The following is a 57,671-nucleotide window of genomic DNA, read 5'->3' as shown; positions in this document are numbered from 1 at the left end:
GCTGCGGCACTGCCGGGTCCGCTGGCTGACGGCGTTTCCGCACGCCAGCAGCATCGCCGCCCAGGCGCGGCAGGAGCTGCGGGCGCTGCTGCTCGGCGACTCGACGCACGTGGACGTCATCGGCCTGCTGACGGCGTGCGCGGACGGGTTGACGGTGGCCGAGCTGGAGGAGCTGACCGGGCTCGACCGGTTCCGCCTGGAGCGGCTCATCGGTGGGGTCTTCGGCCGGTCGGTCGCCGTCCGGCCGGTGCACGCGTCCGCGCCGGAGCCGGTGCTGCTGTTCACCCACGACGAGCTGCGCGAGCAGGCGGTGGGCGGGCTCGGCGCCGCGATCGGCCGGCACCGGGAGCGGATCCACGCCTGGGCGGACGGCTACCGGGCGAAGCGCTGGCCGGTGGGCACGCCGCAGTACCTGCTGCACGGCTACCCGCGCATGCTGGGGACGCTGCCCGATCCGGGGCGGCTGATCGCGCTCGCCGTGGACCACGACCGGCACGACCGGCTGCTCGCCGTCACCGGCGGCGACGGTGCGGGCATGGCCGAGGTCCGGGCCGCCCAGGACCTGATCATCGGCCGGCCCGAGCCGGACCTGCGCGCCATGGTCCGTCTCGCGCTGCGCCTGGACGAGCTCACCGCCCGCAACGCCAACATCCCGGCCGGCCTGCCGGCGCTATGGGTCGTCCTGGGGGAGCCCGCGCGGGGCGACGCGCTCGCGCAGGGCATGGCCGATCCCGTGGCGCAGAACATGGCCCTCGCCCAGCTGGCGGCCGCGGTCGCCGGGACCGTCGACGAGCGGTTCGCCCAGACGGTCGCGTGGAGCATCGTCGACGCCAAACGGCACGAACGGTCGCTCGCCGACCTGGTCGAGACGGCGGTCAGCATCGGCGACCACCGCCGCGCGGCGCGCTTCGCCCGCAGCGCCATCGACCAGGACCGGTGGACGCGGAGCATGCTAGGTCTGGTCGGCGCCGTCCTCGACGACGGCGACCTGCCGCTCGCGATGTCGCTGGCCCGGTCGATCATCGACCCGGACCACCGGGCGCTGGCGATGAGCCAGCTGCTGCGGGCCTTCGGCGCCGCGGGCGACGCCGACCAGGTCGAGCGGCTCATGACGGAGGCGGAGGCCGCCGCGCACGCCGCCCGCGACCGCAGCGGCCGGTCGGTGGCGCTGGCCCGGCTGTCCGCCGCGATCCGCGCGGCCGGCCGGAGCCTGCGAGCGGAGCGACTCTTCGCCGAGGCGCTGTCGCTGGCCCGGTCCATCACCGACCCGGCCGCCCGGTCCCGCACGCTGGCCGGCCTGCTGCAGTGGGGCGCGCCGGCGCCCGGCGGCCCCGGCGCCCTCGCCGCCGAGGCAGCGACCGCCGCCAGGACGATCGACGGACCGGTCGGGCGGGCCGAGCTCATGCTGGAGCTCGTCGACGCGGTCCTCGCCGCCGGCGACCTGCGATCCGCGGAGACCTTCAGCCGCCTGATCGACGACCCGCGTCTCCGCACGAGCGCCCTGACCCGCCTGCTGGAACACACCGCCCGGGCAAGCGCCACACCACCAGCCGCGGACGCACCGGCCGCGGACGCGCCACCGGCGGATGGCGCCGCGCCGCCGGTCGCGGACCTGCTGGCAGTGGACGCGCTGGTCGTGGATCCGCCGGTCGTGGACACGTCGGCGGCGGATGGCGCCGCGCCGCTGGTCGTGGACGTGCTGGCCGTGGACGCCTCGGTCGTGGACGCACCGGTCGTGGACACCTCGGCGGTGGGTGGTGCCGCGCCGCTGGTCGTGGACGTGTCGATCGCAGACGCGCTGGTCGTGGACGCGCCGGCTGTGAACGCGCTGGTCGTGGACGGCGCCCCACGGCCGGTCGTGGACGCGCCGGCGGCGGACGGCGCCGCTCTACCGGTCGCGGACCCGTCGGCTGTGAACGCGCTGGTCGCGGACGGTGCCGCGCCGCTGGTCGTGGACGCGTCGGTCGTGGACGCGTTGGTCGTGGATGCGCTGGCCTCGGCCGGCGGCATCGGCGGCAGGGGACCGCGGGCGCTGGCGTACGCGGAGCTCGCCGCGGCGCTGTACACCGCCGGCCGCCCCGACGAGACGCGACGGCTCGCCGCCGAGGTGGCCGCGGCCGCGCCGAGGATCGCCGACCCGGCGGAGCAGGCCGCGGTGTGGATCGCGCTGATCCGCCTCAGCCCGTTCACCGGCGCCGGTGAGATCGAGCGGCACGTTGCCGCCGCCCACGCCGCCGCGGGCCGGTTGCAGCGGGCGCAGCGGACACCCGTCCGTGCCGAGCTCATGGCCGCGATCATCGCCGCCGGCGGCCCGGACCGGGCGGAGCGGTACGCCGCCGCCCTGCCCGACGCCGACCAGCGCGCGGCGGCGCTGACCCAGGTCGGCCACGCGGTCGCGGCCGCCGGCGACCACCGGCGGGCGGCGGCGCTCGCGGTCCAGGCCGAAACGGCCGGCCGGACGGTGGACGTGCTCACCCGGGCGCACACCCTCGGCGCCCTCGCCGCGGCGGTCGCCGTCACGGGGCGCCTCGGCCTGGCCGAACGCCTCGCCCGGTCGATCCCGGACGAGCAGCTCCGGGCGCAGGCCCTCGCCCGGCTCGCCACGACGGCCGCCAGGACCGGCGCGTTCCCGCTGGCGGAGAAGCTCGCCGGCGCGGTGCCCGATCCGGCGCTGCGCTCCCGCACCACCTGCGAGCTGGCCGCGGTCGCGGCGGCCGCCGGACAGCCCGACCGGGCCGAGGCGTTCGTCGACGCCGTCGACGACCCGGACCAGCAGGCCGAGGCGCGGACGCAGCTCGCGGAGACGCTGACCCGCCAGGGGCTGCACGACCGGGCGCAGCGCGTCGCCTCGAACCTCGCCGACCCGTTCCAGCGGGTGCTCGCCCGCATCGCCCTGATGAAGCTGGCGTCCGGCCTCGGCGGTGACGAGGCCGCCCGGCTCGCGACGGACGTCGACGCGGCGATCCGGGAGCTGCCGCACGCCGACGAGCGGATCCCGGCGATGATCCAGCTCGTCGGTGCCGTCCTCGTCGCCGACCGGGTCCGTGCGTGGCGGCTGACCGCGGAGGTCCGGGACGCCATCGACGAGCTGCCCGACGAGGAACAGCGGGCGTGGCTGACCGTCCAGCTCGTCGAGGTCCTCGCCGCGAACGACGAGGCGGACCGGGCCGAGATCGTCGCCCGGGCCGTCGCCGACCCCGGGCAGCGGACCTGGGCGCTGGTACAGCTCATCGAGACGCTCGCCGCGGCGGGCGAGACCGAGCGGGCCGAGGCTGTCGCGTACGGGCTCGACGACCCGGACGAGCGGGCCAGGGCGCTGGCGCGGCTGGTCCGGGCCGGCGGTGCCGCCGCAGGCAGGCGGGCCGAGGCGATCGCGTTCATGCTGCCCGACCCGTACCGGCAGGCAGAGGCGATGACGGACGTCGCCGCGTCGCTGGCGGAGCGGGGCGACCACGACCGGGCCGAGGCCGTCGCGCTGGCCGTCAGCGACCCCGAGCAGCAGTCGTGGGCGCTGGCCCAGGTCTGCGTGGCCGCCATCGAGGCCGGCGACCTCGGCCGGGCCGAGCGGCTGACCCGCGGCATGCCGGTCGCGGAGCAGCGGGTGCAGGCGCTGGCACCGCTGATCGCCGCGGTGCGGGCGGCGGGGGACCCGCACCGGGCGGAGCAGCTCGCGGCGGAGGCCGAGGCGGTGGTGCGGACGATCACCCAGCCCGACCGGCGGGTCCAGGCCGTCAACGCCCTGGTCGCCGTGGTGCCGCCGGCGCACGCGCACCGGCTGCTCGCCGGCTCGCTCGGCCTGAGCGGCTGGAAACAGTGCCTGCTCAGGCTCGCCGAGGTCGCCGCGCCGGTGGTCCTGCGCGCCGCCGAGGACTACCTGGACGCGGACTCCTCTACCGCCGCTCGTCGATGAGCGCGTCGAGCCGGCCGAGGATCCACAGGGTGGTGACGGCCGCCGCGAGCTGGCCCGGGCCGGGGTGCGTGAACCCGAACCGCGTCGCGGCCTGCTCGGCGACCGCCCCCGCGGTGGAGCCGAGCGAGAGCGCGGTCGTGACGATGACGGCCTGACGGAGTGTCCAGGGCTTCGTTCGCATGTTCGTCCTCCGGTGTACTGGTCGCGAAGTGCTTGCGGCGCCCAGTACACGCGGCAGGAGGCGTTCGCCCGGCCGCCGGCGAACAACGAACCTGCGGGTGGGCGCACCGGCTGCGCGGACAGGGGAATGTTCGCCGCGCACCGGCGAACACCACCGGGTTCGGTTGAACCGGCCGCCGGTTGGGCGGAGGCACCCTGCGGGAGGACCGCGCCGGTGCGAATGCTCAAGCGGCACGGTTCCCGGCCGAGTAGAACGTGCGTGAACCACTTGTCACGACGGGCGCTGCTGGCCGCGGCGACGCTGCCGGCCGCGGGGCTGCTCGCAGGATGCGGGGACGACGGCTCGCCCACGGCAGCGTTCGACCCGTTCGGGATCACGCCGGAGCGCGCGCTCGAGGTGGTGATCTTCAACGGCGGCTTCGGTGACGACTACGCCAAGGCGCACGAGGAGCTGTACCGCAAGCGCTTCCCCCGGGCGCAGATCAAGCACACGTCGACGAAGAAGATCGTCGGCGACCTGAAGGGCCGCTTCGACTCCGGCGACCCGCCCGACGTGATGAACAACGACGGCGCCGACCAGTTCACGACCGGCGAGCTGGTCAACGACGGTGCCCTGCTGGACCTGACGGAGCTGCTGGACAGCCCGAGCCTCGACGACCCCGGCGTGAAGGTGCGCGACACGCTGCTGCCCGGGACGGTGGAGTCGGGGACGTTCAACGGCAAGGTGTACGGGCTCAACTACATGTACACCGTCTTCGGTCTCTTCTACGACGCCACCCGCTGGCAGGCGGCCGGCTGGTCGCCGCCGCAGACGTGGGAGCAGTTCCTGGAGCTCGCCCCGAAGATCAAGGCGGCCGGGGTGGCGCCGTTCGCCCACGCCGGGAAGTACCCGTACTACATGGGCTGGACCATCGCCGACTGGATCCACAAGGCCGGCGGGGCCGCGGCGGCGGCCGCGATCGACAACCTCGAGCCGGGCGCCTGGCAGCACCCGGCCGTGCTCGCCTCGGTGGAGCTGGCGATCGAGCTCGTCGGGCGCGGCTTCGTGCTGGCCGGCAGCGACAAGCTGTCGCACACCGAGTCGCAGCAGGCGCTCATCGACGGCCGGGCGGCGATGCTGCCCTGCGGCACCTGGCTGGAGAACGAGATGAAGGCGACGCTGCCGGCGTCGGTGAAGCTGACGATCGTGCCGGTGTGGAGCGTCGGCACGGGCGACACGATGCCCTACGGGTCGGCCCGGGCGGGCGCCTCCGGCACGTTCGCGGTGCCGACGATGGCGAAGAACAAGGCCGGCGGGCTGGAGTACCTGCGCGTCATGCTGTCCAAGGCCGGCGCGGGCCGCTTCAGCGAGCTCACGAACTCTCTGGCCAGCCGGAAGGGCTCGGCCGACGGGGTCGTCGGCTCCAGCGGCCTCGCGTCGGCCAACGAGGTCGTCAAGGGTGCCGGGAACAACCTCATGACCTGGAAGTTCAACGACTGGTACGGGGCGCTGGACAAGGCCTGGCAGGCCACCATCGCCGACGTGATGTCCGGCGCGCTGAAACGCCCCGCGGACTTCGCGTCCCGGATGCAGGCCGCCGCCGACGGGGTCGCCCGGGACAGCTCCATCACGAAGTTCCGGCGGGACGCCTGATGGCGGCCCCGAGCGGGGGTCTGACCGGGGCGCTGCGCGACATCCGGTGGACGATCGGGCGGCGGCTGCTGGCCGGGTTCGCGGTGGCGCTGGTCCTGCTCATCGCCGTGGGCGCGGTGGCGTACCGCAACACGCTGCGGCTCACCGACGACCAGCGCCAGGTCGAGGCGGCGCACGCGCTCATGTCCGATTTGGACGAGCTGTGGAACGCGCTGCAGGCCTCCTCCAGCGGCACGCAGGCGTTCCTCGTCTCCGGCGCCGACGCCGACCTGAAGGCGCACCAGCAGGCGCAGGACGCCGCGACCGCGAAGTTCGCCGACTTCGCCCGGCGCATCGGCGCCGACCCCGCCGAGCGGGACCGCATCCGCGAGTTGCGCCCGCTGCTCGACGCGCGGTTCGCGCTCATGGACCGCGTCGTGCAGGCCCGCCAGTCCGGTGGTTTCGAGGCCGCCCGGAAGGTCGCCGACGGGGACCGGGCCCAGCGGCTCACGGCCGGCGTGCAGAGCGTCACCGGCGAGCTCCTCGCCGCGCAACGCCAGCGCATCGCCGCGCTGCAGGCCAGGTCGAACTCCGTCGTCGACTCGACCGAGCGCACCGTGCTGGGCGGGACGCTCATCGCCGCGGTGCTGCTGCTGATGGTCTCGCTGTGGCTGACCCGCGGCATCGTCCGCCCGATCAACGTGCTCTCCGAACGCATCGCCGAGATCGCCGAGGGCGACGGCGACCTGACCCGCCGCGTCGACGAGTCCCGCCGCGACGAGGTCGGCGACCTGGCGAAGCGCTTCAACCGGTTCGCCGACAACATCGCCCGGCTGGTCCGGGAGATCGCCGAGACCGCCGACACGGCCTCGGCGGCGGCGCACGAGCTGTCGGTGATCAGCGCCGGCATGACCATGAACGCCGAGCGCACCCACGCCGAGGCCCAGGCCGCGGCCGGGGCGGCGGAGGAGGTCTCGCAGAGCGTCCACACGGTCTCGGCCAGCGCGAACGAGATGGGCAACTCGATCAGCGAGATCGCCCGCAGCACCGCCGCCGCGAGCACCGCCGGCGCCGACGCCGTCGCCCGCGCCGACGAGGCCACAGCCACCGTCACCCGCCTCGGCGAGTCCTCGGCCGCGATCAACGAGGTCCTGGGCATGATCAGCGCGATCGCCAAGCAGACCAACCTGCTCGCGCTGAACGCCACCATCGAGTCCGCACGGGCCGGCGTGGCCGGCAAGGGCTTCGGCGTGGTCGCCGACGAGGTGCGCGCACTGGCCCAGCAGACCGCCGAGGCCACCGAGAACATCACGTCCCGCATCGCCGCCATCCAGCGCGACGTCGCCCGCGCCGTCGAGGCCATCACCGCGACCGGCGAGGTGATCGGCACCGTGAACGCCTACCAGGGCAGCATCGCCAGCGCCGTCGAGGAACAGTCGGCGAGCACCGCGAGCATCGGCACCCACATCGGCGGCGCCGCGGACAGCGCGATCAGCATCGCGGGCAGCGTCCGCAGCATCGCCGACATCGCCCAGGTGACGGCCGACGGCATCAGCCAGGTGACAGGCGCCGCGGGCGAACTCACCCAGGTCTCGACCCGCCTCACCCAACTGGTCGGCCGCTTCCGAACCTGACCCCCGCCCGCTCCGCGGCGGGGGAAGCGGAGATCGCCCCACACGACGAGCACCGCTGGGCCATCGAGCAAGCTCGTAGTGACCAACGTCTGTGCGGAGGATGGCACGTCAGACCGGCCGGGAACCGTCGCGGCGGGCTGGCCGGCTCGTCGTGGAGATCGACCTGGACAGCGTGCGGCTCGACGCGGCGACCTTCGCGAGCACCCGCACCGGGCCCACCGCGCGCCGCTTGACCAGGACGGACAGGGCGCCCGGATGCCGCGCGCAGGCGCGTGAGGCTGCCGCGCGCAAGCGCTGGCAGTGCGAGCGCAGCGAGCATTGGGGTGCGGGTGAGCATCCCCGCCGGGACCCGCCGCGCAAGCGGTGGGGCGGAAGGACAGCGGTCGGGTGAGCATCCCCGCCGGGACCCGCCGCGACAGCGGTGGGGCGGAAGCACAGCATTGACGGGGAAATCGATTTCTGACATCTTGTTGCCATGTCGGGCAGCGGGATGGTTATCGGCATCGATGTGGGGACGTCGAGTACCAAAGGGGTGCTCGTCGCCGGGGACGGTGCGATCATCGCGACCGCGGTGCGCGGGCACGACGTACAGACGCCGCGGCCCGGGCATGTGGAGATGGACGCGGAGCTGTGGTGGGGCGAGGCCGTCTCGATCGTCCGGGAGCTGCTGGCGGCGCATCCGGGTGAAGTGACGGCCGTCGGGGTGAGCGGGATGGGGCCGTGCGTCGTCCTGACAGGCGACGCCGGCCTCCCGTTGCGGCCCGGCATCCTGTACGGCGTCGACACCCGGGCGACCGCCCAGATCGCGCGGCTGACGGCGCAGCTCGGCGGGCCGGACGTGATCCGGGAGCGGACCGGGTCGGCGCTGTCGACGCAGAGCGTCGGGCCGAAGCTGGCCTGGGTCGCCGAGCACGAGCCGGAGGTGTGGCGGGCCGCCCGGCGGCTGTTCATGCCGGCCAGCTGGCTCGGGTGGCGGCTCACCGGGGCGTACTACCTGGACCAGCACTCGGCCAGCCAGTGCACGCCGATGTACGACGCCGCGGCGCAGGCCTGGCACGAGCCGTGGGCGGCGGACCTGGCGGGCGGCGTCGCGCTGCCGCCGCTGGTCTGGCCCGGCGACGTCATCGGCGGCGTCACCCCGGCGGCCGCCGCCGAGACCGGGCTGCGACATGGCACGCCGGTCGTGGCGGGGACGATCGACGCCTGGTCGGAGGCGGTCAGCGTCGGCGCGCAGCGGCTCGGCGACCTGATGCTGATGTACGGCACGACGATGTTCCTGGTGCACACCACCGACGTGCGGAACACGTCGCCCGTGCTGTGGGGGACCACGGGGGCGTTCCCCGGCACGCGCAACCTCGCCGCCGGCATGGCGACGTCCGGCGCGATCACGAGCTGGCTGCACGACCTGCTCGGCGCGCCCGGCTATCCGCGGCTCCTGGAAGAGGCGCGCGAGTCCGGGCCGGGCGCGAGAGGGCTGCTGATGCTGCCGTACTTCGCGGGAGAGCGCACGCCGATCGCCGACCCGCACGCGCGCGGGGTGATCGCCGGGCTGACGGTCGGGCACACCCGCGGCGACCTGTACCGGGCGGTGCTGGAGGCGACCGCGTTCGGCGTACGGCACAACATCGAGGCGATCGAGGCGGCCGGCGGCACCATCGAGCGGATCGTCGCGGTCGGCGGCGGCACGCAGGGCGGGCTGTGGGCGCAGATCGTCACCGACGTGACCGGCCGCGAGCAGCTGATCCCCGAGAAGACCATCGGCGCGAGCTACGGCGCCGCATTCCTGGCGAGCAACACGACCGATGTCGGGACCTGGAACCCCGTCGTCGAGCGGATCAGCCCGGACCCGGGCGCCGCCGCGGTCTACGACGAGCGCTACCAGCTGTACCTCGACCTGTACCCGGCCACCGCCGACATCAGCCACCGCCTGGCAGCCGGCACCGAGTCAACCGGAGGAACCCCATGACCAGTCCGTACCAGCTCCCGGTCCCGTTGGAGCGTCCGGCCGCCGAGCCGGTCACCGCGTACCTGGTGACGAGCGGCGACCTGCGGCCCAGCGCCAACCTGCGGTGCTGGCCGACGCAGCAGCGGCTGGAGGCCGACGTGACCGCGGCCCTGGCGCGGCTCGGCTGGCAGGCGCGACGGGCGCACGAGTTCGACGAGGTCAAGGGGCACGGCTTCATCGACAGCCAGCGCATGGGGATCGAGGTGTTCAAGCACGTCCCGGGCGACGCGCCGCTCATCGTGGTGGAGGCCGTCTGGCAGTACAGCCACCACGTGCTCGCGGGCCTGCGCACCCATCAGGGCCCGATCCTGGTGGTGGCGAACTGGTCCGGCGCGTTCCCCGGGCTGGTCGGCCTGCTCAACCTGACCGCCAGCCTCACCAAGGCCGGCGTGGCGCACTCGGCGCTGTGGAGCGAGGACTTCACCGACGACTGGGCCGTCGACGGGCTGCGCGAGTGGCTGGAGACCGGCACCGTGGTGCACGACCTGTCGCACGTCCGGGACCTGCCGGCGCTCGACCGGGAGGCACCGGAGGTCGTCCTGGGCACCGCGCTCGCCGAGCAGCTGCGCGACGAGAAGGCGATCATCGGCGTCTTCGACGAGGGCTGCATGGGCATGTACAACGCGATCTTCGACGACGAGCTGCTCAACCCGCTCGGCATCTACAAGGAGCGGCTGTCGCAGAGCGCGCTCGTCGCGGAGATGCTGAAGGTCACCGACGCGGAGGCGGCCGCGGTCACATCGTGGCTGGACGACCGCGGGTTCACGTTCCACTTCGGCACCGACGAGGCCACCGAGCTGACCGAGGCACAGGTGCTCAGCCAGTGCAGGATGTACGTCGCGGCGCTGCGGATCAGCGACGACTTCGGCCTCGACGCGGTCGGGATCCAGTACCAGCAGGGGCTGAAGGACGTGGTGCCGGCCAGCGACCTGGCCGAGGGCCTGCTCAACAACGTGGAGCGCCCGCCGGTGCGCAGCCGCGACGGCGCCAGGGAGCTGTACGCGGGCGCGCCCCTGCCGCACTTCAACGAGGTCGACGAGGGGGTCGCCGTCGACGCGCTGCTGACGAACCGGCTGTGGAACGCGATGGGCTTCGACCCGGCGACCACCCTGCACGACATCCGCTGGGGCGAGCAGTACGAGGGCGAGTTCGTCTGGGTCTTCGAGATCTCCGGCTCGGTGCCCGCCTCGCACAACGGCGGCTACGACAAGAGCTACAGCATGCGCCAGCCGCCGATGTTCTTCCCGCTCGGCGGCGGCACGCTCAGTGGCGTGTCGAAGCCGGGCGAGATCGTGTGGTCGCGGGTGTTCATCATGGACGGCGTGCTGCACGCCGACCTGGGCCGGGCGAGCGTGCGGGAGCTGCCGCCGGAGGAGACCCAGCGCCGGCTGGACGCCACCGACCGGCAGTGGCCGATCATGCACGCGGTGCTGCACGGGGTGGGCCGGGACCAGCTCATGGCCCGGCACAAGGCCAACCACGTGCAGGTCGCCTACGCCCCGGACGCCGCCGCGGCCGACCGGGCCCTGCTGGCGAAGGCGGCCATGCTGCACGGGCTCGGCGTCGTCGTGCACCTGTGCGGGGACGTGAAGCTCTAGGTCCTAAGGTCTGAGGCTGCTCTCGCGCACCTTCAGCGTCGTCTGGAGGGTGACGGTCGAGGCGGGCCGGTCCGGTTCGGTGATCCGCTCCGCGAGGAGCATCGCCGCGGTCCGGCCCAGCTCGTACGTCGGCTGCGAGACCGTCGACAGCGACGGCCGCACCAGGTGCGCCCACGGGATGTCGTCGAAGCCGATGACGCCCATGCCGGCGGGGACGGCGATGCCGCGGTCGACAACGCACTCGACCGCCCCGACGGTCATGAGGTTGTTGGCGGCGAACACCGCGTCCGGCGGGTCGCCGGCGTCCAGCAGCGACGCCATCGCGGCGTAGCCGCCCTCCTCGCGGTAGTCGGAGTAGCGCACCAGCGCCGCCGGGGTCGCGAAGCCCTGCTCGCGCAGCGCCTGCTGGTAGCCGCGCAGCCGCTGCGCGGCCGTGGACACCTTCCGCGGGCCGGTGATGCAGGCGATGCGGCGGTAGCCACGTTCGAGCAGGTGCGCGGTGGCCATGTGGGCGCCGTGCTCGTTGTCGACCAGGACGCTGTCGACGTTGGCCCCGCTGATCTGGCGGTCGATGGCGACGACCGGCGTGCCCGCCTCGATCAGCCGGTTCACGTTCGCGGCGTGCCCGGAGCTGGAGATGATCACCCCGGCCATCTGGTCCTGCAGGGCGGCGGTGACGTACTGCGCCTCCTTCGCCGGGTCCTCGTCGCTGTTGCACAGCACGACCGAGTAGCCGGCCCGCTGGGCGACGTCCTCGACGCCGCGGACCATCGCGGTGAAGAACGGGTTGCCGACGTCGGAGATGATCACCGTCCACAGCGTGGTGCGGCTGCGGCGCAGGTTGCGGGCCACCGAGTTGGGTCGGTAGTTGAGCTCGCGCACCGCGTCCTGCACGCGCACGACCATGTCGGGGTCGACGCTGGCCCGCCCGTTGAGCACGCGGGAGACGGTGGCGGGGGAGACCTGCGCCCGTTGTGCGACGTCGTAGATGGTCGCCATGACCTACATCCTTCCAGGCGGCTCCGGAGCGCAATGATGCCACGCCTCGCCGTTGACACCCCCGGAGAAGCGCGGCTACGGTGCTGGAAATCGATTTCTCCGGTGAAACCTTCCTACATATTGACGGACCTGGATGTTAGTCGTCTACTTGCGGGTAATCGATTTCCCCGAAGGGACGCCACCCATGCGAGTCTTGCGAAGAGCCGCCGTAGCGATCCTGCTCATCCCGCTGCTCACCGTCATCGGCGCCGCCCCGCCGGCGGTCGCGGCGGTCGCCGGCGACAAGGGCCCGGTCGGCTGGGAGACCTACCGCCGCCTCGACCGGCTGCCCACCCTGTCCGCCGGCACCAGGACGAAGCAGTTCTCCAGCTTCGGCCGCGACGGCTCCAACGACGACGGATTCGGCGGCACCTACTCCTGCCTGCGCATCGACGGCGGCTGCGTGCTCGCCGAGGACCGCGGCCCGGGGGAGATCCAGTCGATCTGGTTCACCCGCGACGAGGGCAACGTCAGCGCCACCGGCTGGATCCGCATCGAGCTCGACGGCGTCACCGTCGTCGACACCGGCCTGCAGAACCTCGTCAACGGCAACCTCGGCGCGCCGTTCAGCTGGCCGCTGGTCACCGACGCCGACCAGACCTCCGGCGGCGTCACGGTCAAGGTGCCGATGCCGTACCGCAGCAGCATGCGGGTCGTCACCCAGAACAACCCGCTCTTCTACCACGTCGGCTACCGCCAGTTCGCCGACGCCGACGGGGTGACCCGCTTCAACCCCGCCGACCCGGCCACCGACGTCGTCGACAACCTCCGCCAGGCCGGCCTGCGCGACCCCAAGCCGGCCCAGCCCGGCGCGGTCACCACCGCCGTGACCGTCACCGCCCTCGCCGGCGGCCAGGCCACCCTCGCCACGCTCTCCGGGCCGCGGGCGATCACCGCGCTGCGGCTGCGGATCCCCGACGCCGCCGCGACCGAGGCCAACCTCACCGCCCTGCGGGTCCGGATCACGTTCGACGGGCGCACCACGGTGGACGCGCCGGTCGCGGAGTTCTTCGGCGCCGGGCTCGGCGAGCGGACCGTGCGCTCGCTCATGTTCGCCATGGACGCCGCGCCCGGCGGCTGGTACAGCGCCTGGTGGCCGATGCCGTTCGGATCCGGCGCCACCGTCGCGATCGCGAACACCGGCGGTGCCTCGATCGGCGGCGTCCAGGCCGAGGTGACCTCGGCACCCACGGCCTGGGGCGGCGACCTCGGCCACTTCACCGCCCAGTCGCGGCGCGGCGAGACGGTCAGCGGCAAGGACTGGGTCATCGCCGACCAGGCCGGCCGGGGGCGCTTCGTCGGCGTCGCGCAGACCATGCGCGCGCACATCACCGGCGGCAACACCCGCAACTACCTCGAGGGCGACGAGCGGGTGTACGTCGACGGGTCGGCCACCCCGCAGCTGTACGGCACCGGCACCGAGGACTTCTACGAGTCGGGCTGGTACTTCAACCGCGGCGAGTACTCCGGCGTCTTCACCGGCAACACCGGGCACCGCTTCCGCACCGCGGGCTGCGCCGACGAGTGCGACGCCGCGTACCGGCTCATGATCGGCGACGCCGTGTCGTTCACGACCGGGCTGCGCTTCGGCATCGAGCACGGGCCGACCGCCAACGAACCGGCCGACTACGCCTCCACCGCGTTCCTGTACACCCAGCCGACCGCCGCCCTGCGCCTCACCGACACCGTCGTCACCGGCGACGCGGCCAGCCGCGGCGCGCACGCCTACGGCGACGGCGCCGCCACCCAGTACGGGCTGACGTCGGTCTTCGAGGGCGACAACGACGACGTGTCCACCACCGCCCAGGTGCGCGCCGGCTCGGCGGCGATCTCGTTCCGGGTCGCGACCGACCCCGGCAACTCGGGCGTCCGGCTGCGCCGCACCGGCGACCAGCAGCGCGCCTACCAGCAGGCAGCGGTCGCGGTCGACGGCGTCAGCGCGGGCGTGTGGCTGCAACCGCTCGGCAACGCCGCCCAGCGCTGGCTCACCGACGAGTTCACCCTGCCCGTCGCGCTCACCGCCGGCAAGTCCGCGGTCTCGGTCACCCTCACGCCCTCCGGCGGGGCGTGGACGGCGTCGAGGTACAGCGCGCTGAGCATGGTGGCGCCGTTCGCCGACACGACCGCCCCCGGCACGGTGACCGGCCTGACCACCGCCGGAGGGAGGACCCACGCGATCGGCCTCAGCTGGACGGAGGCGAGCGACAACGTCGGCGTGACCGCCTACCGCGTCTACGGCTCGACGAACGCGAGCGTCCCGGTCACCGCGGCGAACCTGCGCGGCACGGTGAGCGGCACGAGCTTCCGGCACGGCCCCCTGCCGGTCGGGCAGACGTGGTACTACCGGGTCGTCGCGGTCGACGCGGCCGGCAACGCGGGTCCCGCGTCGGGTGTCGTCTCCGGCACGACCCGCGGCCGCACGGTCAGCGACGTGAACGGCGACGGCCGCGACGACGCGGTCGCCTTCACCCGCGGCGCCGACGCGGACGTGTTCAGCGCGACGTCGTCCGGCACCGCCTTCGGGCCCGCCGTGAAGGGCAACGACTTCTTCGCACTCGACGGCGAGGTGCCCTTCACCGGCGACGTCGACGGCGACGGCCGCACCGACCTCATCACCTTCACCCGCGGCGGCCTCGCCGACGTGTACGTGGCGCTCGGCAACGGCTCCGGCGGCTTCGGCGCCGGCGTCAAGTGGCACGACTTCTTCGCCGTGGACGCCGAGGTGCCGCTCGTGGGCGACTTCGACGGCGACGGGCGCACCGACATCGTCACGTTCACCCGCGGCACGACCTCCGACGTGTACGTCGCGCTGTCCACCGGCTCCGGGTTCGGCCCCGGCGTGAAGTGGCACGACCACTTCGCCGTCGGCACCGAGACGCCCGTGGTCGGCGACTTCGACGGCGACGGCCGCGACGACATCGCCACCTTCACCGGCGGGTCCGGCGGCAGCGTCTACGTCGCCCTGTCCGACGGCGGCCGCTTCGTGCAGGACGGCTGGCTGTGGCGGTCCGGCTTCGGCGGCGACGCCGTCGCGAGCGGGGACTTCAACGGCGACGGGCGCGACGACGTGGCGGTCTTCACCCGCGGATCGACCGCGGACGTCCTCGTCGCACTGTCGTCCGGCGGCGGCTTCGGTACCCCCGGCAAGTGGCACGACAACTTCGCCGTCAACGCCGAACGCGCGGGTGTCGGCGACTTCAACGGCGACGGCAAGGCCGACATCGTCACGTTCACCGGCGATCCGGCGGCCGACGTGTACGTGTCGCTCTCCGACGGCGGGCGCTTCGTGCAGAACGCCTGGCGGTGGCACGACAACCTGGGCGGCGGCGCGTCCACGGTCGCGCGGCCGAGCGTGCCGTGATGCGCGCCGCCGCCCTCTGCGCCGCTGTGGTGACCGTGGGGGCCCTGCTGATTCCGGCAGGGCCCGCCCGGGCCGCCGACGCGCCCGTGAAGCTCGAGGCGGAGTCGCTGCTGCCGGCGGTGTCCGCCACCGCGCCGGTCGAGGCGCAGCCGGACTGCTGCGGCGTGACCTGGTCCGGCGGGCGGCAGCTGTGGTTCCGCGCCGCCCGGGCCGGCGACACGGTCACCGTCACCCTGCCCGCCGTCGCCCCCGGCCAGTACGACCTGGGCGGGGTCCTGACCCGCGCCGCCGACTACGGCACGCTGCGCTTCGCCGTCGACGGGGTCGCGGTCGGCCAGCTCTTCGACGGCTACGCGCCGTCCGTCCAGCGCACCGGCGCCGTGCCGCTCGGCTCGGTCGCGCTCACGGCCGGCACGCACCGGTTCACGGTCACCGTCACCGGCCGGGCCCCGGCCTCGTCGGGCTTCTTCGCCGGGCTCGACACGATCACGCTGCAGCGGGTCGGGGCGCTGCCGGCGGTGACCACGACGACCTACGAGACCGTCGCGGAGACCCCGTCGCGGGGCGCGCTCACCCGCGTCTACGACCCGGGCGTGGGGGAGTCCTCCGCCTGGTACTTCAACGACCACACGATCGTGCGGCACCAGGGCACCGGCGTGTGGCACGCGTTCGGCATCACGCACGCCGAGCCGGGCGCGCCGCTGCAGGAGACGATGTTCGGGCACGCGACCGCGCCGTCGCCGACCGGGCCGTGGACGAAACAGCCGCCGGCCCTCGTGGCGTCGCCGGCCGCCGGGGAGCAGTGGATCTGGGCGCCGCACGTCGTCCACGACAACGGCGTCTACTACATGTTCTACGCCGCCGGGAACCCCGACCACACGCGGTACCGGATGCACCTGGCGACGTCGACGGACCTGGTCACCTGGACGCGCAGCCCGGCGAACCCGCTGTTCACCGACGGGTGGGAGGCGCGGGACCCGATGGTGACCCGGGTCGGCGACCAGTGGGTCATGTACTACACGGCCACGACCGCGCCCGGCGGCGGCAACCACATCGTCGGCTACCGCACCAGCACCGACCTGCGCACGTGGAGCGCCCGCGGCACCGCGTTCACCTCGCCGTTCACGGGACAGGCGGCCGGGCAGACCGAGTCGCCGTTCGTGGTGCGGCGCGGCGAGTGGTGGTACCTGTTCGTCTGCTGCGACGGCGCCGACTACGGCGCCGCGTACCGGCGCACGGCGGTCTACCGCAGCCGCGACCCGCTGCGCTTCGACGGGGCGGAACGGGTGGCGGTCCTCGACGCGCACGCCGCCGAGGTGGTGGTCGACGGGTCCGCCTGGTACCTCAGCCACGCCGGCTGGGGCATGGGCGGGCTGTGGCTGGCGCCGCTGCAATGGACCTCGGGCGTGGTCGCGCGGGGACGGGTGGTCAGCACCGGCTTCCTGCGCGCCGACATCCGCACCTGGCCGTCGGCGCGGATCGCCTCCCTGGCGGTGGACCCGGGCGGCGACGGGGCGTACCGGCCGGCGCTGGACTCGTCGTTCCGGGGGACCGGGCCGTACCTGGCCGTCGGCGGCTTCGGGGTCACCGACGCGGCGGGGGCGCCGGCGCGAATCGACGTGTCCGCGGACGGGTCCCGGATCAACCTGGCCGGCATCCCGTTCGGCGACGAGCCGGTGACCGCCGACTGGCTGCTCACGGTCGCGCCGCGCTGGACCGGCCCGGCGCTGCAGAGCGACGTGGTCTGGTCGGTCCGCGGCCCCACGACCGCCGGGGTGTGGGAGGTCGCGTTCAACGTCGACGGCGCGCTGCCGATGGTCGGCGACCCGTCGGTGGAGGCCCGCCCGACCGGCGACGTCAGCGGGATGCCGCCCTGGTCGATGCTGTCCGCCGACGGGCTGTCGGTGGTGTCGTCGCACCGCTGGGCGTCGGCGTGGCGGGGCGACAACATCTGGTACGACGCCGGGCACGCCGGGGCCGCGTGGCAGCCGCTGTGGCGCTCCGGCGGGACCGCGTGGGCGCCGGGGCAGTACCCGGGCGGGACGTGGCGGTTCGCCGCCAGCGGGGTCCGCCGGGACGTCGCCTTCGCCGGCACCGTCCAGGCCCAGATCAACGCGACACCGTGATTCATATTGATCATTACGACACCGCTACGAGACCTTGACAGGGTAGTGACGGTCTTCTACGTTCCACGGTGAGAAATCGATTTCTCGCTGTTGAGACGTCTCGTTGGAGTGATGCCTATGAGCGCGACCCAGGCACTCGTCACGATGACCGGCATCACGAAGCAGTTCGGGGGCGTGGTCGCCTGCGCCGGGGTCGACTTCTCGGTCCGCGCCGGCGAGGTGCACGCGCTGCTCGGCGAGAACGGCGCCGGCAAGTCGACGCTCATGAACGTGCTGTCCGGTGTGGTCACCGACTACACCGGGCAGATCACGGTCGGCGGCGAACCGGTGCGCTTCCAGGGGCCGGCCGACGCGCAGGCGGCCGGCATCGCGACGATCCACCAGGAGCTCGACCTGGTGCCGGGGCTGTCGGTGGCGGAGAACCTGGTCCTCGGCCGGGAGCCGCGCAACCGGCTGCGGCTGCTGGACCGCCGGGCGATGCTGGGCAACGCCCGGGAGCAGCTGCGGCAGCTCGGCGCCGAGCTCGACCCGCGCCGGCCCGTCGGCGCGCTGCGCGTCGGCGAGCAGCAGCTGGTCGAGATCGCCAAGGCGCTGTCGCTCGACGCGCGGGTGCTCGTCATGGACGAGCCGACCGCGGCGCTCGCCGACGCCGAGGTGCGCCGGCTCTTCGCCACCATCGACGAGCTGCGCCGCCGCGGTGTCGGCATCGTCTACATCTCCCACCGCATGGAGGAGATCGGGCAGATCGCGGACCGGGCCACGGTGCTGCGCAACGGCGGCGTCGCCGGCACGGTCGACCCGCGCGCCGCCGGCCCGGGCGAGATCATCTCGCTGATGGTCGGCAGGTCCGTGGAGACGCTCTTCGGCTCGGCGGAGACGGAGGTCAAGGCGGAGGAGGGCGCGCCGCTGCTCGAGGTCGCCGGCCTGGCCGTGCGGCCGAGGACCCGGCGGCCCGGGCGGTGCGAGCCGGCCGGGGTCACGCTCACGGTGCGCGCGGGCGAGATCGTGGGCCTCGCCGGGCTCATGGGGGCGGGCCGCACCGAGCTGCTCGAGACGCTCTTCGGGGCCGGTCCGGCGGGGCGCCGGAGCGGCTCGGTCCGCCTCGACGGGGTGCCGTACGCGCCGGGCGGCCCGCGCCGGGCCCTGCGGCACGGCGTCGGGTTCGTGCCGGAGGACCGGCGCGGCTCGGCGCTCGTGCTCGGCCACTCGACCGGGCGCAGCATCGCGCTCACCGCCCTGGACCGGCTGAGCACCGCCGGGATCGTCCGGCGCCGGCGGGAGCGCGCGGCGGTGCTCGGCAAGATCGCCGAGCTGGCCATCAAGACCCCGTCGCCGGCCGTGCCCGTCGGGGCGCTGTCCGGCGGCAACCAGCAGAAGGTCGTGTTCGCCCGGCAGCTGCTCGCGCGGCCGCGCCTGCTGCTGCTCGACGAGCCGACCCGCGGCGTCGACATCGGCGCCAAGGCGGAGATCTACCGGCTGCTGCACCGGCTCGCCGACGACGGGATGGGCATCCTGCTCGCCTCGTCCGAGCTGCCGGAGCTGCTCGGCGTCTGCGACCGGATCGTGGTCCTGCGCGCCGGGCGGACGGTGGCCGACCTGCCGGCGGCGCGCACCGACGCGGCGACCGTCCTCGCCGCGGCCATGGGCACGACCCGCGCCGCCGCCGTCAGCGCGACGGACGCCCCCGCGCCCGGAGCAGACATCGAGGTGGCCGGCACCGCCGGTACACCTGCCGCCGCCGCGACCGGAGAAGGCGTGGCCACACACGAGAAGCCGGATCACTCTTCGAGGGAGTCAGCGTGATCGACGAGCAGACGCCGGCCGCCGGCACCACCGGGCTCAAGGCATCCCTCAGCACCTCGGTGGCGCGCTGGCTGCGCCGCCCCCGCAGCCGCCGCGAGCTCATCGACCGGCTCTTCGCGGTGCAGAGCCTGTTCGCGCTCGTGGTGGTGTTCGTCGCCGCGGTCATCGCGTCGCCGACCCGCGGCGGCGAGAACCTCTTCCTGTCCACCGGCAACCTCGGCAACATCGTCCGGGCGGTGTCGGAGATCGGCATCATCGCGATCGGCATGACGTTCGTGGTGCTGCTCGGCGGCATCGACCTGTCCGTCGGCGCGATCCTCGGGCTGTCGGCCGTCGGCACCGCCACGCTGATGGTCGACTCCGGCTACGGGATCCTGCCGGCGGTCCTGGCGGTCCTCGCCATCGGCGCGGTCTTCGGCGCCCTGCAGGGCTACGCGACGGCGCGGCTGGGCATCCAGTCGTTCATCGTCACGCTCGCCGGGCTCCAGGTCGCCCGCGGCCTGGCCCGCATCTGGTCCGGCGGGCTCGGCATCCCGATCGCGTACGGCGACGGCCCCAAGGAGGCGCCGCCCGCGTTCGAGATCCTCAACGGCTCGATCAACGGCGTGGTGCCGGTGCCGGCCGTGCTCTTCATCGCCATCGGCGTCGCCGCCGTCGTCGTGCTGCGCACCACCGCGTTCTCGCGGCACGTCTACGCGATCGGCGGCAACGAGAAGGCGGCCCGGCTCTCGGGCGTCCCGGTCACCCGGGTCAAGGTCGCCGTGTTCGCCATCGCCGGGCTCCTCGCGGCGGTGGCCGGGATCGTCCACGCGGGCCAGCTCAACCAGGGCAGCCCCAACGACGGTGCCGGGTACGAGCTGGACGCCATCGCCGCGGTGGTGATCGGCGGCACCAGCCTGTCCGGGGGCTCCGGCTCGATGGGCGGCACCCTGGCCGGCGCGCTCCTGCTCGGCATCCTCAACAACATCCTCGCGCTCAACAACATCGACGCCAACGTCCAGCTGCTCATCAAGGGCCTGGTCATCGTGGCCGCCGCCGGCCTGCAGAAGCTGCACCGCAGCGTCGTCTGACACCCCAACCCCCATCCACCAGGAGCGATCAATGCGTACCCGTACCAGCACGCTCGCCCTGCTCGCCGCCGGCGCACTGCTCGCCACCTCCGCGTGCAGCGTGGAGACCCAGTCGGAGCAGAACAAGGCCGCCGGGGCGTCGGGAGCCGCCGCCTGCGGCACCGGCAAGGAGTTCCTCATCGGCATGTCGCAGGCGAACAACGCCGAGCCGTACCGGCAGGTCATGAACAACGACGTCCAGACCGCGGCGAAGGCGGTCCCCGGCTTCAAGGTGGTCGTCTCCGACGCCGCGCAGGACAACAGCAAGCAGGTCGCCGACGTCGAGAGCTTCCTGACCCAGAAGATCAACCTGCTGATCATCTCGCCGAACGAGGCGAAGCCGCTCACCGCGGTCGTGAAGAAGGCGTACGACCAGGGGATCCCGGTCATCGTGCTGGACCGCAAGGTCGAGGGCGACGCCTACACCGCGTTCATCGGGGGAGACAACGTTGCCATCGGCAAGGCCGCCGGCGAGTACTACGCCAAGACCCTGCTGCCCGACGGCGGCAAGGTGATCGAGATCGCCGGCCTGCCGGGCTCGACCCCGGCGAAGGAGCGGGCGGACGGCTTCCGCGCCGGCATCGCCGGCAACCCGAAGATCGAGATCGTGGCGTCGCAGCCCGGCGACTGGCTGCGGGAGAAGGGCCAGTCGGTGGCGGACGCGCTGCTCAAGGCGCACCCGGACGTCGCGGCCGTCTACGCGCACAACGACCCGATGGCCGAGGGCGCCTACCTCGCCGCCAAGGCCGCGGGCCTCGAGACGAAGATCAAGTTCACCGGCATCGACGCGCTGCCCGTGCCGTCGGGCGGCATCAAGGCCGTCGAGCAGGGCCGGCTCAGCGCGACGTTCCAGTACGCCACCGGCGGCCGCGAGGCGGTCGACCTGGCCAGGAAGATCCTGGTCGACTGCTCCAAGGACGTCCCGCGCAGCACGACCCTCGGCACGCAGCAGATCACCAAGGACAACGCCGCCGAGGTGTACACCAAGCTCGGCGGCTCCTGACGGGTCATGGAGAGGCGCCCCACCCGGCCGGGTGGGGCGCCTCTTTCGTGCGCTACAGCGTGGTCTCGCCGTTGAGACCGAAGAAGTCGTGCCACTTGGCGCCGCCGAGGAACGCCGTGCCGGTCGAGATGCCCACGTACACGTCGTTCGTGGCGCCCTTGGTGAAGACGATGATGTCGTCCTTCCCGTCGCCGTTGACGTCGCCGAGGTACGGGAACTCGCCGGCGATGCAGAAGAAGTCGTTCCACTTCACCGTGGTGCCGGCGAAGCTCGTACCCGTGGAGGTCGCCGCGTAGACGTCGGCGTCGGCGTTGCAGGTGAAGGTGACGATGTCGGCCTTGCCGTCGCCGTTGATGTCGCCGACCCGCGGCTGCTCCGCGCCGACGGCGAAGAGGTCGTGCCACTTCTGCGGCGCGCCGAACGACGTGCCGTTGGACAGCGCCACGATCACGTCCGAGGCGCTCGCCGGGCCCTGCGTGAAGGTGATGATGTCGGCCTTGCCGTCGCCGTCGACGTCACCGACCGCCGGGTACTCGCCCGCGATGGAGAAGAACTCGTGCCACTTCACGCCCGGGCCGAAGCCGGTGCCGGTGGACAGCGCCACGTAGACGTCGGCGGCGGTGTCGTGCGTGAAGGTGATGATGTCGTCCTTGCCGTCGCCGTTGACGTCGCCGACCGCGGGCACCTCCGCGCCGGGCGCGAACCAGTCGTGCCACTTCACCCCGGGGCCGAACGACGTGCCGGTGGACAGCCCCACGTACACGTCGCCGAGGGTGCCGCCGGTGAACACGACGATGTCGTCCAGCCCGTCGCCGTTGAAGTCGCCGGTCAGCGGGGTCTCGCCGGTGAGGCCGAAGTAGTCGTTCCACTTCACCGACGTGCCGGCGAAGCCCGTGCCGGTCGACGTCGACACGTACACGTCGTTGAGCGTGCCCTGGGTGAAGGTGACGATGTCGTCCAGCTCGTCGCCGTTGAAGTCCGTCGGCGAGCCGGCGAAGTACCTGCCGCCCGAGCCGCCACCGCCCTGGTTGACCAGGGAGATGTAGTAGTTCCAGTTCCAGTTGGGGCCCGGGTCGGTGTGGTCGTTGCCGGGGATCTCGTTGTGCCCCTTGATCCCGGTGCGGTTCTTCGGGATGCCGTACTTGTCGCAGAGGTAGCGGGTGAGCGCCGCCGACGAGCGGTACATCGCGTCGGTGAACCACGCCGGGTTGTCCACGTAGCCCTCGTGCTCGATGCCGACGCCGTACGCGTTGGCGGAGCGGGCGTGGTAGGCAGTGTCGCCCTCGCGCACCATCTGGGTGATCTCGCCGTTGCTGGACTTGACGACGTAGTGCGCGCTCACGCCGGCGGCCGGGTTCTGGAACCAGTTGACCGTGCCGGCGTAGGAGCCCTGGGTCACGTGGATGACGACCGTGGTGATCCGGCTGGAGCGGCCCGCGCCGTAGTTGGCGGCGTTGGCCGGGACCCACCGCGCCGGGCCGTACTCGGGCAGGGCGGCCAGGGACGCCTTCGGCGCCCCGGCGGGCTGGACGGCGGCGAACCTGCCCAGCTCCGGCTGGACCTTCCGGGCGGCGAGCACGCCCGTGACGCCGTCGCGCAGCAGGTCGTAGACGTGGTCGGCGGACAGGCGGGCGGTCGCGTCGTCGACGGCGGAGGAGTAGGCCGCGACCGCCGGGTACCAGGCGGCGATCCGGCCCCGGTCCCCGGCCTTCAGGCCCTGCGCGTCGGCGAGGTCGCGCAGGACCGCCGCGCCGCCGCGGATGTTCGCCGGGGTGTCCTGCCGCAGCCGGGCGACGGGCTCGCCGGTGAGCCGCGCGGCGCGCTCCAGGCTGTGGTTGCCGGGGTTGCTCGCCAGGTGCATCACGCCGTACCCGTTGTCCTGGCTGGGCCTGCCGCCGTGCCCGTCGAGGCGGGTCTCGCCGTAGCCGACGGCGACGAGCAGGTCGCGCGGGACGCCGGACTCGCCGGCGGCCCGGTCGAACGCGGCGTCGAGAGGGCTTCGCGCGGGTGCGGCCGCGGCCGCCGTGGTGGTCGTCGTCGCGGCCAGCGCGGCCGCGAGGAGGGCGGTCGCGCCGCGGCGCAACCAGGTCGATGCCATGGGGGTCTCCCGTCGGGGGCTCACAGGGTCGCCTCGCCGTTGAGGCCGAAGAAGTCGTGCCACTTCGCGCCGCCGAGGAAGGCGGTGCCGGTCGAGATGCCGACGTACACGTCGTTGGTGGCGCCCTTGGTGAACACGACGATGTCGTCCTTCCCGTCGCCGTTGGCGTCCGCGAGGTACGGGAACTCACCGGCGAGGCAGAAGAAGTCGTTCCACTTCACGGTCGTGCCGGCGAAACCCGTCCCGGTGGAGACCGCGGCGTAGACGTCCGCGTCGGCGTCGCAGGTGAAGGTGACGATGTCGGCCCTGCCGTCGCCGTTGATGTCGCCGACCCGGGGCAGCTCGGCGCCGACCGCGAACAGGTCGTGCCACTTCTGTGCGGCCCCGAACGACGTGCCGGTGGACAGGGCCACGATGACGTCGGCGGCGCTCGCCGGGCCCTGGGTGAAGGTGATGATGTCGGCCTTGCCGTCGCCGTCGACGTCGCCGACGGCCGGGTACTCGCCGAACGGGGCGAAGAACTCGTGCCACTTCACGCCCGGGCCGAAGCCGGTGCCGGTGGACAGCGCCACGTAGACGTCGCCGGCCGGGTTGTGCGTGAACGTGATGATGTCGGCCTTCCCGTCGCCGTTGACGTCGCCGACCGCGCCGATCTCCGCACCGGGCGCGAACCAGTCGTGCCACTTCTGTGCGGCCCCGAACGACGTGCCGGTGGACAGCGCCACGTACACGTCGCCGGTGTTGCTGTGCGCGAACGTGACGATGTCGTCCTTCCCGTCGCCGTTCACGTCGCCGGTCGAGGCGGTCTCGCCGCCGATGGAGAAGAAGTCGTGCCACTTCACCGACGTGCCCGCGAACGCGCTGCCGGTGGAGGGCGCCACGTACACGTCGGCGCTCGCGTTCTGGGTGAACGTCAGGATGTCGTCGCGGCCGTCGCCGTTGACGTCGGTCCTCGAACCGGCGGCGATGGACGCGGTGCGGGCCGCCTCGGCGAGCAGCGTGCGCGCCTTGGCGGCGACCTGGTCGTAGCGGTCGGGGAAGCCGGAGCGCTGCACGCACTGGGCGACCTGCCCGGCGCTGTAGCCGGGGTTGTTGCGGTCGCAGGTGATGGCGCGCGTGACGTACTGCGTCGAGGCGTGGACCGGGTCCATGATCTGCTCGGCGGTGCCCCAGCCGTAGTCCCAGCGCTGCTGGAAGACGCCGAGCGAGGTCTTGTCGCCGCACGGCAGGTTGTTCATGTGCGACTCGACCCAGCCGGCCTCGAACGCCGACAGCATCACCTTGTCGTCGGCGTTGAGGCCGCGGGCGACGCGGTACACGATCGTGGTGACCGCCGGGTCGTGACCGGACGGGATGGACGGGCAGGCGAGGATGCGGTCCTGCGCGGCCGACGCCGCCGGTGGGGTGGCGGCGACCGCCGCGGTGATGGTGAGGCAGAGCGCGGCCAGCAACGCCGCAGGGGTGCGTCTCACGGTGCTCCTTCGGGTTCTTGGGCAGCTCAAGATGGGTGTCCCGGGATCCGGGGCACCTGTCGCGATGAGGTGAGAAATCGATTGCTGATGAGTGTCTTCAGTCAGCATCATCGATGTCAATGGCCTGGTGAAGGAAATCTTCGGCCGTCACTGTGCGGTGGGCAGAGATTGACGCCACGGGCCGGCTCCGCGCGCGGCGGGGCCGGTCCGGGGCTACAGTCGACCCGTGCCGGCCGACCTCCTCGTCTGCGACCTGGAGCACGGGCCGCCGCTGGCCTACGTGACCGCGCGGGGCACGCTCGACCCGCTCACCGCCGCGGTGCTCCGGCAGTCCGTGCTCAAGGCGCTGACCGGGGAGCCGGCCGCGGTGCTCGTCGACCTCGCCGGGGTGACGGTCGCCGACCCGGTCGCGCTGACGGTGTTCCTCTCGCTGTCGCGGGCGGCGGCCGCCTGGCCCGGCGCGCAGATCGTCATCCACTCGGCCGCGCCCGCCGTCGCCCGTGACCTCGACAGCTTCGCGGTCGCCCGGCACACGGCGGTCGCCGTGGGCCTGGCGGAGGCGGAGGCCCTCGCCGCCCGGCAGGAGGGGGCCGTGCAGGTCGGGTGGGACGTCCACGGCCTGGCCGGGGGCCTGGCCCAGTCCCGCGACGTGGTGCGGGCCTTCTGCCGGCGGCACGGCCGCGAGGCGCTCACCGGCCCCGCCGAGCTGGTGATCACCGAGCTGGTCGTCAACGCGTTCCGGCACGGGGCCGCGCCCGTCACCGCCTGGGTGTCGATCCGCGGGCGGTACCTGCACCTGGCGGTCCGCGACCGGGCGCCCTCGCTGCCCCGCCTGTCCGCCCCGGCCGGCAGCGTCGGCGGCCTCATGATCGTCGAGGCGCTGACGGTGACCTGGGGCGCCACCCGCACCGCGGACGGCAAGACCGTCTGGTGCACCCTGCGCCCCTGAGGGGCGGGACCGGGGTCTAGTGCCCGGTCTGGTGCTCGTCGACGGTGGCGGCCGGGTCCGGCTGGGCGGGGTCTTCGGTGGGGGTCACCGGGTCCATGACGAGGATGGCGCCGGCGGCGGTGTCGTTGCCGTCGACCAGGAGGTTCGCGGCGATGCGCAGTGAGGTCGGGCGGCCGCGGCGGTTGATGGCGCTCAGCGTCAGGTGGTCCTGGGCCGGGCCGGGGCCGAGGACCGAGCGGATCAGCGGCCGGAGCCGGTCGGTGGGCAGGCCGATGTCGAGGTTGAGGAAGTGCTGGCCGACGGCCTCCTCGGCGCGGATGCCCCACAGGTCGTCCATGCGCCGGTTCCAGACCATGACGCGCAGCTCCGGGTCGAGCACGACGACCCCGGAGCGCAGGCTGCTGAGGATCGCCTGGAGGAAGACGTTCGACTCGTGCACCTCGCCGGTGCGGTCCTGCAGCTCCTCGTTGATGGCCTGCAGCTCGTCGTTCGTGGACTGCAGCTCCTCGTTCATCGTCTCCAGCTCCTCGTTCGTGGACTGGAGCTCCTCGTTGGTGGTCTCCAGCTCCTCGACCGTGGACTGCAGCTCCTCGTTGGTGGTCTCCAGCTCCTCGTTGGTGGACTGCAGCTCCTCGTACGCCGCCTCCAGCTGCTGATTCGAGTGCTCCAGCTCCTGCTGCAGGCGCCGCGCGGTGGTGATGTCCTGGAAGACGATCGCCGCGCCGAGCAGCTCGCCGGAGCCGTCGGTGAGCGGGTGGATCTGCACGTCGAGGTGGAACTTCTCACCCTGGCCGGTGGTGTACTGCACGTCGGCGACCCGGACGACCCGGCGGTCGGTCTTGGCCTTCTCGATGTGCCCGCGCAGCTCCACCGGCCGGTAGGAGAGGTCCAGGTCGCGGAACGGCCGGCCGCAGTCCGAGGACGACAGCCCGAACAGCGTCTCCGCCTGATGGTTGACGAGCGCGACCACCCCCGTGTCGGTGATCACGATCTGCGCGACCGGGCCGGCCGTGAACGCCTCGTGCCGCAGCCGGTCCAGGCCGGTGAGCCGCGAGGCGTCGAGCGCCGGCACCGGGACGGCCAGGACCGGGTCGCCGAGGAACGCCGGGCGGGCGGCCCGGCGGAACACCCGCCGCTTCAGGTCGACCGGCGCGAACAGGGTGGTGTGGCTCAGCAGCATCTCCGCCTTGCCGAGGAACAGCAGCCCGGCAGGCGCCAGCGCGAAGTGGAACCTGGTGAGGATCCGTGCCTGCGTCTCGGCGTTGAAGTACATCAGGGTGTTGCGGCAGACGAGCAGGTCGATGCGGGAGATCGGCGCGTCCTGGACCAGGTCGTTGCGGCCGAAGATGACCGACCGGCGGAGGTCCTTGCGGAAGCTGTACCGGTTGCCGGTGACGTCGAAGTAGCGCTCCAGCATCCCGTCGGGCAGGGCCTGCACGTCACGCTCGTTGTAGACGGCCTGCCGGGCCTGGGCGAGGCCCTCCTCGTCGACGTCCGTCGCGTAGATCTTGACCCGGCGCCGGAACTCGTCGGGGCCGAGCACCTCGCACAGCAGCATCGCCAGGGTGTACGCCTCCTCGCCGGACGCGCACCCGGCGCTCCAGATCCGCAGCGGCGCGTCCGGCTTCGACTCGGCCAGCATCCGCGGGATCAGCTCGGTGCGCAGGTAGTCCCACGGCTCCGAGTCGCGGAAGAAGCTCGTGACGTTGATGAGGATCGTGTTGAACAGCGTCGTGAACTCGTCCGGGTGCACCTGGAGCTGGTCGAGGTACTCGCTGTAGCCGTGCATGCCGAGCTGCGTGATCCGCCGGTCGACCCGGCGCATCAGGCTGGAACGCTTGTACCCCGTGAAGTCGAAGCCCCGTGCCTCCTTGAGGTACGTGAGCAGCGCCTCGAAGGCATAGTCCGGCCCGGTCATCGTCACCCTTCCGTAGAGCCGCCACCGACGAACCGTACCGCCAGGGGCCGGCGTCGACACGGTCGCCACAGGGCGCGTCGCGTTACTGCCCGGCGGCGCCGATCCGGATGATCAGCTCGCGGATCACCGCGCCGGCGCGGGACGCCTCGGCGCCGGCCCTCCGGTAGCGCTCGGCGGTCGTGGCGCTGCCGCGGTCCAGCGCCGTCGCCGACATGCGCTCGCTCAGCTCGGCCTTCTCCTCGAGACTGCGCACCGCCACCCGGAGCGCGTCCGTCACCCCCGCCGGCAGGTCCGGCAGGCCGGGCACCGATCGCGGCGGCTCGGTGGGCGGCGGGTCCGGACGCGTGACGCCGTCGTCGTCGACAGCCGCGGCGAAGGCCGCCAGCGCGGGGGCGAGGCGGGCCACCGGCAGGACGTGGCAGCCGGAGACGCGCTCGGCCGCATTGCGGGGCATCCGCGGGAACAGCGCCTCCTGCGGTGCCTGCGCGAAGGCCGCACCGCCACGGGCCACGACCGCCCGCAGCCCGCCGGTGCCGTCGTCGCCGCTGCCCGACAGCACCACCCCGGCGACCAGCGGCCCCCAGTGCCGCGCCGCCGACCGGAACAGCGGGTCGATCGCCGGCCGGTGCCCGTGCTCCTGCGGATCCGGCGACAGCCGGACGTGGTCGCCGTCGAGCAGCAGGTGCCGGTCGGCGGGTGCCACGTACACGTGACCGGCCAGCAGCTGCGCGCCGTCGGGCGGATGGCTGGCGGGCAGGGCGCCGGCCCGCGACAGGATCCGTGGCAGGGCGCTGACCATGGTCGGCGGGATGTGCAGGGTCACGCAGACCGCGGCCGGCAGGCCGGCGGGCAGGCCGGCGATCAGCGTCCGCAGCGCCTCGACGCCGCCCGCGGACGCGCCGACCACGACGACGGCCCTCGGGGCGGCCACCGTGCTCACTCCGTCAGCCGTCGGCGCAGCAGGTCGAGCGTCTGCTGCAGCAGCCGCGAGACCTGCATCTGCGACAGGCCGAGCTCGCGGGCGATCTCCGCCTGGGTGAGGTTGCCGTAGAAGCGCAGGCCGATGATCCGCCGGGCGCGCTCCGGCAGCTCGGCCATGACGACCGCGATCGAGCTGCGGTACTCCACCAGGTCGAACGCCGGGTCGTCGCCGCCGAGGGCGTCGATCAGCGTCGCGTTGTCGAAGTCGGACCCGGGGCCCGGCGCGTTCAGCGACAGCGGCCGGTCCGCGAACGTCGCGCCGAGCATCTCCACGACCTCCTCGTCGCCGACGCCCAGGTCCGCGGCGACGTCGGCGGCGGTCGGCGAGCGGCCGAGCCGCTGGGTGAGGTCGTCGCGGGCGAGTCCCGCGGCGAGGCGCAGCTCCTGCAGCCGGCGCGGCATCCTGATGCCCGGGGTCTGGTCGCGGAAGAACCGCTTGAGATCGCCGACGATGGTCGGCGTCGCGTACGCACCGAACTCCACCCCGCGGGACGAGTCGAAGCCGTCGACGGCCTTGACCAGCGCGAGCGACGCGATCTGCGTGAGCTCGTCGAGGTGCTCCCCGGCACCGGCGTAGCGCCGCGCCAGCCGGTGCGCGGCGGGCAGGCACAGCTCGATGATCGACCCGCGGGCCCGGCCGTGGTCGGGCCCGCCGGCCGGCATCGCGTGCAGCCGGTCGAGCAGGCCGGTCACCTCGATGGGCCACTGGTCGGGACCGGGGCGCAGGCTGCCGAGGTCGACGACGCGCCGGTCGGCCCGCTCGGACCGGCAGACCCGGTCGTGCGCCCCGAACTGCTTCGCGACCCCGGTGATCTCCAGCGCGGTCAGCGCGGCGCCGGTCGCGCCCACCAGCCGCAGCTCGCCGCCGAGCTGCCCGGCGCGCTCGCGCAGCCACAGCAGGTTCCTGATCGACGCGGCGTCGATGACCCGCAGCTGGGAGGCGTCGAGGACGATCCGGCACCGTCCGGCGTCGAACAGCTCGAACAGCACCTGCCGCACGTACGGCACGGTCGCGTAGTCGACCGAGCCGGCGACCTCCACGAGGTCCTCGTCGCGCTGGGATGACACCGTGATCGTCAGGTCCATCTGACTCCCTGTGGCGGCACGCGGGGCGGTCGCGCCGCGCGCTCCCTCAAGTCTCCCTCTCGCCGGGGCGCTTGAAGAGGTGATACCCGCGGATGGCCGCCGAATCGCAGCAATCACCCCGAGTCGATCACGCCTGGGTCGATGACCGCCGGTCCTGCCCGGGCGGTGGCGAGGTGTTCTCGCCGGCGGGTGGGACGCGGGTGGCCGCCCCCGCAGGGAAGGAGCCGGGCGCGCGGGCGAGGCGGGGGGCCACCTGCTCGAAGAGCTCCAGCAGCCGGGCCCGGGCCGCCGCGACCTCCCGCTGCCGCTCCCGCAGCATCGCGGAGGCCAGCCGCGCCTGCCCGGCGGCCGCCCGGCTCGCCTCCGCGGCGACCCTCGCACTCGCCCGGGCCGCCGACCCGCTCAGCCGCAGCGGCTTCGTCTGTGGCTCCGTCTGCGGCTGGGTCCGCGGCTGGGTCCGCGGCTGGGTCCGCGGCGCCACCGCAGGAGGGATGTCTGGTCGGTCGACGGATCGATACGCGGACATGAAGCGCATTCCTCGGAGCTCACGGCCGACCCACTCGGCCCGTGCACGGAGTGGGCGCTGTCGCGCCCGCGGCTCATGTCCGAACCGGCCCTCATCGTACCGCCGCGCGACGATGCGGGCCCGCCTCGGCGCGTCCCGGCATCGACGGGCTCATCGTCGTCGATTCACTAGGTTAATCGTAAGGATTGTTGACAGTTTACGTATCGACTCGTACCTTACCGATGGTCACGCCGACGAGAGGGGGACTCGTGTCGGGAGCTTTGTCTTTTGGGCAGGAACGGCTCTGGTTCCTGGACCAGCTCGACCCAGGTGACGCCTCCTACAACATCCCGCTGGTGCTGCGGCTCGCCGGTGAGCTCGACCCGGCCAGGCTGCGCGCCGCGCTGGACGGGCTGGCCCAGCGGCACGAGACGCTGCGCACCAGGTTCCCGGCCGTCGACGGCCGCCCGTTCGCGACGGCCGGCCCGGCCCCCGTCCTGGACGAGGTCGCCTGCGCCGAGGAGGACCTCGCCGCGCTGCTCGCCGAGCGCAGCAACGCCCCGTTCGACCTCGCCGAGGGCCCGCTGTTGCGTGCCACGCTGGTCACTGTCGGTGACGAGCGCGTGCTCAGTCTCGTCGTGCACCACATCGTCGCCGACGGCTGGTCGCTCAACGTGCTGCGCGACGAGCTCGCCCGCCGCTACGCCGGCACCTTCGACGAGCCGCCGCTGCCCACCACGTACGCCGTCTACGCGCGGGCCCAGCGCGCCGCCGGCGCCGAGCAGGACACTACATTCTGGCGCGAGCAGCTCGCCGGCGCCGCCGCGCTGGAACTGCAGCCCGACCTGCGGCGGCCCACCTCGAAGACGTCCGACGGCGCCTTCCACACCCGCCGGGTCCCAGGCGCCGCGGCGCTGGACGCCTTCGCCCGCGAGCAGCGGGTCAGCTCGTTCATGGTGCTGCTCGCCGCCTACCAGCTGCTGCTCCAGCGGCACACCGGCCAGGACGACGTCAGCGTCGGCGTGCCGGTCGCCGGCCGCAACGACCCCGACCTGGAGCCGCTCGTCGGCTACTTCTCCAACACCCTCGTCATGCGCGCCGACCTCAGCGGCGGCGGCACGTTCCGGGACCTGCTGAAGGCCACCCGCCGGACCGCGCTCGGCGCGTTCTCGCACCAGGACATGCCGTTCGAGCGGCTCCTCGACGAGCTGCGGGTCGAGCGGGACCTGTCGCGCAACCCGCTGTTCCAGACCCTGCTCACCGTCCACAGCCAGGACGGCGACCGGCACGGCGGGCCGCACGCGTTCGGCCCGCTGACCGCGGTGGAGATCGACGGCGGCCACGCGCAGACGAAGGTCGACGTGATGCTCGACGTCTGGCGCTCCGGCGACGAGCTCGTCTGCGTCTTCGGCTACCGCAGCGACCTGTTCCGCCCCGGGACGGTCGCCGCCCTCGCCGAGCGCTTCGAGGTGCTGCTGCGCGCCGCGGTCGCCGCCCCCGACACCCCGGTCCGTGACCTGCCGGTCCTCACCGAGGCCGACGAGGTGTTCCTGAGCTCCGCGGTCTTCGCCGGTACGACCGGCGAATCGCCGACCGGCACCGTCCTGGACGGGGTCGCGTCCCGGGCGGCCGGGCACCCGGACAAGGCCGCCCTCGACGGCATGACCTACGCGCAGCTCTGGGACGCGTCGGGCCGCCTGGCGGGCGCCCTGCGGGAGGCGGGCGCGCCCGGGATCGTCGGCGTCTGCCTGCCCCGCGGCCCCGAGGCCGTCGTCGCGATGCTCGCCGCCTGGCGGGCCGGCGCCGCCTACCTGCCGCTCGACCCGTCGTACCCGCCGGCCCGCCTCGCCTTCATGGTCGCCGACAGCGGCGCGGGCGTCGTCGTGACCGACGGGCAGCACTTCGACGGCGTCCGGACGATCCCGGTGACGGCGACCGGCGCCGCCGCGCCCGTGGCCCCGGACCCCGAGGACGCCGCCTACGTCATCTACACCTCCGGCTCCACCGGCACCCCGAAGGGGGTCCTGGTCCCGCACCGGGCCCTGGCCGCCCGCGCCGCCTGGATGCGCGACGGCTACGGCATCACCGCCGCCGACACCGTCGCCCAGTTCGCGGCGCTGAGCTTCGACACGCACGCCGAGGAGCTGTGGCCGGCGCTGACCGCCGGCGGCACCGTGGTCTTCGCCGACGCCGACCTGCCCGACTTCCTCGCGTCCCCGGCCGGGGCGGGCGTCACCGTCCTGGACCTGCCGACGCCGTACTGGCACCGCCTGGTCGACGACCTCGGCGGCGTGCCGTGGCCGGCCGGGCTGCGCCTGGTCATCCTCGGCGCCGACCAGGTCGAGGCGGCCGCCGTCGCCCAGTGGACCGCGGCCTTCGGCGACCGGGTCCGCCTCGTCAACTCCTACGGCCCCACCGAGACGACCATCATCGCCACCGCCGCGGACCTCACCGGCGACCGGTCCGGCGACCGGCCGCCGATCGGCCGTCCACTGTGGAACACCACCCTCGCCGTCACCGACCGGCACGGCCGCCGCGTGCCGCCCGGCGTCCCCGGGGAGCTGCGCATCGGCGGCGCCGGCCTCGCCCACGGCTACCTCGGCCGGTCCGGCCGCACCGCCGAGGCGTTCGAACCCGACCCCGACGGCCCGCCCGGCGCCCGCCGGTACCGCAGCGGCGACCGCGTCCGGTGGCGCCCCGACGGGCAGCTGGAGTTCCTCGGCCGGCTCGACGAGCAGGTCAAGGTCCGCGGCTACCGCATCGAACCCGGCGAGGTCACCGCCGCCCTCCTGGCGCTGCCGGATGTCGGCCAGGCCGCCGTCGTCGCCCGCACCGACGCCCTCATCGGCTACGTGACACCGGCGTCACTGGACCCGTCGGCCGTGCGGCAAGCGCTTGCCGCGACGCTGCCGGCGCACCTCGTGCCGACGGCGGTCGTGCCGCTGGAAGCCCTGCCGCTGACCGTCAACGGCAAGCTCGACAAGGCCGCCCTCCCGGATCCCGAGGTCCGCTCGTCGGCCGGCTACGTCGCGCCCCGCACCGACGCCGAGGACCTCGTCGCCGGGGTCTGGGCCGAGGTGCTCGGCGTGGAGAAGGTCGGCGCGCACGACGACTTCTTCGACCTCGGCGGCCACTCGCTGCTCGCCACCCGCATGGTCGCCCGGGTCCGCGCCGCCGTCGACCTGGGCGTCCCGATCCGCACGTTGTTCACCCACCGCACCGTCGCCGGGTTCGCCCAGGCCGTCGAGGCGCTGCTCATCGCCGAGATCGAGGCGATGGACGAAGAGACTGCACGGCACATGCTCACGGGGGATCAGTTATGACCGTGGAAGACCTGTCCGCCACCAAGCGGGCACTGCTCACCGCACGACTGCGCAGACGCCCGGCCGAGACCGGGCCCACCGTCCCGGCCCGGCCCGAAGGCACCGTCCCGCCCCTGTCGTTCGCCCAGGAACGACTCTGGTTCATGGAGCAGTTCGCGCCCGGGACCGCCGCCTACCACATCCCGGTCGCCCGCCGGCTGCGCGGCGCCCTCGACGAGGCCGCGCTCGCCCGCTCGCTCGACGACGTCGTCGCCCGGCACGAGTCGCTGCGCACCCGCTACCCCGTCACCGACGACGGCCGGCCCGTCCTGGAGCTCGCCGAACCGGGGCCGGTCACGCTGACGGTCGTCGACGCCGCCGGCGAGGACGCCGCCGCCAGGATCGTCGACGAGGCCGTCGGCCGGCTCTTCGACCTCGTCCACGGCCCGCTGCTGCACGCGCTGCTGGTCCGCATGGCCGCCGACGACCACGTGCTGCTGCTCGTCACCCACCACAGCATCAGCGACGGCTGGTCCAGCGAGGTGCTCGTCGGCGAGGTCCTCGCCGGCTACGACGCGCACGCCGCCGGCGTCCCGTCACCCGTGCCGCCGCTGCCCGTCCAGTACGGCGACTTCGCCGCCTGGCAGCGCGGGCGGCTCACCGGCGACGCGCTCGCCCGCGAGGTGGACTACTGGCGCACCGAGCTCGCCGGCGTCGAACCCCTCGCGCTGCCCACCGACCGGCCGCGCCCGAAGCGGCAGACGTTCGAGGGCGCCGGGTACGGCTTCGACATCGACCGGGAGCTCCTCGACGGGCTCACCCGCCTCGCCAAGGCCCACGGCGCCACCGTCTACATGGTGCTGCTCGCCGCCTTCCAGGTCGTGCTGTCCCGGCACAGCGGCCAGCGGGACTTCGCCGTCGGCTCACCCATCGCCGGGCGGCCCGAGCCGGAGCTCGAACGGCTCATCGGCATGTTCGTCAACGTCCTCGCGATGCGGGCCCGCCTCGACGGCGACCCCACGTTCGACGAGCTGATCGAGCGCACCCGCGAGACGTGCCTGTCCGCGTACGCGCACCAGGAGCTGCCCTTCGCGCAGCTGGTCTCCGAGCTCAACGTGCCCCGCGACGTGAGCCGCTCACCGGTGTTCCAGGCCGTCCTCGCGGTGCAGAACTACGCCGCCGCCAACCTCGCCGGGGGCACCGGCCCGCTCGACGTCACCCCGTTCGGGCTGCGCGCCACCGGCACCCGCTTCGACCTCGAACTGTTCGTCATGGAGGACCCGAGCGGGCTGCGCGGGGCGTTCAACTACAACGTCGACCTGTTCGACGAGGCCACCATCGCCCGCCTCGGCCGGCACCTGGACAAGCTGCTGCGCGCCGTCGTCGCCCGGCCCGGCCTGCCGGTGTCCACCGTGGACCTGCTGGAGGCGGACGAGCGCGACCAGGTGCTGCACCGCTGGAACGACACCGCCGCCGACTTCCCGGACGGTGCGACCCTGCCCGGGCTCATCGCCGCGCAGGCCGCCCGGACCCCCGACGCCGTCGCCGTGCAGTTCCAGGACCGGCGCCTCACCTACCGCGAGCTGGAGGCCGCCGCCGACCGGGTCGCCCGCCGGCTGCGCGTCGAGGGCGCCGGCCCCGGCGGGCTCGTCGCGGTCAGCGCCGAACGCTCCACCGACCTCGTCGTCGGCCTCCTCGGCGTGCTCAAGGCCGGTGCCGCCTACGTGCCGCTCGACCCCGACTACCCGCCGGACCGGCTCGCGTTCATGCTCGCCGACGCCGACGCACCGGTGCTGCTGACCCAGTCCCGGCTGCCCGTGCCGGACACGACCGCGACCGTCATCTTCCTCGACGACCCGTCGGCGTTCGCCCGGAAGCTCCCGCCCGTGCCGGACGCGCCCGAGGCCGGCGACGTCGCGTACATGATCTACACGTCGGGGTCGACGGGGAAGCCGAAGGGCGTGCCGAACACGCACCGCGGCATCGTCAACCGCCTCGACTGGATGCAGCGCACCTACCGGCTCGACGGCACCGACGTCGTGCTCCAGAAGACCCCGGCGAGCTTCGACGTGTCGGTGTGGGAGTTCTTCTGGCCGCTCATCACCGGCGCGCGGCTCGTCCTTGCCAAGCCCGGCGGGCACAAGGACGCCGCCTACCTGCGCGACCTGATCGTGCGGGAAGGCGTCACCACCACCCACTTCGTGCCGTCGATGCTCGCCATGTTCCTCGCCGAGGACGGCGTCGCCGCCTGCACCGGCCTCCGCCGGGTCGTCTGCAGCGGCGAGGAGCTCCCGCTCGACGCCGTCCGCGCCTTCGCCGCCGCGCTGCCCGGCACCGAGCTGTGGAACCTGTACGGCCCGACCGAGGCCGCCGTCGACGTGTCCGCCTTCCGGTGCTCCGGCGACCTGGACACGGTCCCGATCGGCGCGCCGATCCAGAACATCCGCCTCTACGTCCTCGACCCCGCCGGCCAGCCGGTGCCGCCCGGCGTCCCCGGCGAGCTGCACATCGGCGGCGTCGGCCTGGCGCTGGGCTACCACGACCGGCCCGGGCTCACCGCCACCCGGTTCGTCCCCGACCCGTTCGGGCCGCCCGGCGGCCGGCTGTACCGCACCGGCGACCTCACCCGCTGGCGCACCGACGGCACCATCGAGTTCCTCGGCCGCATCGACCACCAGGTGAAGCTCCGCGGGCTGCGGATCGAGCTCGGCGAGATCGAGGCCGCCCTGCGCGCCCAGCCCGGCGTGACCGAGGCCGCCGTCACCGTCCGCGAGGACCGGCCCGGCGACAAGCGGCTCGTCGCCTACCTCACCGGGGTCGCCGAGCCGGACGCGCCGGCGCTGAAGTCGGCGCTGAAGGCGAGCCTGCCCGACTACATGGTGCCCAGCGCGTACGTCGGCCTCGACCGGCTCCCGCTCGGTCCCAGCGGCAAGCTCGACCGCCGCGCCCTCCCGGCACCCGTCGCGGCCGCGAGCGGCTCCGAGTCGGCCCCGCCGACGACCCCGGCGGAGCTGGTCTTCGCCGCCATCTGGGCCGACGTCCTCGGACTGCCGTCCGTCGGCGTCGACGACGACTTCTTCGACCTCGGCGGGCACTCGCTGCTCGCCACCCAGGTCGTCGCCCGCGCCCGCAAGCAGCTGGACGGCATCGGGCAGCCGGTCAGCGTCATGGACGTGTTCACCCTCAAGACGATCCGCGAGCTGGCCGCGTTCGCGTCAATGTCCGAGGAGGACCGCGGCCCGCGGCGGCTGCTGCACCGGCTCACGAAGCAGGGCGGCCGGCCGGACCTGTCGCTGGTCTGCGTCCCGTACGGCGGCGGCAGCGCCGTCGTCTACCAGCCCCTCGCCGACGCGCTGCCGGCCGGGCACGCCCTCTGGTCCGTCGCGATCCCCGGGCACGACGTCGGCCTCACCGAGGAACGACTGCCCTTCGAGGAGCTCGCCGACCGCGTCGCCGGCGAGATCCAGGAGCGCGTCAGCGGCCCGATCGCCCTGTACGGCCACTGCGGCGTCGGCAGCGCCCTCATCGTCGCCGTCGCCCGCCGCCTCGAGAACGCCGGCCGGGACCTCGAAGCGGTCTACATCGGCGCCCAGTTCCCGTTCGCCCGCCCGCGCAGCCGCGTGCTGAGCGCCCTGAGCCGGTTCGCGGCCCTCGAACCGCTGCTCGGCAACCGGGTCTACGAGAACTGGCTCACGTCGATGGGCGCCGACGTCGCAGACCTCGACGACACCCAGAAGCAGTTCATCATCGGCAACATGCGCCGCGACTCCGTCGCCGCCGAGGAGTACTTCACCGCCACCCTCGACGGCGGCGGTGGTCATGCGGCGGCCCGCCTCCGCGCGCCGATCGTGTCCGTCATGGGCACCCGCGACCCCGCCGCCGACTTCTACCAGGAGCGGTACAAGGAGTGGCTGCTCGTCTCCGACCGGGTCGCGCTCGTGCTCCTCGACGAGGCCGGGCACTTCTTCCTCAAGTACCGGGCGAAGGAGCTCGCCGACATCGTCAGCCGCACCCACCCGACGCTCGCCCCCGGCGGCCCCGCACCCGCGGACGTGCTGCCGGCGACGGCGGGGGACACGTCGTGGTGGCTGCACGGCACCGGCGCCGCGGCACCCGCACCCGCCGACCCGGCCGCGGCGAAACCCGTCGCGCAGCCCGGGATGGCGCGGTTCCTCATCGTCGCGCTCAGCCAGCTCGTCTCCATCACCGGCTCCGCGCTCACCGAGTTCGCCCTGCCGATCTGGATCTACCTGGAGACCGGGTCCGTCGCCCGGTACGCCCTCTACGCCGTCATCGGCATGCTCCCCGGCATCCTCGCCGGGCCCGTCGCCGGCGCGATCGTCGACCGGTTCGACCGGCGCAAGGTGATGCTCGCCGGTGACATCGCCGCCGGCGCCACCCAGGCCGCGCTGCTCGCCCTGCTCGTCGCCGGCGCGCTCGTCCCGTGGCACATCTACCCGCTGCTCGCCGCCCTGTCGATCGCGCTGACGTTCCAGCGGCTCGCGTACGCCTCCGCGGTCCCGCAGCTCGTGCCGAAGCAGTACCTCGGCCACGCCAACGGCATCGTCCAGCTCGCCGGCGGCGTCAGCGCCTTCGTCGTGCCGCTGATCGCCGTCGGGCTCATGGCCGGTATCGGCCTGCGCGGCATCCTCGTCATCGACGTGCTCAGCTACACCGTCGCGATCACCGTCCTCGCCGTCGTGAAGTTCCCGCGGACCCTGCCGTGGCGGCGCCGCGAGACGCTCCTCGCGGAGATCCGGCACGGCTTCGCCTACTCGTGGCATCACCGCGGCTTCCGGGCCATGCTGCTGTGGTTCGCCGGGCTGAACATCTTCCTCGCCCCGCTGTTCCTGCTCATGACCCCGCTCGTGCTGTCCTTCGCCGACCTCGGCACGGCCGCGCGGGTCGCCATGTGCGGCGGCGCCGGCGTCATCGTCGGCGGCATCGCCATGGGCTTCTGGGGCGGCCCCCGCCGGCAGCGGCTGCGCGGCATGCTCGGCCTCGCCGCCCTCCTCGCCGCCGCCGCCGTCCTCGGCGGCACCCACGCGAGCGTGTGGGTCGTCGGCGCCTGCGCCTTCGGCCTCTCCGCGGCGCTGTCGCTCGTCAACGGCGTCTACACCACGATCGTGCAGGTGAAGGTGCCGCAGCGGTACCACGGCCGGGTCTTCGCCCTGAACACCATGGTCGCCTGGTCGACGCTGCCGATCGGCCACGGCATCGTCGCGCCCCTCGGCACGAAGCTCTTCGAGCCGCTCCTCGCCCCCGGCGGCGCGCTCGCCGGGACCGTCGGCGCGGTCATCGGCACCGGGCCCGGCCGGGGGATCGCCCTCATGTACGTCGTGTTCGGGCTCGCGATGGCCGCGATGGTCGCCGCCGGGCTGCGGATCCCGGTGCTGCGCCGCTTCGACGCCGACGTGCCCGACGCCCTGCCCGACGACCTCGTCGGCATCCAGGAGCTGCGCCGCCGCGACCAGTCCGCTCCTGAGGACGCCCGGCGGCTGGAGCCGGCCCGATGACCACCACTTCCGCGGCCATCCCCGCCCCCAGGGCGGGCGGACGGGCGCCGGCGGTGCCGGCGACCCTGGTGGAGCTGCTCGCCCATCGCGCTTCGAGCGAACCGGACCGGGTCGCGCTCGTCGCCGGGGACGAGCGGGTCACGTTCGGCGAGTGGCACACCCGCGCCGGGGCGGTCGCCGCCGGGCTCCGCGACCGCGGCCTCGCGCCCGGCGACCGGGTCGCGCTGCACTACGGCACCGGCGGCTGGCACGAGTACGCCGTCGCGTTCACCGGCGTCCTGCGCGCCGGGCTCGTCGCCGTGCCGATGTCGGACCGGCTCGCCCCCGCCGAGGTCCGCCACGTGCTCACCCACAGCGGCGCCCGCGCGGTCCTGCACCCCGCCGGCGCGGCCCCGCCCTCCGCCGGCGCGGCCCCGCCCTCCGCAGGCGCGGTCCCGTTCCCCGATGGCGTCTGGGCCGCGGCCCTGGCCGACCTCGGTGGCGGGACCTTCGACGGGCCGCCGCCCTCGCCGCGGGACCTGGCGCAGATCCTCTACACATCGGGCACCACGGGCGTGCCGAAGGGCGTCGGTGCCAACCACGCCAACCTCGCCCACGGCTGCACCCTCGACCCGCGCCGCCGCCCGCTCGCGCACTCCGCGCACTTCCTGCACGCGTTCCCCGTCGGCAGCAACGCCGGCCAGACGATGCTCGTCAACGCGCTCAACGCCCGCGCCGCCGCCCTCACCGCCGGCACCTTCACCCCCGGCCGCTTCGCGAAGCTCGTCGAGCGCCACGCCGTCGGCACCGTGTTCCTCGTCCCCGCCATGGCGATCGAGCTGCTGCACGCCGGCGTGCACAGGACACACGACCTGTCCACGGTGCGGCTCATCGGCTCCACCGCCGCCGCCCTGCCACCGGCGGTCGCCCTGGAGCTCACCGCCGCGTTCCCGGGCGCGACGATCGTGAACTACTACACCTCGACCGAGGCCGCCCCGGCGCAGACGTCGATGGTGTTCGACCCCGAACGACCCGGCGCGCTCGGCCGCCCGACCGTCGCCGCCGACCTGATGATCGCCGGGCCGGACCGGCGGCCGCTGCCGGTGGGGGAGGCCGGCGACGTGTGGCTGCGCTCACCGGTCGCCGCCCGCTCGTACTACGGCGACGGCGAGGCCACGGCGGAGGTCTTTCACGGCCGGTGGGTCCGGATGGGCGACGTCGGCCGGCTCGACGACGAGGGCTACCTGTACCTCGTCGACCGCGACCGCGACGTCATCAAGTCCGGCGCGCACAAGGTGTCGACGCTGCAGATCGAGCACGCCCTGCACGAGCACCCCCTGGTCCGGGAGGCAGCCGCGTTCGGCGTGCCGCACCCGGTCCTCGGCGCCGCCGTCGCCGCCGCGGTCGTCACCGACGGCCCGCTGACCGCGCCGCAGCTGCGCACGTTCCTGATCGAACGGCTCGCCGGGCACGAGATCCCCGGCCGCGTGCTGTTCCTGGACCGGCTGCCCCGCAACGACAACGGCAAGGTCCTCAAGCGCTCGCTCCGCGAGCTTCTCGAGCCTTCCGCTTCTCCCTCTCCTCCTGCTCCTCCCTCTCTTTCTTCTCCTCCCTCTCCTTCCGAGCTTCCCGACGACGACAGGGCGGGCCGATGACCACCGTGACCACCGTGACCGCCCCAGCCGCGTTGACGCCCGCCCAGCACGGCGTGTGGGTCACCGAGCAGACCCTGCCCGCCGGGCCCGCCTACCACCTCGCGGTGACGATCCGGTTCACCGGCGCCCTCGACGTCGACCGGCTGAGCGCCGCCGTCGCCGCGGTCGTCGCCCGCCACCCGGTGCTGGCCGGGGCCGTCGACGAGGACCTCGTCGCGCTGGCGCCGGGCAGCGCCGAGGTCACCCTCGTGGTCCGGTCCGGTGGCGCGGCGGACGTCGCGGACCTCGTCGCGGCGCCTTTCGACCTGCGCCGCGGGCCGCTGGCCCGGTTCACGCTGCTGCGCACCGCGCCCGGCGAGCACCTGCTGTGCGTGGTCGCGCACCACCTCGTCTTCGACGGCACCTCCAAGCAGGTCCTCGTCGCCGACCTCGCCACCGCGTACAACGGCGGCACCCTGCCCATCGCGGACACGCCGGCAGCTTCGTCCATCGTGGACACCGCCGCCGCGGCCGCGTTCTGGGCCACGCGGTGGCAGGAGCCGCTCCCGCCGCAGCTGCCCGGCCTCCGGCACCCCGCGCCCGGCGCCGAATCCGTCGCGGTCCCGTTCACCGTCGGCACGGCCGCCCTCGCCGAGACCGCCGCCACCCTCGGGATCACCCACTTCGAGCTGCTCCTCGCCGCCTGGCACGCGCTGCTGCGCCGGTACGGCAACGGCACCGTCACCACCGCCCTCGAACTGTCCACCGCGGACCGGGCGGTGCCGCGGATCGGCCTGCACGTCAACGAGCTGCCCGTCAGCTCCACGCCGGACCCCGCGCAGCCGTTCGCCGCGTTCGCCCGGGCACTGCGGACCCAGCTGCGGGAGCTGTACCCGCACCGCGCCGTCCCGCTCAGCCACGCCGTCCGGCTCACCCCGCGCGCGGCGCTCGCCCCGCTGACGGTCAGCTACCGGCGGCGGGCCGAACCGCCCACCTTCGACGGCGTCGACACCACCGTCGACTGGCTGGTGTTCCCCGGCGCCGTGCGCGGCACCGCCAACCTGCAGCTCGTCGAGGGCCCCACGGTCGTGGAGGGCAGCCTGCACCTCGTCGCGGGATCGTTCGCCGCCGAACAGGTCGCGGCGGAGTTCCAGGCGTTGCTCGCGGCCGCCGTCGCCGCCCCCGAGACCCTTGTCGCCGACCTGGCCCTGCCGTCCACGGTGGACGTGTCGACGGTCGGCCCCGCGCCGCGGGACACCGTGGTGGACAGGTTCCTCGCCCGGGCCGCCGCCGACCCCGCCGCCGAGGCCGTCGTGTGCGGGGACCGGCGGATCGGCTACGGGCGGCTCGCCGCCGCCGCCGGCGACCTCGCGGACCGCCTGCGGCGGCAGGGGATCGGGCCCGGGTCCCTCGTCGGGATCGCCCTGCCACGCACCGCGGAGCTGCTCGTCGCGGTCCTCGGCGTCCTGGAGACCGGCGCCGCGTACCTGCCGCTCGACCCGGACTACCCGGCGGAGCGGATCGCGTTCATCCGCGACGACGCCGGCGCCGCCCTCGTCCTGACTTCGGCCGACGTGGCACTGCCCGGCGCCGCCTCGCCCGCCGTCCCGGCCGCGGACGACATGGCATTGTTCGGCGGCGGCACCCCGCCCGCCGTTCCGGCCGCGGACGACGTCGCCTACGTCATCTACACCTCGGGGTCGACGGGGAAGCCCAAGGGCGTCGCCGTCCCGCACGGCGCGCTCACCAACCTCGTCGACTCGATGCGCGACCACCTCGGCTCCGGCGCCGGCGACACCTGGCTCGGCCTCACGTCCCTGTCGTTCGACATCTCCACCGTCGAGCTGCTGCTGCCCCTGACCGTCGGCGCCCGGATCGTCCTCGTGCCGCCGGACCGGCACCGCGACGCCGCCACCCAGCTGCGGCTCGTCGAGCGGCACGGCGTCACCCACGTGCAGGCCACCCCGTCCGGCTGGCGGCTGCTGCTCGAGGCCGGGCTGACCCGCGGCGACCTGGTCGCCGTCGCCGGCGGCGAGGCCCTGCCGGCGGACCTCGCGGACCAGCTCGCCCCGCTCGTGCGGCGGCTCGTCAACGCGTACGGGCCGACCGAGACCACCGTGTGGTCCGCCCTCGCCGACATCGCGCCCGGCGCCCCCGTCACCATCGGCGGGCCCGTCGCCAACACCACCCTCCACGTGCTCGACGACGCGCTGCGGCCCGTCCCCGACGGCATCGCCGGGGAGCTGTGGATCGGCGGGGTCGGCGTCGCTCACGGGTACCGCGGCCGGGGCGGCCTGACCGCGGACCGGTTCCGTCCCGACCCGTTCGGCGCGCCCGGCGCCCGCGTCTACGGCACCGGCGACCGGGTCCGGCGCGGGCCTTCCGGACTGGAGTTCCTCGGCCGGGCCGACAACCAGGTGAAGCTGCGCGGCCACCGGATCGAGCCCGGCGAGATCGAGGCCCGGCTCGCCGCCCACCCCACGGTCGCGCAGGCCGCGGTGGTCCTCGCCGACCCGCACGGCCCCCGAGCCCGCCTCGTCGCCTACGTCGTGCCCGCCGGCGGCACCGTGGACCCGGCGGCGCTGCGCGAGCACGTGGCGCAGGCCCTGCCCGGCTACATGGTGCCGTCGGCCGTCGTCGAGCTGCCGGCCTTCCCGCTGACCCCGAACGGCAAGCTCGACCGGGCCGCCCTGCCCGCGCCAGCGGATCCTCCCGCGGCCGGTCCCGCCGTCGCTGCCGTGGCCGGGGGCTCCGCCGGTACCGGTGACGACACCACCGCAACGGTCACCGCCATCTGGCAGGAGGTGCTGCGCATCGACGACATCGGGCCCGACGAGGACCTGTTCGACCTCGGCGGGCACTCCCTCACCATCACCCAGATCGCGGTCCGCATCCGCAAGCGTCTCGGCGTCGACGTGCCGCTCGACGTCTTCTTCGACACCCCAACGATCGACGGCGTCGTCGCCGCGATCGCCGACCTGCGGGAGGCCCGATGACCGACACCTTCGCCGTCGTCGTCAACGACGAGGAGCAGCACTCGCTGTGGAACGCCGCCGAGGAGCCGCCGGCCGGCTGGCGGCGCACCGGGTTCACCGGCACCAGGGACGAGTGCGTCGCCCACATCGACGAGGTGTGGACCGACATCCGCCCGCTGAGCCTGCGGCAGCGGCTGGCCGCCCGATGAGCGCGCCTCCGGTCGACGCGGCGCTCCGCGACCGGGTCGCGACGATGGTCAGCACCGCCACCGACGGCGAGGTCACCACCGAGGAGATCCTCACCGGCGGCGGGTCCCTCGCCGCGCTCGGCGTCGGCTCCCTCGCCGTGCTGCGGCTCGTCGACGCCCTCGACGACGAGCTCGGCGTCCAGCTCGACCTGGACACGCCCGGCACGCACCTCGACGACTTCGACGACCTCGTGCGCACCGTGCAGGAGCAGGCGGTCGCCGACGACCTCGGGCACACCGCGCAGGGGCAGGCCGTCGCCGACGACCTCGTGCGCACTGTGCAGGAGCGGGCGGTCGCCGACGACCTCGGGGGCACTGTGCAGGAGCGGGCGGTGCGTGATGACTGAGCCGCTCACGCTGCACCGGCTGCCGTTCGCGGGCGGACGATCGGGCACTGGCCCGCTGACGTGGGGGCAGCGGGCCATCTGGAACGCGATCGGTCGCACGGTGCCCAACGACCACTACTTCAACCTGGACCGGATCGTCGACCTCGGCCCGCGGACCGTGCCGGTCGACGCCGCCCTCGGCGCCCTGGCCGCGCTCGTCGCCCGCCACGAGGCGCTGCGCACCCGGCTCGGCTCCACCGGCGGCACGCCGGAGCAGGTGCTCGCCGCGGCCGGCGTCCTCGACGTGTCCATGGTGGACGGTGGCGACGACCCGGCCGCCGCCGCGGCCCGCGCCCGGGACACGCTCGCCGGCACCGCCTTCGACTACCGCGCCGAGTGGCCGGTGCGGGCCGCGCTCGTCACCCGCGGCGGCGCCGTCAGCCACCTGGTCCTGGTGCTGTGCCACCTCGCCACCGACGGCCACGGCGCCGAGGTCCTCGCCCGCGAGCTGCGGCTGCTCGCGCTGCGCGGCGACCGGGGCCTGCGCGCCCCCGAGACCAACCCCCTCGACCTGGCCGAGGAGCAGCAGTCGCCGGAGGGGCACCGCCGCGGCGCCGCCGCCCTGTCGTACTGGGCCGAACAGTTCGGCCGCATCCCCGCCACCATGTTCCCCACCACGGCGGCGCCGCCGCAGGCGCCCCGCTACTGGACCGGGCGGATCGTCTCCACCGCGCTGCCCGGCGCCGTCGACGCGCTCGCCGCGCAGCACGGCGTCAGCGGCTCCACCGTGCTGCTCACCGCCGCCGGGGCGCTCGCCGCGGCCGCCGGCGGGCACCCGACGACCGCCGTCATGCCGATCGTCGGCAACCGGTTCACCACCGGGCACCGCGACCTCGTCAGCACGCTGTCGCAGGACGGCCTGTTCGTCCTCGACGTCGACCGGCCCACGTTCGGCGCGCTGCTGCGCCCCGGCTGGCAGGCGGCCCTGCGCGGGTACCGCGCCGCCGCCTACGACCCCGCCGGGTGGGACGCGATGCTCGCCGACGCGGAAGCCACCCGGGGCGAGCCGGTCCACCCGTACTGCTGCTTCAACGACATGCGGCTCATCGACGGCCGGCCCCTGAGAACGGCGACCGACCTGAGGGCCCTGCAGCGCGACACCCGCTTCGACTTCCCCGCCACCCAGGAACGCGTCGCGTGCCGCTACTGCCTGCACGTCACGCTCGACGGGCAGGCGCTCGTCGTCACGCTCACGGCCGACACCGCGTACCTGCCACCGGCCGCGATCGAGGCGCACCTGCGGGCGATCGAGGAGCTGCTGGTCCGCGCCGCCGGTTCGGACGTGCCGATGTCCACGCTGACGGGGCTGCTGTGACCGTCGCCGACGGGGCCGCGGTCACCGTCTCGGCGTACGCCCGGGCCACCTCGGTCGTGGCCGGGGCCGCGCTGACGTTCGTGACGACCGGCGCCGCGACCGTCGTCGTCACCGACGCCGTCACCGGGCTCGTCATGTGCCGGGACACAGTGGACGGTCCGACGTGGACACTGCGGGTTCCCGTGTCGTGGCCGTCGTCGCTGTACCGCGCGACGTTCGCCGCTCCGGGCACCCTGCCACGGATCAACGCCGCCGGCGACGACGAGGCCTGGTTCGTGGTGCGACCGGCAGCCGCCCGGGCGCCGATCCTGGTGTCGGTGCCGTTCTCGACGTGGCAGGCGTACAACCGCGCGGGCGTGCCGGGCGAAGGTCTCTACTACGCGGAGGAGCCGACCCGCGCGGCCGCCGTCAGCTTCGACCGGCCGGGTGGCGGGCCACCGCCGGAGCGCTGGGAAGAGCCGCTGCTGCGCTGGCTGCGGGCCGCGCGGTACGAGGTCGACTACTGCTCCAACCTGGACCTGCACCTCGACCCGGCGATCCTCGACGGCCACCGCACCCTCGTCGTCTGCGCCCACGACGAGTACTGGACCTGGGAGCAGCGCGACGCCGTCGAGGCCTTCGTCCGCCGTGGCGGCAACCTCGCGGTCTTCGGCGCCAACACCGCCTGGTGGCAGATGCGCCTGGAGGACGGGGGCCGCACCATGGTCTGCCACCGCGACGCCACGACCGACCCCATGTCCACAGTGGACCCCGGCCGGGTCACCGTCGAGTGGTCCAGCGCCCCGGTCAACCGCCCCGAGAACGCGATGACCGGCGTCAGCTTCCGCCGCGGCGCCGGCGCCTGGGGCGACGGCATGGCCGTCATCGGCCGGGAGGCGTTCACGGCCAGGTTCGCCGACCACTGGGTCTTCGACGGCACCGGCCTCAGCGACGGCGACAAGTTCGGCCAGGGCACCCTCGGCTACGAGACCGACGCCGCCGACATCGCCGACGTCGGCGGGGTGCCCCGCGCCACCGGCCGCGACGGGACCCCGCCGTCGTTCGTCGTGCTCGCCACCGCCGACCTGCGCCACTGGCGCCGCTACGGCCAGGGCGGCGCCGCCACCATGGGCGTCTTCGACCTCGGCGCCGGCACGGTCTTCACGGCCGCCACCGTCAACTGGGGCAAGGGCCTCACCGACCCCGTCGTCGACCGCATCACCCGCAACGTCCTGGACCGCTTCACCGCGACGTCCCCCGCCGGCTGGACCGTCATCGGCCCCCCGGCCGAGCTGCACGCCCTCACCGCCTGCGGCGGCGCCCTCTACGCCGTCAACGCCGACGGCGCCCTCCTCGCCCGCGAGGCCTGCGGCCAGAACCTCCCCTGGCACCGTATCGGCGACGCCCCCGACGTCCTGTGCCTGGCCTCCCCCCGCGAGGCCGCCGGCGGGATGCGCCAGGGCCTGTGGGCCCTCACCACCACGGGCCGGCTGATCTACCGAGACCCGGCCTTCGACGCCACGACGTGGACCGACGTGACCGACGCACCCCGGGGCGCCCGCGGCCTCGCCCTGTGCGACGCCGGCCTCTTCGCCGCCGCCCGCGGCGACACCCTCTGGTACCTGCCTGCCCTGGAACTGGAGACCGGCGCCTGGCGCCAGATCGGCACCGCGGGCGGCAGCGTCGCCCTGACCACCCTCGGCGGCCGCCTGTACGCCATCACCGGCGACGACCGGATCGCCGCCCGCCCACCGGTACCCCGCCCGCACGCCTTCACCGACGTGTGCGACGCCGGCGCCGCCCGCACCCTGACCGCCCACGCCGGCCACCTCCTCACCGCAGGCCCCGGCACCCCCCTCCGCCACCGCCTCCCCCCAGTTATGCTGACCAGCACGTAATCGAGTTGAGTCGGCAAGCGATGACAACGCGTGTCCACGATTTGGTCGGCAGTGTTACGGTCTCGAAGAGCGGAACGCCCGGGCACCGACCCACCTCCGTGCCCGACACAAGTGGACCCCTGAACGCCAGCCGACCAGACACCGCCGCCATCCGCCGCCGCTCCCGCGCGCGTACCCGCCGAGCACCGGTCTCGGCCCGCAGCGGCTCCCGGCCCGCAATGGGTTCGACGGGGACCGCGTCGTGGCTCGCAGCGGGCGCGACGGGACAGCCAGGGGCTCAATGGCACTGAGGGCAGGCGGCGGGGGATCGGCGGGTCGGCCAGGACAGCCGGGCGCGCCCCGGGCGGCAAGGGCTCTCGGCGGCTCCGGCGACGGGACGGCCGGGGCAGCGGCGGTCCGGGGGCGCGGCGGTCCGAGAGCGCGGCGGTCCGAGAGCGCGGCGGGCCTGACGGTACGTGGCGGGTTCGAGGGTGAGGCGGGCTCGCGCGGGGCCGGCGGGCTCGGCCTGCGACGCGGTGAGCGGCAGAGCTGCTCCTGGCGAACTGGGAAGCCCGCTTTCGGCAGCCGGGGCGTACCGGGCACGCCGCCGGCAAAGGCTTGGCTCGTGACGGTCGTTGAGGCTGGGGCAGGGCTGTGGGCGGCCGGGCGGACGGGGTGGCGGGCTCGCGCAGGGCTCAGGCTCGATGTTTTGCGGCCCGACGAGGCCGCGGCGGGGGCTCGCGAAGGTTCGACGGAGGCGGGCTCGATGACGGCATAGGTGGCTCGCGCAGGGGGCGATCAGGGCGGGGCCTCGATGCGGGCACAACGAAACTCGCGCAGGGGTCTCGGTGTCCGCGGGCTCGATGATGGCAGAGCTCGGCGAAGGCGCGGCGGGTTCGACGGGGCAGGGCTCGATGACTCGCGCAGAGGCGATGAGGGCGGGCGCTCGACGAGGGCGCAGTGGGCCTCGCGCAAGGGATCTTGGGGTCCGCGGGCTCGACGAGAGTGGAGGCTCGACGAACGCGCGGCGGGCTCGGGCAGGGCCGGCGGGTGCGACGGGAGCGCGGTGGGTTCGCGTGGGGGCGACGGAGGCCGGGGGCCTGGGCGGGGGATGGGGGCGACGGCTCGACGAGGGCGAGGGCGTGGCGGCGGGAGCGGTCGGGGGTGGGGTGGGAAGTTGTAGCATCCGCGCTGATGTTCCCGTCCGTGCGTGAGGTGCTCGAGCTCGACCCGGTCCGTAACGGTGCGCCGCGGGTCGTGGCGGGGGAGCGTGGGCTGGATCAGGCGGTGCGGTGGGTGCACAGCTCCGAGGTGCCCGACATCGCGACGCTGCTGCGGGGTGGGGAGCTGATCCTCATCACCGGGATCGGGTTGCCGCCTGATGATGCGGGGTTGCGGCGGTTCGTGGCCGAGATCGCCGACGTCGGGGCGTGCGGGCTGGCGGTGGAGATGGGGCGGCGGTTCGAGCGGCGGCTGCCGGCGGTGATGGTGCGGACCGCCGAGGAGCTCGGGTTTCCGCTGGTCGAGCTGCACCGGGGGACGCCGTTCGTGCTGATCACGCAGGCGGTGCACGGGATGATCGTGGATGCGCAGCTGGCCGAGCTGCGGGCGACCGCCGAGATCCACCAGCGGTTCACGGACCTGTCGGTGGAGGGGGCGGCGCCGGCGGAGGTGGTGGCGCAGACCGCGGCGCTCGCGGGGGCTCCCGTCGTGCTGGAGAACCTGTCGCGGCAGGTCCTCGCCTACGACGCGGCGGGCGGGTCCGCGGAGCTGCTCCTGGCGAACTGGGAGGCGCACTCGCGGGCGGTGCAGCCGGCGGGGCGCACCGGGCACGACGCCGGCAAGGGCTGGCTCGTGACGGTCGTCGGGGCGCGCGGGCAGGACTGGGGGCGGCTGCTGATCCGGCTGCCGGTGGCCCGGGACCGTGACGTGACGCTGATCGAGCGGGCCGCGGCGACGCTGGCGCTGGCGCGGCTCACCAAGAGAGACGAGCAGCAGGACGCGCTGGAGCGGCAGGCGCAGTCGGCGCTGCTCGTGGCGCTCGTGGGCCACACCGCCCCGGTGGCGGACGTGATCGTGCGGGCGAAGGCGCTGGGCGTACACCTGGAGCGACGGCAGCTCGTCGGGGTGGTGCTGCGTGGGTGCTCCGCCGGGGTGGCGGCGCGGGCGTTGCGGGACACGTCGCTGGCCGGGCTCGCCGGGGCGCTCGACGGCGATCTCGTCGGGGTCCTGCTGGCGTTGCGGGCCGCCGAGGACGAGCCGGACGCGCTGCGGCGGCTCGCGGTGCGGGTGCGTGAGCTCGCCGGCGGCGCGGTGGTGGTCGCGGCGGGGGAGGGGGTCGCGACGCCCAGGGAGGCGCGCCGTTCGCTGCTGGAGGCGAGCCAGGTCGCGGTGTCGGTCCGGCGGCCGGCGGCCGGCCCGGGGGACGTCGTCCGCCTCGCCGACGTGGGCCTGCCGGGGCTGCTGCACATGCTGCGTGACGAGCCGCGGCTGCAGACGTTCGTGGAGCGGGAGCTCGGGCCGCTGCTCGCGCACGACGCCAGGAACCCCCGCGAGCAACTGTTGGGTGTGCTCCGGGTGTACCTGGAGTGCGGGCGCAACAAGTCGGCGGCGGCGGAGCACAGCCACCTGTCACGGCCCGCGTTCTACGAGCGGCTGGCCCGCATCCGCAGGATCATCGGCGCGGACCTCGACGACGTGCAGGCGTGCCTGTCGCTGCACGTCGCGCTGCTGGCCCTGGACGCGCAGCGGGACTAGCTCACTGCATCGACAGGTGTACGTGGTTGTAGTGGTCACCGGCGGGGGTGCCGTCGCCGCCGTACGACTTCCAGCCGCTGCTGGGCTGCCAGATCCGTTTGTACCAGATGACGTACTTGACGCCGAGGTTCTTCGCGTTGGCGACGCACCACGCGGCGAGCCGGTTGCCGTAGGCGAGGTCGTCGCCGGTCGCCCGGGCGTTGACGAACGTGCTCTTGTTGGCGGAGAAGTCGCACGCCTTGCCGAGCGGGTGGTCGCCGCCGCCACCGCTGCGGTAGCACGACGTGTAGTGCGTGAACCCGGCCAGCCTCGCCTCGTTGTAGGCGTTGAGCATCCGCGGGGAGATGCAGTTGCCGGTCGTCGGGTCCTTGAGGCTGCAGGTCTCCTTCGGATACGAACCGTCGGAGTTGCGCGCGACCGGCTTGGTGGTGACCGTGCCGCCCGTCGGGGCGCCGGTGGTCGCTCCGCCGCCGCCCGCCTTCTTCAGCGCGTCCTCGGCGGCCTTCTTGTTCGCCTCCATGACCTTCAGCTGGGCCTGCTGGTTGGCGACCGCCGCGGCGATGTCCGCCTTCTGCTGCTCCAGCTTCTTGCGGGTCTCGGCCAGTTCGTGCAGGGCCTTGTCGTCGCGGGAGATCATGTACTCGATCGTGGACATGTCGTGCAGCAGCTGGTCGGGGTTGTCGCTGCCGACCAGGACGTTGAACAGGCTGACGCGGCGGCCGCGGTACGCGGCGCTGGCGACCGACCCGGCCGACACCTCCAGCTCGCCGAGGCGGGCCTGGGTCTTGCCCAGTTCGGCCTCGATCGCCGCCTGGTCGGCGGTCGACTTGTCCAGGCGGCCCTTGGCGTCGTTGTACTCGCCGAGCGCCTTGTCGAGAGCCTGACGGACAGTGAGGTTGCTGCCACCGTCCTCGCCGGGCTCGGCGGCCGCGGGGTCGGCGAACACGATCACCAGCATGCATGTGGTGACCAGGAACGTGAGGATCCGTCGCGGCGCCGTCAACATCGCCGGACAGCATATCGAAGCAGCGTGAAAACGCCAGCGCGAGAATGTGCGGTATGGATGACCTACTCCGCCGGCACCGGGGCGTCATGCCCTCGTGGATGCCGATCTACTACGCCGAGCCGATCGAGCTCGTCACCGGTAAGGGCGCAAGAGTCACTGACAGTAACGGTCGGAGCTATCTCGACTTCTTCGGCGGGGTGCTCACCAACTCCCTCGGCTACGACGTGCCGGAGGTCCGCGAGGCGGTCGAGCGGCAGCTGCGGACCGGCATCGCGCACACGTCGACGCTGTACCTGATCCGCCAGCAGGTCGAGCTCGCCGAGAAGATCGCGCGGCTGTCGGGCATCCCCGACGCCCGGGTGTTCTTCACCAACTCCGGCACCGAGGCCAACGAGGCCGCCCTGCAGCTGACCACCAACCGGCGGCAGAGCAACACGATCCTGGCCGTGCGCAACAGCTACCACGGCCGGACCGCGGCGACGATCGGCGTGACCGGCAACCGGGCCTGGTCCGCGTCGCCGCTCAGCCCGTTCAACGTCAGCTACCTGCACTCCGGCGACCGGCTGCGTGGCGTGCTGAAGGGCCTCTCCGACGAGGACTACCTGCGGGCCGCCGCCGAGGACCTGCGCGAGGTCCTCGCCACGACCACGGCCGGCCCGGTGGCGTGCCTGATCGCCGAGCCGATCCAGGGCGTCGGCGGCTTCACCAGCGGCCCCGACGGCCTGCTCCGGGTCTGGAAGGAGATCCTCGACGAGCACGGCATCCTGCTCGTCTCCGACGAGGTGCAGACCGGCTGGGGGCGCACCGGCGAGCACTTCTGGGGCTACCAGGCACACGGCGTCACGCCGGACCTGCTGACCTTCGCCAAGGGCATCGGCAACGGCTTCGCCCTCGCCGGTGTGGTCGGCAGCGCCGAGGTGATGGAGTCGGTGCAGGGCATCTCGTTCTCCACGTTCGGCGGCAACCCGATCTCCACCGCCGCCGGCAACGCGGTGCTCGACTACATCCTCGACCACGACCTGCAGGCCAACGCCGCGCGGGTCGGTGGCATCCTGCTCGACGGGCTGCGGGCGGTGTCCTCGCCGGCCGTCGTCGAGGTCCGCGGCAAGGGTCTGATGCTCGGCGTCGAGCTCGTCGACGTCGCCACGACCAACGCGGTGTTCGAGGCGTGCAAGCGCGAAGGGCTGCTGGTCGGCAAGGGCGGCCTGTACGGCACGACGATCAGGATGGGCCCGCCGCTGAACCTGAGCGAGCAGGAAGCCCGTGAAGGGCTGGAAATTTTGACCAAGGTACTGACGGCGCATGGGAGCGCTTCCGGCTGAGTGCGCTCACAAGCGGGTGCAAGGGGCCGAACGGACCGAAAGGGTCTGTTCGGCCCTTCTTCATGAAAACCACCGATCACCGCGGCATCCCCGCTTGTAACAAAACGGGCTATATCTGCGGCTCACCCTGACGATCACCCGGTCGCGTCTGGTCTTCTTGGTCGGGTCGGCCGGCGCTCGGCGGCCGGGGTGCGGCCACGTGACGAACGGCTCTGAGCTGCACTTTTAGCTGTCTTTAAGATCCACTTCTTAGGTAACAGTTTGAAAACTTCGCCCAACTCCTTGACAAGAAGGGCCCCTCAGTAAGAACTTTTACCACTAACAGTTAAGGAACTTTGCTGAAAGGGAACGACATGGCATCTCGCGAGGAGCTCACGACGGCGGTGCACACCGCTGTCAGTGCCTCGCCGGTGTCGTCGATCCCGGCGGGCGCACTGTCCGGCCAATTTTCTGGCGCCGACGGCTTCCCAGCCATCGTCACCGGCGACAGCGTCCTGGCGAAGGTCCGGGCGCAGCTGCCCGAGCTCACCGGTGCCCTGCAGCGGGTCGCCGAGCTGATCCTCGCCGACCCCGCCGCCGCGGCCCGCTCGACGATCGTCGAGCTCGCCGAGCGCAGCGGCACCTCACCGGCGACCGTGACCCGCTTCTGCCGGGCACTGGGCTTCGTCGGGTACGCCGAGCTGCGCCTCGCCATCGCCGGTGAGACCGGCCGCGCGTCGCGTACCGGCGGCTGGACGATGGACATCGGCCGCGAGATCCAGCCGACCGACCCCCTCGAGCGTGTCCTCGGCCAGATCATGGCGGCCGACACGCAGGCGATGCACGACACCGCCTCGCTGCTGGACCTCACCGAGGTCGAGCGCGCCGCGGAGGCCATCGCCCGGGCCGACCGGGTCGACATCTACGGCGCCAGTGGCAGTGCCCTCGTCGGTGGCGAGATGCAGTTCTGCCTGCACCGCATCGGCATCGCCGCGTGGGCGTGGACCGATGTGCACAACGGCCTGGCCAGCGCGGCGCTGCTGAAGTCCGGCGACGTGGCGCTGGGCGTCTCGCACAGCGGCCAGACCCGCGAGACCATCGAGATGATCGCCGAGGCGAGCAGCCGGGGCGCGACCACGATCGCGCTGACCAGCTTCCCGCGCTCGCCGCTCGCCGAGGTCGCCGACATCGTCATGCTCACCGCGACGCAGGCGACGACCTTCCGGCCCGATGCCCTTTCCGCCCGGCACCCCCAGCTGGTGGTGCTGGACCTGCTGTACATCGCGGTGGCGCAGCGCACGCACGAACGCGCGCACGCGGCCTTCAGTGTCACCGCGCAGGCGGTCGCCGGTCACCGGTCGGCCAGTGGAAAAGAGGCATCCGCATGACCGTCACTGCCCATGGCTATGTCTCCGCGATCCAGACGGTCATCGACCGGATCGCCACCACCCAGGTCGGCAACGTCAGCCAGGCGGCCGACCACATCGTCACCGCGCTGCGCGCCGGTGGCCTCCTCCAGGCGTTCGGCACCGGGCACTCCGAGGCGGTGGCGGTGGACTTCGCCGGCCGCGCCGGCGGGCTCGTGCCGACGAACAAGATCCTCCTGCGGGACCTCGTCGTCTACGGCGGCCAGGACCCGCAGATCCTCGAGGACGAGAAGCTGGAACGCGATCCCCGGATCGCCGCCCAGCTGTACGAGATCGCCGCGCCGCGTCCCGAGGACGTGTTCGTGATGGCCTCACAGTCCGGGATCAACGGGGGGATCGTCGAGATGGCGCTGCTGATCAAGCAGCGTGGACACAAGTTGATCGCAATCACGTCGGTCGAGCACACCGAGCGGGTGTCCCCCAGGCACCCCTCGGGCAAGCGACTCGCCGATATCGCCGACGTCGTGCTGGACAACGGCGCGCCGTACGGTGACGCACTGCTGTCGCTGGATAGCGGCGGCGCGGTCTGCCCGGTCTCTTCGGTCACCAACGCGCTCATGGCGCAGCTGGTGGTCGCCGAGGTCGTGCGACGCATCGAGGCTGCGGGCGAGGTGGCTCCCGTCTACCTGTCCGCAAACGTCCCCGGCGGGGACGAGCACAACCACACCCTCGAGTCGCGGTACGCCGGACGTGTCCGGCGCACCGCCTGACCCGAACCGAGGAGACAGATCATGTCCGTTACCCCCGAGTCCCCGTCGACGCCGAACGCGCTCTCGCGGCGGACTGTCCTGCAGCGCGCCGCCGTTGCCGGCCTCGTCGCCACGCCCGCGGCGGGCTTCCTCGCCGCGTGCGCCGACAGCGGCAGCGACGAAGAGCCGGGCACCAGCAACACCGGTGCCGTCAGCGCGACCAACCCGCTGGGTGCCCCCGAGGACCAGCCGATCAACGTCGTCATCTTCAACGGTGGCTACGGCGACAAGTACGCGACCGACGTGCACGAGCCGATGTACAAGAAGGCTCACCCGAAGTCCGAGGTCAAGCACCAGTCCAGCCAGGCGATCTCCACCCTGGTGCAGCCCCTCATCGCCGGTGGCAACGCGCCGGAGTTCGTGAACAACTCCGGTGAGAAGTCGCTGGACTTCGGCGCGCTCGTCGCCGACGGTCAGCTGCAGGACCTGACCGCGCTGTTCGACGCGCCGTCGGTCGACGACCCGACCAAGAAGGTCCGCGACACCCTGGTCCCCGGCACGGTGGACACGGGCTCGTTCAACGGCAAGCCGTACGTCCTGTACTACGTCTCGACCGTGTTCGGCATCTGGTACTCCGGCAAGCTCTTCGCCGACAACGGCTGGGCCGCGCCGAAGACGTGGGCCGAGTTCACCGCGCTGTGCGACAAGATCAAGGCCAAGGGCATCGCCCCCTACGCCTACGCCGGTGCCAACGCCGCGTACTACCAGTGGAACATCATCCTCACCAGCGCCGCGAAGATCGGTGGCGCGGACGTCCTCAAGAACATCGACAACCTCGAGGACGGTGCCTGGAAGACCGACGCGGTCAAGCAGGCCGCCGAGGCGTGGGCCGAGATCGGCGCCAAGTACAACCTGCAGGGTGCCGAGGGTCTCAAGCACACCGACGTCCAGCTCAAGCAGAACCAGTACCAGCTGGGCATGTACCCGTCGGGTGACTGGCTCGAGAACGAGCAGAAGAAGGACACACCCGAGGGCTTCAAGTACCAGATGATGACCACCCCGAGCATCACCGGCTCGGACAAGCTCAAGTCGACGGCGCTGCGCGCGACCGCCGGTGAGGGCTACATGGTCCTGGCGAAGAGCAAGAACCCCAAGGGTGGCATGGAGTACATGCGCCAGATGCTGTCGAAGGCCGGCGGCAAGGGCTTCACCGAGGTCGTCAAGGCGCCCACGGTGGTCCTGGGCAGCACCGACGGCCTGACCTTCACCCCGGGCACCCAGTCGTCGCAGGACGCGCTGAAGGCCGCCGGCTCCGAGGTCTTCAACCTGTTCTTCGACGGCTGGTACAAGGACCTCGACAAGGAGGCCCGTACCGCCACCAACGAGCTGATGTTCGGTCGCATCAAGGCCGACCAGTTCGTCGAGCGTATCCAGAAGAAGGCCGACGAGATCAAGAAGGACTCGTCGATCACCAAGTTCAAGCGCTGATCGGAGCCTGATCATGCGGCATGGGAGAGTCCCCTTCATCCTGGGGTTCCTGGTTGCGCCGGTAACGCTCTACACGTACTTCGTCCTGTGGCCGTACGTGCAGACGATCAATCTGTCGTTCTACCAGTGGCGCGGCTTCACCAAGAAGCGATGGGTCGGGCTGGAGAACTACGATCGGATGCTGCACGCCGACCGGTTCTGGCAGGCACTGGAGCACCACGCAGTCATTCTCGTTCTCCTGCCGCTGGCCACGATCGCATTCGCCCTGCTCTTTGCCTTCCTCCTCAACGTGGGAGGCAAAGGCAGGGGTGGCAAGACGTCGGGGGTCTGGGGGTCGAGCTTCTACCGGGTGGTGTTCTTCCTCCCCCAGGTCCTCGCCGTGCCGGTCATCGGCGTGCTCTTCGCGACGGTGTACCGGCCCAACGAGTCCGGCCTGATCAACGGTGTGCTGTTGAAGGCCGGGCTCGAGAAGCCGATCGGCTTCCTGATCGAGAAGAACCTGGCGCTGCCCGCGCTCATCGCGGTGCTCGTCTGGCAGGCGGTCGGCTTCTACGTGGTGCTCTTCTCCGCCGGTATGGCCAACATCCCGGCCGAGATCTACGAGGCCGCCGAGCTCGACGGCGCGTCCAAGGTGTCGCTGTTCTTCCGCGTCACGCTGCCGCTGCTCTGGGACACGATCCAGACCGCTTGGGTGTACCTCGGAATCCTGGCCTTCGACGCGTTCGCCATCGTGTCGGTGCTCGCCCAGGACAACGGTGGACCCGACGGCGCGACCACCGTGCTCGGCCTGGAGATCTACAACAACATGCAGCAGAACCGCTACGGCGACGCTGCCACCTACGGTGTCGCGCTGTGCGTGCTGTCGCTGGTGTTCGCCGCGTTCACGCTGCGGCTCACCCGTCGTGAGTCCTACGAGTACTGAGAGGCCGAGACATGACCACAACCATCGGCCGCGACGCGCCGGGTCAGCGCAGCGGCGGGCACGGTGCCCGCGTGGTACCGAAGAGTGAGCGCCCGCGCAGCAAGCCCAATGTGGCCGGCGCCTTCGGCCACGTGTTCCTCGCCATCTGGGCTCTGATGATCATCATCCCGCTGGCCTGGGTGTTCCTGGCGTCGTTCAAGAACACGACGGAGATCTTCAGCGCACCGTGGACCCTCCCGGACCACCTGCGCTGGGAGAACTGGAGCCGGGCCTGGAACAAGGCCCACGTCGGCCAGTACGTGCTCAACAGCGTCCTGGTCGTCACGCTCGCGACGTTCGGCACGATGCTGCTGAGCTCGATGGCCGCTTATGTACTGGCGCGCTACAGGTTCTTCGGCAACCGGATCATCTACTTCCTGTTCGTGGCCGGCATCGCGTTCCCGCCGTTCCTCGCCGTCGTGCCGCTGTTCTTCCAGGTCAAG

The 57,671-nt window shown here is 73.3% G+C and carries 35 protein-coding genes (2 of these 35 only partly in view); 26 read left to right on the top strand and 9 right to left on the bottom strand.

Annotated elements, in window-relative coordinates; translation table 11 throughout:
• On the top strand, positions 1-3,910 hold the 3' portion of the coding sequence (locus tag ACQEVZ_RS16385; RefSeq protein WP_433367216.1) for a hypothetical protein. It extends 977 nt beyond the left edge of the window; 3,910 of the gene's 4,887 nt are visible here — the last part of the coding sequence; its start codon lies beyond the left edge, outside the window; its stop codon occupies positions 3,908-3,910.
• On the opposite strand, the gene ACQEVZ_RS16380 is transcribed toward ACQEVZ_RS16385, so the two are convergent.
• Positions 3,891-4,091, bottom strand: coding sequence for a hypothetical protein (locus ACQEVZ_RS16380; RefSeq protein WP_344502928.1), 201 nt, complete (start codon positions 4,089-4,091; stop codon positions 3,891-3,893). The two genes, ACQEVZ_RS16385 and ACQEVZ_RS16380, sit on opposite strands and share 20 nt — an antisense overlap.
• 258 nt (positions 4,092-4,349) lie before the next feature.
• On the opposite strand from ACQEVZ_RS16380, the gene ngcE (ACQEVZ_RS16375) reads away from it, so the two are divergent.
• From ngcE (ACQEVZ_RS16375) to ACQEVZ_RS16360, 4 genes are all read left to right on the top strand, one after another.
• A complete protein-coding gene (ngcE, locus tag ACQEVZ_RS16375) occupies positions 4,350-5,723 on the top strand; it encodes an N-acetylglucosamine/diacetylchitobiose ABC transporter substrate-binding protein (protein WP_433367213.1) in 1,374 nt (457 codons plus the stop codon).
• The gene (locus ACQEVZ_RS16370; RefSeq protein WP_433367210.1) at positions 5,723-7,336 is read left to right on the top strand and encodes a methyl-accepting chemotaxis protein; all 1,614 of its coding nucleotides are present in this window, start codon (positions 5,723-5,725) and stop codon (positions 7,334-7,336) included. Before ngcE (ACQEVZ_RS16375) ends, ACQEVZ_RS16370 begins: the two co-directional genes overlap by 1 nt.
• A gap of 475 nt (positions 7,337-7,811) precedes the next feature.
• Positions 7,812-9,302 carry an FGGY-family carbohydrate kinase gene (locus tag ACQEVZ_RS16365; protein ID WP_433367207.1) on the top strand — a complete coding sequence of 497 codons (1,491 nt, stop codon included), beginning with the start codon at positions 7,812-7,814 and terminating at the stop codon, positions 9,300-9,302.
• On the top strand, positions 9,299-10,939 hold the full coding sequence (locus ACQEVZ_RS16360) for a fucose isomerase (protein ID WP_433367204.1): 1,641 nt from the start codon (positions 9,299-9,301) through the stop codon (positions 10,937-10,939). Before ACQEVZ_RS16365 ends, ACQEVZ_RS16360 begins: the two co-directional genes overlap by 4 nt.
• 3 nt (positions 10,940-10,942) lie before the next feature.
• Here ACQEVZ_RS16360 and ACQEVZ_RS16355 read toward each other — a convergent pair whose 3' ends face one another.
• Complete coding sequence (locus ACQEVZ_RS16355; RefSeq protein WP_433367201.1) at positions 10,943-11,938, bottom strand: LacI family DNA-binding transcriptional regulator; 996 nt, start codon at positions 11,936-11,938, stop codon at positions 10,943-10,945.
• Positions 11,939-12,122: 184 nt separating this feature from the next.
• Here ACQEVZ_RS16355 and ACQEVZ_RS16350 point away from each other — a divergent pair, with 184 nt between their 5' ends.
• The 5 genes from ACQEVZ_RS16350 (at position 12,123) to ACQEVZ_RS16330 (ending at position 21,379) form a co-directional block, all read left to right on the top strand.
• Complete coding sequence (locus ACQEVZ_RS16350; protein ID WP_433367198.1) at positions 12,123-15,338, top strand: DUF2961 domain-containing protein; 3,216 nt, start codon at positions 12,123-12,125, stop codon at positions 15,336-15,338.
• On the top strand, positions 15,338-17,464 hold the full coding sequence (locus tag ACQEVZ_RS16345; protein WP_433367195.1) for a family 43 glycosylhydrolase: 2,127 nt from the start codon (positions 15,338-15,340) through the stop codon (positions 17,462-17,464). The genes ACQEVZ_RS16350 and ACQEVZ_RS16345 overlap by 1 nt, the downstream gene beginning before the upstream one ends.
• 117 nt (positions 17,465-17,581) lie before the next feature.
• Positions 17,582-19,267, top strand: a complete 1,686-nt coding sequence (locus ACQEVZ_RS16340) for a sugar ABC transporter ATP-binding protein (RefSeq protein WP_433367192.1) — start codon at positions 17,582-17,584, stop codon at positions 19,265-19,267.
• Positions 19,264-20,337 (top strand): ABC transporter permease, encoded by a 1,074-nt coding sequence (locus ACQEVZ_RS16335; protein ID WP_433367189.1) that lies wholly within the window; start codon positions 19,264-19,266, stop codon positions 20,335-20,337. Before ACQEVZ_RS16340 ends, ACQEVZ_RS16335 begins: the two co-directional genes overlap by 4 nt.
• Positions 20,338-20,368: 31 nt before the next feature.
• Positions 20,369-21,379, top strand: coding sequence for a substrate-binding domain-containing protein (locus tag ACQEVZ_RS16330; RefSeq protein WP_433367186.1), 1,011 nt, complete (start codon positions 20,369-20,371; stop codon positions 21,377-21,379).
• A gap of 52 nt (positions 21,380-21,431) precedes the next feature.
• Here ACQEVZ_RS16330 and ACQEVZ_RS16325 read toward each other — a convergent pair whose 3' ends face one another.
• Both ACQEVZ_RS16325 and ACQEVZ_RS16320 read right to left on the bottom strand, forming a co-directional pair.
• A complete protein-coding gene (locus ACQEVZ_RS16325) occupies positions 21,432-23,477 on the bottom strand; it encodes an N-acetylmuramoyl-L-alanine amidase (protein ID WP_433367183.1) in 2,046 nt (681 codons plus the stop codon).
• Between the two features lie 20 nt (positions 23,478-23,497).
• Positions 23,498-24,949 carry an FG-GAP repeat domain-containing protein gene (locus ACQEVZ_RS16320; protein WP_433367180.1) on the bottom strand — a complete coding sequence of 484 codons (1,452 nt, stop codon included), beginning with the start codon at positions 24,947-24,949 and terminating at the stop codon, positions 23,498-23,500.
• 226 nt (positions 24,950-25,175) lie between these two features.
• Here ACQEVZ_RS16320 and ACQEVZ_RS16315 point away from each other — a divergent pair, with 226 nt between their 5' ends.
• Positions 25,176-25,898, top strand: a complete 723-nt coding sequence (locus tag ACQEVZ_RS16315; protein ID WP_433367177.1) for an STAS domain-containing protein — start codon at positions 25,176-25,178, stop codon at positions 25,896-25,898.
• Positions 25,899-25,914: 16 nt separating this feature from the next.
• On the opposite strand, the gene ACQEVZ_RS16310 is transcribed toward ACQEVZ_RS16315, so the two are convergent.
• The 4 genes from ACQEVZ_RS16310 to ACQEVZ_RS16295 form a co-directional block, all read right to left on the bottom strand.
• Positions 25,915-27,816, bottom strand: a complete 1,902-nt coding sequence (locus tag ACQEVZ_RS16310; RefSeq protein WP_433367174.1) for a CheR family methyltransferase — start codon at positions 27,814-27,816, stop codon at positions 25,915-25,917.
• An 82-nt stretch (positions 27,817-27,898) separates the two neighbouring features.
• Positions 27,899-28,747, bottom strand: a complete 849-nt coding sequence (locus ACQEVZ_RS16305; RefSeq protein ID WP_433367171.1) for a chemotaxis protein CheB — start codon at positions 28,745-28,747, stop codon at positions 27,899-27,901.
• Between the two features lie 5 nt (positions 28,748-28,752).
• Positions 28,753-29,883: a sigma-70 family RNA polymerase sigma factor gene (locus ACQEVZ_RS16300; protein ID WP_433367169.1), complete on the bottom strand. Its 1,131-nt coding sequence runs from the start codon at positions 29,881-29,883 to the stop codon at positions 28,753-28,755.
• Positions 29,884-30,010: 127 nt separating this feature from the next.
• Positions 30,011-30,409 (bottom strand): hypothetical protein, encoded by a 399-nt coding sequence (locus ACQEVZ_RS16295; RefSeq protein WP_433367166.1) that lies wholly within the window; start codon positions 30,407-30,409, stop codon positions 30,011-30,013.
• A 248-nt stretch (positions 30,410-30,657) separates the two neighbouring features.
• Between ACQEVZ_RS16295 and ACQEVZ_RS16290 the strand changes: the two genes are divergently transcribed.
• From ACQEVZ_RS16290 to ACQEVZ_RS16250, 9 genes are all read left to right on the top strand, one after another.
• Positions 30,658-33,711, top strand: a complete 3,054-nt coding sequence (locus ACQEVZ_RS16290; protein ID WP_433367163.1) for an amino acid adenylation domain-containing protein — start codon at positions 30,658-30,660, stop codon at positions 33,709-33,711.
• Entirely contained in the window at positions 33,708-39,206 is a 5,499-nt protein-coding gene (locus tag ACQEVZ_RS16285) for an amino acid adenylation domain-containing protein (protein WP_433367160.1), read from the top strand. Before ACQEVZ_RS16290 ends, ACQEVZ_RS16285 begins: the two co-directional genes overlap by 4 nt.
• Positions 39,203-40,840 (top strand): class I adenylate-forming enzyme family protein, encoded by a 1,638-nt coding sequence (locus ACQEVZ_RS16280; protein ID WP_433367157.1) that lies wholly within the window; start codon positions 39,203-39,205, stop codon positions 40,838-40,840. Before ACQEVZ_RS16285 ends, ACQEVZ_RS16280 begins: the two co-directional genes overlap by 4 nt.
• On the top strand, positions 40,837-43,815 hold the full coding sequence (locus ACQEVZ_RS16275) for an amino acid adenylation domain-containing protein (protein ID WP_433367154.1): 2,979 nt from the start codon (positions 40,837-40,839) through the stop codon (positions 43,813-43,815). Before ACQEVZ_RS16280 ends, ACQEVZ_RS16275 begins: the two co-directional genes overlap by 4 nt.
• The gene (locus ACQEVZ_RS16270) at positions 43,812-44,003 is read left to right on the top strand and encodes an MbtH family protein (RefSeq protein WP_344502904.1); all 192 of its coding nucleotides are present in this window, start codon (positions 43,812-43,814) and stop codon (positions 44,001-44,003) included. Before ACQEVZ_RS16275 ends, ACQEVZ_RS16270 begins: the two co-directional genes overlap by 4 nt.
• Positions 44,000-44,389 carry a hypothetical protein gene (locus tag ACQEVZ_RS16265; protein ID WP_433367151.1) on the top strand — a complete coding sequence of 130 codons (390 nt, stop codon included), beginning with the start codon at positions 44,000-44,002 and terminating at the stop codon, positions 44,387-44,389. The genes ACQEVZ_RS16270 and ACQEVZ_RS16265 overlap by 4 nt, the downstream gene beginning before the upstream one ends.
• Positions 44,382-45,743, top strand: a complete 1,362-nt coding sequence (locus tag ACQEVZ_RS16260) for a condensation domain-containing protein (protein ID WP_433367148.1) — start codon at positions 44,382-44,384, stop codon at positions 45,741-45,743. The genes ACQEVZ_RS16265 and ACQEVZ_RS16260 overlap by 8 nt, the downstream gene beginning before the upstream one ends.
• A complete protein-coding gene (locus tag ACQEVZ_RS16255) occupies positions 45,740-47,620 on the top strand; it encodes a N,N-dimethylformamidase beta subunit family domain-containing protein (RefSeq protein WP_433367145.1) in 1,881 nt (626 codons plus the stop codon). Before ACQEVZ_RS16260 ends, ACQEVZ_RS16255 begins: the two co-directional genes overlap by 4 nt.
• A gap of 1,173 nt (positions 47,621-48,793) precedes the next feature.
• Positions 48,794-50,356, top strand: a complete 1,563-nt coding sequence (locus tag ACQEVZ_RS16250) for a PucR family transcriptional regulator (protein WP_433367142.1) — start codon at positions 48,794-48,796, stop codon at positions 50,354-50,356.
• A gap of 1 nt (position 50,357) precedes the next feature.
• Here the strand turns inward: ACQEVZ_RS16250 and ACQEVZ_RS16245 are convergent, their stop codons facing one another.
• Positions 50,358-51,362, bottom strand: coding sequence for a coiled-coil domain-containing protein (locus ACQEVZ_RS16245; protein ID WP_363408254.1), 1,005 nt, complete (start codon positions 51,360-51,362; stop codon positions 50,358-50,360).
• A 44-nt stretch (positions 51,363-51,406) separates the two neighbouring features.
• On the opposite strand from ACQEVZ_RS16245, the gene ACQEVZ_RS16240 reads away from it, so the two are divergent.
• From ACQEVZ_RS16240 to ACQEVZ_RS16215, 6 genes are all read left to right on the top strand, one after another.
• Positions 51,407-52,684 carry an aspartate aminotransferase family protein gene (locus ACQEVZ_RS16240; protein WP_433367139.1) on the top strand — a complete coding sequence of 426 codons (1,278 nt, stop codon included), beginning with the start codon at positions 51,407-51,409 and terminating at the stop codon, positions 52,682-52,684.
• Between the two features lie 353 nt (positions 52,685-53,037).
• Positions 53,038-54,051, top strand: coding sequence for a MurR/RpiR family transcriptional regulator (locus ACQEVZ_RS16235; protein WP_360562805.1), 1,014 nt, complete (start codon positions 53,038-53,040; stop codon positions 54,049-54,051).
• The gene (locus tag ACQEVZ_RS16230; protein ID WP_344502896.1) at positions 54,048-54,800 is read left to right on the top strand and encodes an SIS domain-containing protein; all 753 of its coding nucleotides are present in this window, start codon (positions 54,048-54,050) and stop codon (positions 54,798-54,800) included. Before ACQEVZ_RS16235 ends, ACQEVZ_RS16230 begins: the two co-directional genes overlap by 4 nt.
• Before the next feature lie 21 nt (positions 54,801-54,821).
• Complete coding sequence (gene ngcE, locus ACQEVZ_RS16225) at positions 54,822-56,267, top strand: N-acetylglucosamine/diacetylchitobiose ABC transporter substrate-binding protein (RefSeq protein ID WP_433367134.1); 1,446 nt, start codon at positions 54,822-54,824, stop codon at positions 56,265-56,267.
• A 13-nt stretch (positions 56,268-56,280) separates the two neighbouring features.
• Positions 56,281-57,189: a carbohydrate ABC transporter permease gene (locus tag ACQEVZ_RS16220; RefSeq protein WP_433367131.1), complete on the top strand. Its 909-nt coding sequence runs from the start codon at positions 56,281-56,283 to the stop codon at positions 57,187-57,189.
• Between the two features lie 71 nt (positions 57,190-57,260).
• A protein-coding gene (locus tag ACQEVZ_RS16215) for a carbohydrate ABC transporter permease (protein WP_433367128.1) crosses the window boundary here: on the top strand, positions 57,261-57,671 show its start. It continues 447 nt past the right edge of the window; 411 of the gene's 858 nt are visible here — the first part of the coding sequence; it begins with the start codon at positions 57,261-57,263; its stop codon lies off the right edge, out of view.

It is taken from the genome of Dactylosporangium sp. CA-152071 (assembly GCF_050936335.1).
GTDB classification, from domain to species: Bacteria; Actinomycetota; Actinomycetes; order Mycobacteriales; family Micromonosporaceae; genus Dactylosporangium; species Dactylosporangium maewongense.
This window is presented reverse-complemented; position numbering and strand designations above follow the sequence as displayed.

What these genes read in the sequence shown, in the direction of transcription:
- ACQEVZ_RS16380 (WP_344502928.1), bottom strand. Translation starts at nt 4,091, where the DNA reads ATGCGAACGAAGCCCTGGACACTCCGTCAGGCCGTCATCGTCACGACC.
- ACQEVZ_RS16370 (WP_433367210.1), top strand. Translation starts at nt 5,723, where the DNA reads ATGGCGGCCCCGAGCGGGGGTCTGACCGGGGCGCTGCGCGACATCCGG.
- ACQEVZ_RS16365 (WP_433367207.1), top strand. Translation starts at nt 7,812, where the DNA reads ATGTCGGGCAGCGGGATGGTTATCGGCATCGATGTGGGGACGTCGAGT.
- ACQEVZ_RS16360 (WP_433367204.1), top strand. Translation starts at nt 9,299, where the DNA reads ATGACCAGTCCGTACCAGCTCCCGGTCCCGTTGGAGCGTCCGGCCGCC.
- ACQEVZ_RS16355 (WP_433367201.1), bottom strand. Translation starts at nt 11,938, where the DNA reads ATGGCGACCATCTACGACGTCGCACAACGGGCGCAGGTCTCCCCCGCC.
- ACQEVZ_RS16350 (WP_433367198.1), top strand. Translation starts at nt 12,123, where the DNA reads ATGCGAGTCTTGCGAAGAGCCGCCGTAGCGATCCTGCTCATCCCGCTG.
- ACQEVZ_RS16345 (WP_433367195.1), top strand. Translation starts at nt 15,338, where the DNA reads ATGCGCGCCGCCGCCCTCTGCGCCGCTGTGGTGACCGTGGGGGCCCTG.
- ACQEVZ_RS16340 (WP_433367192.1), top strand. Translation starts at nt 17,582, where the DNA reads ATGAGCGCGACCCAGGCACTCGTCACGATGACCGGCATCACGAAGCAG.
- ACQEVZ_RS16330 (WP_433367186.1), top strand. Translation starts at nt 20,369, where the DNA reads ATGCGTACCCGTACCAGCACGCTCGCCCTGCTCGCCGCCGGCGCACTG.
- ACQEVZ_RS16325 (WP_433367183.1), bottom strand. Translation starts at nt 23,477, where the DNA reads ATGGCATCGACCTGGTTGCGCCGCGGCGCGACCGCCCTCCTCGCGGCC.
- ACQEVZ_RS16310 (WP_433367174.1), bottom strand. Translation starts at nt 27,816, where the DNA reads ATGACCGGGCCGGACTATGCCTTCGAGGCGCTGCTCACGTACCTCAAG.
- ACQEVZ_RS16300 (WP_433367169.1), bottom strand. Translation starts at nt 29,883, where the DNA reads ATGGACCTGACGATCACGGTGTCATCCCAGCGCGACGAGGACCTCGTG.
- ACQEVZ_RS16295 (WP_433367166.1), bottom strand. Translation starts at nt 30,409, where the DNA reads ATGTCCGCGTATCGATCCGTCGACCGACCAGACATCCCTCCTGCGGTG.
- ACQEVZ_RS16285 (WP_433367160.1), top strand. Translation starts at nt 33,708, where the DNA reads ATGACCGTGGAAGACCTGTCCGCCACCAAGCGGGCACTGCTCACCGCA.
- ACQEVZ_RS16280 (WP_433367157.1), top strand. Translation starts at nt 39,203, where the DNA reads ATGACCACCACTTCCGCGGCCATCCCCGCCCCCAGGGCGGGCGGACGG.
- ACQEVZ_RS16275 (WP_433367154.1), top strand. Translation starts at nt 40,837, where the DNA reads ATGACCACCGTGACCACCGTGACCGCCCCAGCCGCGTTGACGCCCGCC.
- ACQEVZ_RS16270 (WP_344502904.1), top strand. Translation starts at nt 43,812, where the DNA reads ATGACCGACACCTTCGCCGTCGTCGTCAACGACGAGGAGCAGCACTCG.
- ACQEVZ_RS16265 (WP_433367151.1), top strand. Translation starts at nt 44,000, where the DNA reads ATGAGCGCGCCTCCGGTCGACGCGGCGCTCCGCGACCGGGTCGCGACG.
- ACQEVZ_RS16260 (WP_433367148.1), top strand. Translation starts at nt 44,382, where the DNA reads ATGACTGAGCCGCTCACGCTGCACCGGCTGCCGTTCGCGGGCGGACGA.
- ACQEVZ_RS16250 (WP_433367142.1), top strand. Translation starts at nt 48,794, where the DNA reads ATGTTCCCGTCCGTGCGTGAGGTGCTCGAGCTCGACCCGGTCCGTAAC.
- ACQEVZ_RS16245 (WP_363408254.1), bottom strand. Translation starts at nt 51,362, where the DNA reads ATGTTGACGGCGCCGCGACGGATCCTCACGTTCCTGGTCACCACATGC.
- ACQEVZ_RS16240 (WP_433367139.1), top strand. Translation starts at nt 51,407, where the DNA reads ATGTGCGGTATGGATGACCTACTCCGCCGGCACCGGGGCGTCATGCCC.
- ACQEVZ_RS16235 (WP_360562805.1), top strand. Translation starts at nt 53,038, where the DNA reads ATGGCATCTCGCGAGGAGCTCACGACGGCGGTGCACACCGCTGTCAGT.
- ACQEVZ_RS16230 (WP_344502896.1), top strand. Translation starts at nt 54,048, where the DNA reads ATGACCGTCACTGCCCATGGCTATGTCTCCGCGATCCAGACGGTCATC.
- ngcE (WP_433367134.1), top strand. Translation starts at nt 54,822, where the DNA reads ATGTCCGTTACCCCCGAGTCCCCGTCGACGCCGAACGCGCTCTCGCGG.
- ACQEVZ_RS16220 (WP_433367131.1), top strand. Translation starts at nt 56,281, where the DNA reads ATGCGGCATGGGAGAGTCCCCTTCATCCTGGGGTTCCTGGTTGCGCCG.